This is a genomic window from Jeotgalicoccus coquinae (assembly GCF_014207425.1).
Lineage (GTDB): Bacteria > Bacillota > Bacilli > Staphylococcales > Salinicoccaceae > Jeotgalicoccus > Jeotgalicoccus coquinae.
Genome location: NZ_JACHFF010000001.1, coordinates 576715 through 634385, shown reverse-complemented (window position 1 = coordinate 634385; position 57671 = coordinate 576715). Strand labels below are relative to the sequence as shown.

Here is a 57671-nt window from a genome sequence, read left to right as displayed (position 1 = left end):
TTCCAGCTCAGTCGGATACTGAACTTTTTTATCTGCAGTCATTACACCGTGTGTACACTGCATCAGTGACAGCCTGATTAAATCTATTCTGATAAAAGCACGGCACAGTTCAACGACTGATAAGTGGTTGAATCCTTCTTCTTTAAATTGAGCAAGAATATCGTCCAGTTTCTTAGACTGGCCTTCAATCATTTCTGGAATGCGTGTCATTCGGTATGTAAAACTTTTATAGTCCGTTGCTTTTAATAATTCTTCTTTAGTTTCTTTATAGCTCTTCATGTAATCCCCTATTCTTTTCTTTATGTCATTAGTAATAGTTTAACATATGGGACTATATTTTTAGCCTATTCAGAGAGATTTTGTTACTGATATCTCAAGCGCGATACTCTGCGGTATCTGCTTTCGCTGTATAACAACTTGTCTTTCGTATAGAACTTATAATTCTTCATCAGATAAAGTATGAGCTTCGCCGCTTCTGATGAGTATTCCAGCAATGTAGTGTGATAATTAACTCCAAAAAATGTAAATTTTCTATCTCCATCAAATATATTGTTGAAAATCAGTTTTGTACGAAATTTATGGTATTGGCTCATAACTACGATAACTTGACCGTAATTAAGTCTTTTGAGGATCTGCTGTTTTTCCACAGCGTTATTGTAAGTGGTCGTCGAGAAGTATTCTGTGAGGATATGACGTTCGTCTATGTGATCATACTTGGAGTTTAATAAATCTGTAGTACCGCGGAGTTTATTGCGGTCATTGAATGATGTAATGAGTATATGTGCCTGATCATAATCGAATTTCTGATATAACTCTGCAACTGTTTTAAAACGGCGGTAATCACCATCGAGGTAAATAATGAGTGTCTTACCAACATAGCACATAAGCTCTCACCTCATTCATATTATTACCTGCAGTGTAACAGCATAATATTTAGCAGCAATGACTAAACAGTAAATTTAATGTAAAAACCGGGAGATAAGAATATCACCCGGTTTAAATATTATTCAGCTTCCTGAAGTTTAATAGTATCTTCATTATATATATTAAAGCTGACTACAATGTTATCCGCTTCTTCGATAGTATCAAGTGTCATTGGAGGATCGTCACTGTACTGAATCGTTTCAATGAATTCTTCCCCGTTAAAGTATGACACGTAGCTTGAGCGGTTGATTTCATACGTTTTAGATGGATTATAATCAATTGACTCTGAAGTCATCATTTCTTCATTCTCCACTGGTTCACCATTGTAGCCCATCCAGCTGCCGGTAGTTGCTGAACCAACATCTAACAGTCCGCCTTCATCTGAACTGCTGCTGCATGCTGATAAAAACATAACTCCCAATAACAAACTCATTAATGATAATGTTTTCTTCATTGCTGTTCCCCTTTTCTGTTTAGAGTAGTTAACAAGTAAATAATAACATAGTACAAGTGAACATTTACAATCTAACCAAAAAATTTATATAAGCCAAGTCTGTATCCCCAGACTTTTATAAATTCATTGAACCAGTACTTATGAGCATCTTCTCTTTCATGCCACTTTTCACCTTCCAGGTTTGTAGCTGGAATATAGTGAAATTGTTTAGAACCGTCATTCAGCCGGTCAAAAGCAATTTTGGATCTTTTAATATGATAATCGCTAGTCACAACTAATGCAGAATCAAAATCTTTGTTCTCCATTAGTTTAATTGTTTCTTCGGCATTAGAATACGTACTTGTAGACTTTTCTTCTACTGTAATATCTTCCTCATTAAAACCATAATGTGTCAGGATTGTAATCAGTTCCTGTGAATTATACCTTTCTTCAACTGGAGTAATGATTACATTGTCGGCATATCCTGTTTTATATAAATCAGCAGCTTGTTGTACACGTCCCTGATCTCCCCCACCGAGTATAATGATAGTTTCGCTCCTTTCAGGCTGGACGAAATCATCATGATTGAAACTCTCAATTAGAGCTAGTACTGCTATCAATACTAATCCCGCTATTAGTGGAATAATTATCTTTTTTGTCATTAGGGCCTCCACTTTGTATCTAGTCCTTATTAATTAATTTTATTCCATTCTTGTTCTCTTTATTGAAACTGAGTATTATTCCATTAGCTTCTTCTACACTGTTTAATTTAGTATCAGCTTCATGTAACTCTGTTGTTATAAAATCTTCCCCTTTATAATACGAGACATACGCATCATTATTCACTATATAATCTTGATTAGAATTATAAGGTATAAATTGTGATTTCATCATACTATTATCAGACTCAATTGTTCCATTGTAATCTATCCATTGATTTTCCACTGCATTTACTTTATTAAGTAGATTCTGACTATCATCTTTCTTATTTGTAACAGGATTACAAGAAGCCATTATAAGTAATACAGAGAGTATTATAATAAATTTAATTTTATCCAAGTTACTCCTCATTTCTGCAATAATATATAGTAACATCATATGTATGCTATTGCATTTACTAAGAACCTTATTATTCATGTTGCATTTTGAAAACCGTATATTTCACACTATTTTTAGTATAATTATAGTATGATAATTAAATAAATACCTAGGAGGAAAAATAATGTGGCATATTAAAAAATATGACCAGTTACAATTAACTGAGTTAGAACAAATTTTAAAACTAAGACAATCGATTTTTATTTTGGAACAGGAAAGCTTCTTTGAAGATATTGATGGAAACGATCAGGAAGCTATACATATATTCAATAAAGAAAACGGCAAAGTATGGGCTTATACAAGAATTCTTGAGTATGAAAATCACGTGATACTTGCAAGGGTCACTGTAGATAAAGACAAACGCGGAGATGGCAGTGGCAGAAAACTTTTAGAATATGCATTGAATTATCTAGAAGATGAATTCCCTACAAAGGATGTTCATATAGTAGCAATGAGCTACTTAAGAAATTTCTATCAATCTTTTGGATTCAAAACTATTTCAGAAGTCTATTACATGGATAATGATCCACATGAAGACATGATTTTAACAAGACTGTCAGATGAGGTGAAATAATTGGATGAAAAAATATTAGCTCAATTTTTTGATGATATCAAAATGGATAAAGAAAATGTATATTCATCAGAGATTGCTACAAATTTAATTAAAGTAGCAGAAGCTGAATTAAATCACCTAAAGATTCCATATTAACCTTCTAAGAAAAATCCTAATATATTAAACCTATTTCACAAGGATGAAAACCCTCTTCGTTATGTCAAAGGATTTTATTTGAATAATTCTCGCCTGGGTAATTTAATTTGTAAAGATAAGTTTTTAACACAGAGATTTTTAGAGAATGCTCAAATAAAAACACCTGTAGGAAAAATGTTCAACCCAGACGAATTGGAAAAAGCAAAATCTTTTATTAATCAAAGTCCCGAAAAATCATTTGTCTTAAAACCTGTAAGTATGAGTATGTCATTAGGTACTTTTTTAAATGTTGGAGCAAGTAATTTAGTAAACAGCTGGACAGAATCGTTCAAGGTTCAGAAAAAATATGATGTTAAAAACCCCAGAGTGCTTATTCAAGAGCAAATCAAGGGACTAGAACTGAGAATCATTGTATTAGAAGGAAGAATAGGTTCAGCCGTGTTCAGAGGCCCTGGTAATGTCATGGGAGATGGAAAACATTCTATTAAAGAACTAATTAATATTAAAAATGCTCAGAGAGAAAAGCATAACTACTTGAAAAGAAATCCACTCCTGATTAATGAGAATTTATTGCGAAACCTGGAATCTAAGAACCTCACAATTGACACGGTACTTCCGGAAGGAGAATATTGTGTACTGTATTCTCAGTCTAGTATAGCTACTGGACGTGAAGTATTTGAAGTTAGTAAGTATTTAGATCAGAACATATTTGATCAGGTACTTCAAGCAGTTACTGCAATACCTGGAGTTCATACGGCAGGGGTAGATATATTTGTAGATAATTTAAATGCTTCTGAAGGAACCATTATAGAAGTCAACCTGAATCCGGCATTACAATTACACTATTATCCAATGACTGGAGAAGCAACTAATCCACTTTCTGATATCTTCCAGTTCCATAATATTGATAGAGATGTACTTAATGATAAAATCGACTTCGATACATTAACAAAAAAAGAGTTTAATATGATAATGGAACGTTATAAATATTTGTATAATAAACAAAAAAAACTTTCTCATGGTTTCAGTTCATTCTTAAAACTGTAGATATATTTATACAATACAAAAAAGCAGACGTCTACGTCTGCTTTTTATATTCTTATCATTTAAAACTTGAATTCTTATACATCATTTCATAATATCCAGCCCGATATTTATTTAATGTATTCATCTGCTTCACCCTTAATCTCTCATCCCTGTTTAATGAAATACCTTTTTCTACTTTATACTTAATCAGTAGTCCCAGAATTATATCTCTATATGGTTTTTGTACTTCTCCCTTATACGGTAAATGATGCACCTGGTGGTTTGCATTGGTATTAACTTCGCTTACATACCCCACTTTAGAGGTGAAATCATTTGTAAGAATATCAACACCTGCAGTATACAAACCAGGGATTGCTGCTGTAGCTTTTAATGCTATATCTATCATTTCCTTACTTACAAGATGAGTGATATCCACACTTTCTGCACCAGCAGTAAGATTTCCGAGATCACTAAAGAATAATATCTCATCAAGATTAAGTACACTGTCTAGTGTATAACCCTGCGCTTCAAGTTTGTGATTAAGTCCAGAATTAAACTCATAAAGAAACTTCTTGAAGTATAAAGATTTCCTTCTTATTTCATTTTTATCCTCTATAAGAGTTCTGATTGTGGACTTTCCATCTCCAATTACATGACCTGGCACTCTTAAGAGTGCCGCAGAGAAAAATCCTTCTGTAATAGCGATTCTAACATCATAGCCATCTACGAAAGGCTGAATTGCACAGCACGGCTCTTTTACTCCTAATTCTTTTTGCTTCTCTATAGATCTGTCCCATGCTGCCGAGAAATTCTCAGGATGTATATCTAATTCTATACCTTTACCACCGGCAAGTGATAATGGTTTCAGCACAATAGGATTAATATTGTTATTCTTTATATACTCATAAGCTTCGTTCTTTTGATTTTCATAAAATAATTCTGAATTCAGTGTCGGGACATTTAAGCTATGTAATAATTTCTCTGTTTTAAATTTATCTCTGCAAATTATAAATGCAGTTTTTGAAGTACTTAAAGCTCTTAAGCCTTTGGCTTCACCTATTTTTTTATCTTTATAATAAAAAGAATGGGTTTTGTCGCTTCTCCCATAACCTAACCCTAATTCTTCTGCTCCGTACTTATAAAAATTAGTTACTTGATTATTTTTGTATGAATAACAATTTTCAGCAACTTTATTCATTTTATGGATATAATCTTGTTTATGTTTATTCAATGTTTTCAAACCACCTTATGTCAATTCAGCTTTCTAATTTATATTATATAGATATTTTAATAATAACAACAGACAATATTAATGTTACCTTAGAATCCCCCTAGAAAAAAATTAAACCGTTATTGAATTTTTAACCTGATAGTTCTGTAATTTATTATAATAATTTACAAGATGTCTTATGATATAATTATATATAAATATTTTGCTAAAAATTTTGGAGGTCATTATGCAGGGATTTATACATATTTTCAAACTGGATAAGAATTATACTTATGATGTTGATATTGAAGCTATTTTAAAGAGATATAAAGCACCATCACTTAATGTATTTGAAACTAAAAATGAAAATATTACGAGTGTTTACTTTACAAATGAGTATACTGAATATCCTTATGGTCAAACTGAAACAGGTATGTTTACTCCTGTAGGTATTTTCACTAGAGAGATTGAAGAAATTAAAAATTCTCTAATGAATTCTGAAGCTTCAGACAAATTAAACTATGTTCGTAATTTAGAAGGACAATTTGCAATTGGTTATTCAGATTATATTTCTAATCAAATCAATGTATTTACGCACGTTGCTAGGATTGAAACTGTTTATGCATTCACTTCAAATGATTCAATCATAATAGGTACTGATCCTCTAATAATCAGTCTAATAGCTACTAATGGAAATGTAGATTTTTCACTTCCTGCACTGCACTCATTTATCCTGAATGGATACTATGCTGATGATGGCACACCATTTAAAGATGTTTATGCATTACCAGGAAACAGTCATATCAAAGTAGATGAAAACGGATTAGAGATTAATGAAATTGACAATCTGTATTCTAACCTTTTAAATAAAGAGTACGGTAAATCTGACTACGATGACTTAACTGATTTATTTATAAATGCATTCAACACACAACCTAAAGATAAAGAATTTAGATTGGCATTAACAGGCGGTAAGGACAGCAGACTTATATTTGCTGCCATGAACAGCAACAACTTTGATTTATCAGTTTTTACTAATGGATTTGACGACAATCCAGACGTTGTTATTGCTAAAAGAATAGCGGATATGTATGAATTGGAACATAGATCGACAAGTCCTAAAATTTCAGAAGAGAATACTATATCAGTTAATATATACAGCAAAATAAAGAGAGTAATGCTTGCCACATCCGGTATGGTATATGGTTATGAAAATGTAGGTTCACTTGGTAAATTCACAGGCCATAAATCTTTTGATGGTATAGGCGCTGAATTAGTAAAAGGCGGCTTTGCTAACTTTATAAATGCTGACGAGAACTCCAATAAATTGAAACTGGTAAATACGTTCAATAGAAATCATCAACTTCTTAAAAACGGAAAAGATAATCCATTTGGAGATTTCCTTCTCGACTTTATCGATGATGAACAAGGTCTGCATAAACTCCAAATTTTATATTCTCTTAAATACAGAACAGGAAGGTTAACTTCAGCGGCAAAAAATGCAGCAAATTATTCCAGACAGAGTCATTCCCCTTTCCTGGATAACAAATTTTTAAGAGAAGCATTAAAAATTCAGTATGCAGATAATAAGAATGAAGAGATACATTATCAGATTATGAAAAGAATAGATAAACGTTTGATTGATATTCCATTTGCTAAAGATCGTTGGAGAGTCGAAAAAACTAAACCCATGACTGCCGGTGACTACGATAATTGGCTTAATCGTCAGCCATATTACCCTTCTACTGTTCTAGGGAATTATAACTGGAGAAGAGTACAAAATAATGACAAAGTCATAATCAAACAGTTTAAAGATATTTTATTATCAAATCCAAACCATATTATTTATCAAATAATCGATTATAAAGCAGTAAACAAAATGATTAACGGGACTATTAAAGCAAACCATATGAGATTTATATGGAGTCTTGCGTCAATTATAATCTTTGTAAACGAATTAACCGATGTATCGAATAGAACGTTTAATAAAGATATTAATGTTACATTACCTTCAACTAGTGTCAGTGATTATAAAAATAAGAAAAAAATTGTTGATTTGACTAACGATTTCTTACCTCTTAATAAATCCATAGATATATCTGATGACAATAATATTTCTATTAAAAATTTCGATAAACATAGAAAACTGTTATCATTTGAAGGAAAATATACAGAGGCTCCTAATCAAATAAATATACAAAATATTAGCAAACTTTCATTAAGAGTTCATCTAAATCATTCTCAGAACATTTCTAAGGTAATTGGTCAGATTCTATTTTATAAAGACAATAAACTTGAAAAGACAATTTATTTAGATGCTGAGAACACCAATGTAACTACTGAATTCTATCATACTAATGAGGATATTAATCAGTATGATTCATTCCGACTACTCTTGAATTTTAATAAGTTTGAAGAAACGGACACAGCAAAACTAAATTATGCATTTTATGAAATAACATATTAATACTAAAATGACTAATGCAAGTGAAAATTAATATAATTAAAACACCTGGGATTTCTTTAAGAGATCCCAGGTGTTTTAATTAAATAATCTATAAAGTGGTTAATTTCATTTTACCAAGCCATTTTTTATTAAAGCTTAAAACTATACTGTCAGCTTCAGAAACTTTTTCTATATAAAATGGTAATTCAGAAACTCTTCCTGTCACTCTAGTTGACTTTATAAAAATATCACCAGAATAATACGAAACAGATACGCTACCTGTGACTATATAATCGTTCAATGAGGTGTAGGGTAGTTTTTTTGTTCTAACCATATTGGTATTACTAATCTTTTCCCCTTTATTAGTAATCCATTCATTCCTGATTAAATTCTTCAAGCGCAGTATATCTAATTTTGAATTGATTTCATCAAAGTTAAAATTTCTCGCATCTCTAATGATTTCATATTCTTTTAAGATTATACTCACACTCCTAATCTCTTTTGCTTCTACTGTAAACAAATGCTTCAGATCTTTTTTAAACTCAGATACCAGTCTATTTCCATTAACCAAATCCAATTCCACTTGATAGTAATGAGTTGCTTTTCTATATTTTGAAACGTTAACATCAATAATAATTTCTTTCTCATCTTTACTTACATCTGGTTTTTTTATTTTAGGTAAGTTAAGAATTTCATTAATTTTTCTTTTTAAATATTCAGGGTAAAAGTAAATAACTGAGTTATGCCCTACATAGTTTTTCAAGTCTAATTCATAATATATCTTTTTACTGTCAAAATGTGCAAGCATTGGTTTCATGTGTTTTATATAATGGGAATCCCGCGTTCCGGCATGAAAATATAAATTAGATTCTGTACTATTGACTAGTATTTTTTCTCTGAATTTTTGGTCTAATAATTCTACATAAGAGTCATCATTTCTTCCAAATATCATATTAAATATTAATTCTCTTACTTTTGGTAATGAATTTAGGTAAGTACCAACATTCAGTTGATTTGCTGCAGATATAATATGACCAACACCTATATCTAGACCAACAATGAGTGATCCTGTACCACCTTTTGATGATCCTGTTGTTATTATGTTAGATTTTTTAATACTTAATTTCTCTGCATAATGGTTAACTAAATGAGTTGTATCTTTAAGATATGAATCTGTTCCCTCTGTTCCATAGTAATAAACTGGTGTATTATCCACATTATCCATAATAAAAAGCTTATTAATATTTACATCTTTTAATGTATTAATATAGTTATAAACAGGTGGCTTTTTTGCTACTTCACCTCCATGAAAACCAGAAAAAACAACTATTAAATAATCAGAATTTTCATTTGGCAAAAACAGATGCTTAATATTATGCTTCTCACCTTTAAATTCAGATTCATTATTTTTAATTATATTTAGCAGCTCTTGTTTATTCAAAATATCACTACCTCATTAAGACTTTAAACGATAAGTATTATTGATTCTTATAAATCTATACTTACTTCTTTACCATTAATACTATATGTCAATTTACTTAGTTTTAAATTAACGTAATCTACCTCAATATCATCTTTTACATTATGGATCACAGTAATATAAGTTAAGTTTTTCCCTTCCTGCTTAAATAAAATTCTCTCATTCTCCTGGTAATCTCCAAACTTTCTGGAAATATATCCATTCTCGATTTCACTTTTTATATTTGATCCTGCTCTGTTGTAGGTTTGAATATTATATAATTTATCATTTAACGTAATTTCATATTCAAGATCAGTTATTTTTTTTATTTCTGCATTTTCATTTATATTAAAATTTTGATAAGCTTCTTTACTGTCTCTTGAAACCACTCTGTCTAATATTATGCAGACATTTTCTTTTGTCAAAATATTATATCTTGTTAAAGTGGTACCTTTATAAAGCTTGTTAATTCCTGTTACCAACTTATAATTCGTCTTAGAAACCCGCTTAGTAATCTTCAAGTTAAACTGCTCTTGAAACGGATTAACAAGTTTGTAATCTTGTCCAGGAAGATTGATAACATTGTGCCCTTTTGGTGAAACTACATGCTGTCTCACAGGATCACTGATAACATAACTATACTTACCAGAATCTATTAGCAGTTCCTCTCCTTCTAGATAAAGATAAGTTGATAAATCATCATAATGTTTATGTGTTTTATTAAAATAACCAGATTTAAAAATCATCATTGAACTATTCTCAGGTTCTTCTTCATTGAGGTTATTGAATATTGTAATTCCTGCTTCAGAATCATGAAAATCACGAAAAATCTTTTTAATTCTAGAATCAGGAATATTTCCAGTATCACCAATCATTGGATATACATTATTAGGCTGGATTATATACCCTCTAAAATTATGAGCGAGCTTCAGTATTTCTATTTCCTGTTTCCCTAGTGGAATTCTGAGTTCTTTAAGTTTTTTCTCTATACTTCTATAAATCATCAGAATCATTCTATGGTACTCTGGAGAGTTTTCTAAGTGTACACCATTTCTTGAGAAATCTCTTTGAATGGCATAACGGATGCGATATAGAGCTTTCTCAATATATAATTTTTTCTTTTCTGGATCTGCTAAATGTGAAGCTGCATTTATTAATGCATTATCCATCATGAGTCCATGATTATTAAATTTGTAATTCCTCTCATTGGATAAATAAAAACAATGATCAATTACAAGCTTATCAAATACCTTTTGTGATAGCTTATGCTTTGCTGCATTTGATTGAAAAGCTATAATATTATTTATGCGACTGGAAACAGGGTGTTCTTTCCATGCATAGTTTTTACCTTTTTTATGATCAGTACTATTCCAATCTAATATTAAATCTTTTGCTTTCTTTTCTAATTTAAGATTGTTGTCAGCTTTAGATATTTTCAGTAAATCATTTAAAATACCTAAACTGTGTATATATGTTTGATATGTTGCTGCATTATTGCTGTGCTGGTAGTTCCAATTAATCCCTTTTGAAATATCTAGCGGAGTGAACCCCTTTCTCACTAACCATTCGTCATTTAAAAATAATTCTACTCTTTTTCGTTCATTACTATTTTTCATTACAAACTCCTTATAATTAAATACTTATTGCAGGTTTTGCAATAAAATTGTGTATTATTGTATAACACTGAAAAAGTAATCAACATTTAACTCTCCTGAAAAATCATTAGGAAATTTAACTGCTATTTTATACGTTTCTGCATTATCAGGTATCTTTGAGGATCCGTCTAAATTTTTAATATTTTTGTTGATAGTTCTATTAAACCACTTCGCTTCAATTTTCTTATTATTACTGTCAAAAAATATCAAACAGTATCTTAAAGGTAGTTGCCCTGAATAACTTAAATGCATATTGAAGGTGATTTCTTTACGTTCTTTTAAAAGTGTTTTCTCATTTCTTACTGCATTAGAGATATTACTATTAAAAATCGTTAAATATTTATTCTTATCATTTTCATGACTTGAATTACTTTTTACAGTAACTTTTTTCCCTGAACTTATAACTTCAAGACTTTTATTAGTTGAAAATATATCAAAAGTTAAATCAAATGTAACAGGTGTACTCTTTAACTCATTGACTATGGTTTCTGGAATTCTTATATTCAAATCTTTAGATTTGACAGTTTCTCCATTTAAATAATTAATGTAAGAATAAAGAGACAATAACGCCCACATAAACTTTAAGTGCTTACTTGTTAATTGACTCTCAAGCAGATTCTTAAGTTTAGAGAAATCAACGACTTCATAAATAGGATGTTTCGAATCTCTCAAAAGAATATTTTTAAACTCTTCTCTAATAATAGTATTATCCGGTAATGTTAGATTTCTCCAATTATAATTTGCAAGTTTAGTTGTGGGATACATTGGTGTTCTATTAAGCCATCCGGTATAATTTTCAGGTTTGACTGGCTTATTTTTTTCAAATCCCCATCTTGAACCAACTAACGGCATTAAAGATATTGGACCATTCAACTTGTTCATTAATGTATATTGTGCAAAACCATTATCCAGATATTGTTTCTGTATCTTCATAATCGACTTAGTAAATACATTATCATAGTATGGTGAATACATATCACTTGAATAAGATTTTGCTAATCTTGTCCCACTCGTCCATCTTCCATTTCTATAAAATAAGGCATGTTTATATTGTGCATCTTGAAAATCAGAAGTAACCAAGTTCTTAAGTGTTTGTTTATATGCCGTCGATTTACCTTCAACAAGTAAATCTTCTAATGGCATGAATCGTCTAAGCATCTCTTTATATGGATCAGCAGGAGATAAATTATTTAAATTACTGTATCCACCTTTCATTGTGAGAGCAGCAACACCAGTAACCCCTATATTTCCCTTATATTCCGGCTGATATTTAATATTTTCATAACCATAAACCTGGCCGGAAGTAGCTATCATTGCTTGTAACGCTTTCATCTCAAGGTTTACGTTCATACCTTTACTATCTAAAATTTTAGGTTCGTTAATTTTATGTGTTAAATTCAATTTTTGGGTAAGCTTCTCTGCAACTATGACATCTGGATTATCAGAAAAACCTCTAGTATTAGTTTTCACATCATATCCGGCTTCTAATAGGCCCAGTAGTGCTAATCTACTATCTTTCCCTCCAGTCACTCCTATATTAATACTGGAAGTTTTAGGGACAGCTTTAAAAGCATCAATATAGTTTTCTTTGATTGCATTATTAATTTCTTTATTGGGTTTAATTGTAAACATTTCTTCTATAGAATTATCTATATATTGAATACTTATACCATCCTTACTTACATCCATTACACTATTTGGCGGGACTAGCTCTACTCCTTTAAAAAGGGTTTTCTCATCTGCAAAATAACCATTCATTAAGAATGAAACACTGTTGGATATATCTATCTCTGGCTTTAAATTTTCATTAGATACTGCACTAACTATAAGTGGATCCGTTCCTACTATAATCTCATTTTCGGTCTCACGATAAAAAACATTATCAATTCTAAATATATGAGTGAAAAATTTCATGGTTTCATTTTTATAATCAGAGATTGCTAAAGCAAATGCACCTCTGAGATTACTCACATAATTTCTTAATTCTTCTTCATTAAGATTTGCTAGTTGCTCACATATTATCTTTGGACTGTCAACAAATTGTCCGATGTAAGAAATATGCTTAAAAGATATATAATCAGAATATTTTTTAGTCATTTCATTAGTATATATAATACTTCTCATTTGTTCAGTTTCTTTTATATTAAATGAGTGATTTGCTTCCTTTAATAGATCGATTGCTTTTAAAATACTATCAGAATTATGCATCTTTTTTTTCTTTTGAAATAAGTATAAAAAACCCTTCATCACATATGCCCTCCATAAGTCTATTAAATTATATTTTACCACAATTTTAGACCTGACATTATAATACATGTAACTATAAATTAGAATAGCAAATGATTATTAGAAATAAATTAAGGTTTAGTCCATTCGTATAATTTCATATGTTTATTACATGTTAAAAATCAAAAACTACCACCCTGCTATTTATCTGTCGTTTCAAAAATTTTCTTATCTTTTCTTTAGTCATAAAGTGTTCAAAATTAATGAGCAAAACGGGGGTGCAGATATTTTCTTAGACCATTAATTGTTAAATGTATCTAATATAACAGTGTAAATCTAATTGTTACTCTTATAGCTTCACTGTTTGAATCGTATTATTTTGACTACTATGCCACACAACTCAAGGTTTCGCGATGTTTTATAATACTCATTCCACCTAATGATAGTTTGATTCTTTCATGGTTATACCATACAAGATATTCATCTAATTGTTCGATAAAATTTTCAAGAGAGGCATCCAACCAGGATTCGCCATAAAAGAACTCGTTTTTTAACCGTCCAAAGAAGCCCTCACATGCAGTGTTATCGGGAGAACAGCCTTTTTTGGACATTGATCGTATTAAGTCATGACTATCCATTCGATCAATCCATCCATGCCAACGATAATGCGCACCCCGATCCGTATGAATGACTGGTCTCTCGCCCTCCTGTAACGTTTGCATCGCCTGATCCAGCATGGTATTAACTAACTCTGCATTAGGGGTGGTACTCATTGTCCAACTCACGATAGCACCATCAAAACAGTCAATCATTGGATATATACTTTACCGCTAGGTATACAAAAGTCCGTAATATCTGTAATCCATTTATTTTATATGCTTTAAGATTACGTTTTAAAACATTAGAAACATCAGGTGATATCTTCACCATACGAACTATATTTTCTCATTTTAATAGATTCCAAAACGAGATTTTTTTCTCTCATGATATGTCGCACTATTTTTTCCGACAGGATAATCCCTATATTTTTTAATGACGCATGTATTCGTCGGTAACCGTAACGACGCTTACCTGCTTTGAAAACATCAATAATTTGAACCCGCACATAGTTGTATTTATTCCGCAGAGCAAGTTGTTTCTTATGGTAACAATAACTACTTTTGGGAATGTCAATAGATGTTAATAATTGAGACAGTTTGTACTTTGGACGAAGGGCATCAATCAGGGTTGTTTTTTCTTGGTTAGTCAGCGCTTCCAGAAAGATGCTCTGGTCTTTTTTTATAATTTCTCCTGCTTTCTCTAGTATATCTTTTTGCATTTGAAGTTGAGATAGCTCATCCTGAAGTTGCTTGACTTGGTCTTTCAATTTATTAACGTCTGTATCACTAGGTTTCTTCATTTTATTGATAGACACACCTTTGCCAAGCAGCTGGTCTTTATACTGGTAATGAGACTCTCGGCTAACTCCCATATCATCCGCTATTTTCTGTGCAGATGTATTACGAGTGAGTAAAACACCAGCTTCTTTTTCTTTTGATGTTAAGTTTATCCCATTTCTTTTAAATTTACGAGACTGAGGTGCCATTTCCATTACCCAATTCGTTAAAAGCGCACGACTTGGATACCCCAGCATTCTAATTGTACGAGAATAACACTTACCATACTCTAAATAATGAGCCACTGCCGTCTGTTTCTGTTTTTCTGTGTATTTTGACCGACGAGTAATTTCCTTTTTAACGTCACCATGCCGTTTGTGTCCTTCTATCCAGTTTCTAAGTGCCAAACGTGAAGGGTACCCGAGTTCGTTTATTACAGCAGCGTATGATTCGTATTTAAAATAAAGATTTATAGCTTTTAATTTTTCCTTATATGCATACATCGACTTCCTCCTAACCAATTTAGTCTAAGATTTTGTCCGCATGCCCAACTGTTGTGTCTAGTTTAGCAGTTACAGCAGTCCTATGTTTTTTTAGTTGCCAAACACAACTAATATACATTAACTTGTTTTATTTACCTTTTATATATTATTATTAACTATAGAAAGGTTTTTTATATAAAGGAGCAGATAAGGTTAATGAGAATATATCCTAAAAAAATGGACATTTCATCTGAAACGAGACTTGTCATATATAATATGAATATGAAAAAATTTGACAAAATTGAAATAATACCCTCTAATAGTTTTTACGAAATTGAGGATGATTCTATCTTGAATAATTTGGCAGATTTCAAATATAAATTACAAATTAAAAACGATAATAAGTGGACTGATAAAACTAAATACATGAAGTTATATAATGATAAAATTTTAGATGAATTATTCAATGATATATCACATATATCATTAGAGGAATTTAAGAAAACACTAGAAATATACTGGGATAATTATTCCATTAACCATATACCAGAAATAAGAACAGCTTTCGCAAATAGTATGAGAAATATTTGGAACAATCCTGATACTTCTCATAATAATTTGAACCTTTTAATTGAAATAAGTAAAGATACGAATACTGAAATTCCATTGCTCTGGAAAAATATTTTATTTTATATTGAAGAGGTATTAAATTTAAACAAGGCACTAAAACATTTCGGTCTTTCCAATTTTTCATTTCAAGATATTAATAACGGCATCACTTTAAATGATATTCGTTTACATGAGTATATTAATTCACGTATTTTTAAGTTAGAACAGATAAACTTAGAATTTTCCACTCTTTTTATAGGATTATATTATAGCTACATTGGAAAACGTAATTTAGCGATTAAAGCATTTAATAAATCTCACGAGTTTGAAGAGAATTATATAAAATCTATGAAAATCGACATCGGATCCTACACTTATACTAGCATTGTTGATGGAATTAATTATACTCCTGAAATAGTATTCCATGATTCTCTCATAGAAAATAGAACAGGGATTACAATATTATTATCAATGGATGCACAATTTTTAAAATACTATAGTATACAATTATTTTATTCTATTATTGCTTTACGTAATTATCATTTTCATTTCCATATCGTAGATTACAATAATACGAGCAATGACGCCATTAAAGAGGCAAAGTCACTTTATGAAAATCTAATAGACTATATCAGACCAAAATCTCCAATTACTGTACCCACTTTTTCCTATGAGATTTATCCAGAATTTGTTAAAGATTCAAAAACCTATTATGCTTGTTCAAGATATGTTATCGCAAAAAATATTATGAATCAAAATGATAACGATATCTTTATTATGGATGCAGATTTTTTCATTAATGACGAGTTAGAAACATATCTATCAAAAATAACTGCACACGATTTATCCATTCCTTTTTCACCAGCTCTATTATCTTTGTTCCCTTGGAGAAGGATCATGGCAGGTTATGTTTTTTTAAAAAACAATTCTAAATCTCATGAATTTCTTAATTTAGTGAGGACTTATATTATAAATAACTTGGATAAAGAGAATTCTTGGACTTTAGACCAAAATGCACTTACTTATGCTTATGAAAAAATATATGATATATGTCCAGATATAAACATTGGTAATTCTAATAAATATGATATTCCAATGTCACAACCGCTATTAAGAAAATTAATTGAAAGGATTTAAATAGATAAATAAATTATTAAAAGATGCCTCATTACTTTATGTTATTGGTACTTATTTTCTTTTTAATTTTAATATGAATTATATGCAATATGAAAAAACTGTTCACTTTAGTTTAGCAGTCAAAGTGGTAATGACGAACGCGATTTACGTGGTATCGTAAATCGCGTTTATCATTACCACTTAAATCGGCGTATCGATACCATCGATTTTACGTAAGGATTCACCATTTAAGATGAGTTTATAGGATTTTGAACATGCACGATCTAAAATAGCGTCCGCAATCGCACCCTCACCTAATTTCTTGTGCCATTCTGCCGAAGACATCTGTGAACACAAAATTAAAGATTTCTCACGACTTCTTAACTCAAAGACTTCCATCAAATGCTTTTGTTCCTGTTCTTTAGTCGACGTTAAGAGGAAATCATCAATCACAAGCACATCTACTTTCATGAGTTTCTTCAACAATTTACCTAAATTGCCATGAAGTTCAGCCAGATCAATATCATTCAATAACTCAGTCATCCGATAATACCTCCCTGTAAATCCAGATTCAATCGCATGATTGACCAACGCATTGGCTAAATAACTTTTACCCGTGTCTGTGGCACCTTGAACGATGACATTGCGATGATGTTGAATATAATGGTTAGTTGAAAGTTGTTCAATGCTTTCTTTACGCAAGCCTCTGCTGGATTCATAGCGAACATCTGAAATCTTTGCTTCTTTATGTGACAGTGTCGCTTGTTTCCGATAACGTTCAATGCGGTTATCTTGTCTGATTTGATACTCTTCATTGACGATAACTTCTAAATAATCCAGTGGCGTCATCGCATGATTACGCTCCTACAAATACAGACTATGAAGCTGATCCGCCATTGTCGTCAGTCGCATCTCACGTAATTAACCGATAACCGTTTGTAAGCGTTGTTGATTATTGCTCATAATAATCAGCCCCTCTCAAAAAAGATTGTTCCGTACTTTCTGGGGTGCTAGACTTTAAGTGGGACGTGCCAGTGTTCAGTAATTGCGTGATTAAACGATAACCTGGATGAGATGTACGTTCTAATGCATGATGGCAGGCATCGTTCAGGGCGGAATCTGAATGGGTGTCTGCCAATTTTAATAATGCGTGAACCCGTTTGTAGTGTTTTTATTCCGGACCATCCGAAAACATATTTTCAACGACTAAATGGACGTTGGGACCAATATGCCGTGCCCACTTTAAATAGCGCTGACTATTCCACTCGCCGTGTGTTGTGCTATGTTCAGGTAAGTGATCGATAACTGTCGTGTAGCCGCCCGGCACTTTATTCAATGTCCCGTGCCCACACAACATGCAGTCTTGATGCCACACTTGGATTTTTTTCCCATAAATTTTAAGTTTTAGACTGTGCCCAATATATTGATACGGCACAGAATAATGATGTTTCTGATAACTGATATGGGCATTGTTATAAACCTTCACTGTTTTATATTCACAGTACTCAAACGGCACAGCCGGTAAAGATTGAAGGATCGTACGTTCCATATCGTTAAACATGGAGAACCGAGACCCTGGTTTCTTTTGAAACGGTCTTTGATTAAAACGATTCAGTTCTTTTCTTAAGCAATCATTGTAATCATCTTGGACCTATGTCAAGATTTCGGACACGGTAAATTAAGTACCTCTAAATTGGTACAATTTTGATCCCGACATATTTAAGTTTTGCTTTTAAATATGCCGGGAATTCCATGTTACGCGTACATTTTTTCGAATGCCATCGGTGATAAATAGTTCAAATAGCCATGAATTCTTTCATAATTATAAAAACTCACGATATACTCAAAAATGCTCATGGTCGCCTCAGACCGAGTCTTGTAACGCTCATGATGGATCAATTCTTTCTTGATAATACTGTGAAACGACTCGATACAAGCATTGTCATAACAGTTGCCTTTACGGCTCATACTGGTGATAATGCCTTCAGATTCCAATAATGCCTGATATTCTAATGCGGCATACTGACTGCCTCTGTCCGAATGATGGATCAGGCCAGCCGTCGGCGGCTGCGTCTGGAAAGCGCGCTTTAATGCTCTGATGACCAGCTGCTTCGTCATTCGTTTCGACATCGCCCAACCAATGATCCGTCTGGAGAACAAGTCCATCACAGTAGCCAGATAGAGCCAACCTTCATCCGTGTGAACGTAGGTAATATCAGAGACCCAGATGATGCCACGTGCGTTGACTTTAAAGTCCTGGTCGACGTGGTTTGGATAGATTGGCAGATTGTGCTTGGAATTTGTCGTCGCTTTGTATTTTTTGACGACTTTTGAACGGATGCCCATTTCCTTCATCAGCTGACTGACAGTCCGCTCAGACACAACGGTACCTTCTTTCCACAACATCCGTGTGATCTTTGGACTGCCATACCGTGCCTTGGATTGCTTGTGAACCTTTTTAATCTGACGCTTTAGCTGTGTTTTTTGTTCCTGCTGGGGTGTGGGTGCATGCTTCAGCCATTGATAGAATCCACTTTTGGAGACACCGAGGACTTCACACATCTTTGATACACGGAATGCGTGTCGGTGTGCCTGGATGAAACCAAAAATCACTTCTGGTCGTTGGCAAAGATGCGCATAGCCTTTTTTAGTATTCTGTTCTCCTCTTCTAAATCTCTGATTTGTTTCTGTAAATCTCTCTCTTCCTGCTTTTCTGAGCTCAGGTTACCGCTGCCCACAAATGCATCTGAACCTTCATTGCCATACATCGAAACCCACCGAGTCAATGTATGTGGTGGTATATCTAATTCTCTGGCCACGGCAGCGATAGATTTATTACTGGTATTAACTAAGCTTACTGCTTCCATTCTGAACGTTTGATCATACGTTCTTTTTCTACTCATTACGAACACCACACGTAAATTGATTAGTTCTATTATAATACTGTCTCACTCAATTCACTGTGTCCATTTTCTAGTCTACCTTCATTAACCTTCCTATCTCATTAATATTTTCACTTCACGGATTAAATAAACGATAATTTCACTCATTACCTCTACTCTTTAATTAACAACTATTAGAATCTATTACTTTATTTATATTTTCTAAATAAGAGTTAAATCGGGCTCTCATTGCCACCCTGTGAAAGAGTGTTTCTTTATAGTTTGGTATACCTTCAGTTTTAGCTTGTTGCCATAATTTTATTACTTCATCCTCAATAAAAACATCATTCCAAAGAGAAGAGTTATTCAATATTTCTTCAATCGAGTATTTATCCTTAGTTTGCCACAATCTAAGCTTTTTATAATCTTTTTCTTTACTCTGTTCAGGTGTAGCTTTAAAAAACTTAACATCAGACCACTCAGGAATCAAAGTGGATATAATTTTATTGTGCATATTTGTTTTAATGTTATCGCTTGGCTTGTTTGTTAAAGCAGATGAGATAAATATATTATTGATAAATGGAGAGTAACAATGTATTTGTCCACTTAATGGTGTCCATCTTCTAAAACGTTCAATAAAATGAAAATAATCTAATAGTTTCAATCCATCTATATTTAAATTCCTACCATTTTTCAAGATATTTTCAACCTTGTTCTTCATTATCGTGATAGAATCTTTAGAGACACATCCAATTTTCACAAAATGGTTAGTAAGTCTTTTGTATGCCGCATCTTCTCCCATGGCTTCTAGCTTTGCTATCCATCTTTCATTGGAATAATATGCACCCTTACCAACTTCTCCACCAAATCCATTTATTTTTATTTCTTTTAAAGAATCAAAGTCATTCGTTTCTATAATAGGTGAGCTAATCATCACAGTTGAAAAATCACCATCATATTCAAATAATAATCTGTCCACTCTCTCAATTAAGTCTGGCTGTTTCTTAATGTATAACTCGGGATCTAATATTCTTAAGTTGTTATTGTTGTTCACTTTTTCTAACAACAATTTTGAAGTATTTAATTCCTCATCAATATCATTAATTGTCCGAAAGCTATAGTTAACAGCATTAGATTTCAATATACTCGCTGCACTTACACGCGAATCTTTCCCTCCTGAAATATCTGCTTGAATATCTAATTTCCACAACTCTATATAATTATTAATATTCTCTAAAATACTCGTTACTAATTTATCAATACTATAATTTGTATTTTTACCAGTTTCGATTAGTTCTTTAATACCTTTTGTAGACTCCATGTAAACCAGATTATTTCTTGCAGTGCCTGCCTTAGCTGTGATTACTGTTGATGGGGGCACTCTATAAACATTTTCAAACGGACTATCTTCATCCATAAACCAGCCGGCAACCGCATAAGACTGCCAACTTTCAAAATCCATCTTAGCTCTATGTCCTGAAAATATGTGCAATGCTGAAGGACGATTGGACCAGAAGATGCCTTTATCATTTTCTAAAACATAAAGCCTGGTAACTCCGAGTATATCCGTGTATATATTTAATTCGTCATTTTTTTTATTTATTGAACTGAACAATAGTGGTGCTGTTAAATCATTTAAAACTTTTTTATCTTTAATTAATGCTTGGCTAATAGATAGAATAGATGTTTCTTTATTTGTACTGAAATCTTTATAGTTAAGTGGCGGAAAAAATGTTAAGACACTTATATTTTCTTCTTCCACACTAGTTGGAAATTCAAGTTTTGAAGATTTATCATCCAGTATAAATACGCCTATATTTTTGTGAAATTGATAATCAACGGAGAGTGTATAGTTAAGATAAGTTTCTTCATAATAATTCTTTAAATTACTGATATTATTTAACTGCTGTCTTTCTTGTATATTATCATTTAATTTAAAAGCCAAAAAAGTTCTCATATTTTCCCCCCTTGTTTAATATAAAACTAATTACTCAGTTCTTAAACAGATGTTGTAATAGATTCTCTGAATCAATTATATTATTATCATCATAATTTTTCATTTTTTATTAACAAAGTCTCTACAGACTGTGCTACAGTAACTGCTTTTAAAAACTCATATCTTAAAATATCTCTTTAATTACAAACGCGATTTACGTTGTATCGTAAATCGCGTTTGTATAGAATTCAACAAAGTCGTATATTAGATAAATATATGAGCTGAATGATACTGACATTCAATCTAATTTTAAACAGAGTTATATTGAAATTCTTACATATAATGAATTTCAATTTTATCATTAATCTATTCAAAGATCTTTAAATATTAATATATCCTTGGATATCTACCCATTTCCCATCTTCTTTTCCCTGATATTTATACTTTAAATCTGATTCTAGTATATTTCCTTCTAAAACATAATCTTCTCCTGGAGTAATTACAGCATCTATCATCATTCTCTTGTCACTATTATCGTATATAATTAGCCTAATTTCACTTTTAACATTAAGTTCTGATGAAGGATTAAAAGTCCTTTTTCTTTCTTCAGTCGCTCCTTCTTCCGACAGATGACCATTTAATCTGTCCAAGTGATTATCAAAGCAAGCTCTCATTATTAATCTATCAAAAATACCTTCAATATTAGGATGGAAATCACCTTCAATAGCTTTATTCCACATTTCAAGTATTTTTTGTTCATCGAACATGTCATTCCATCTTTTAGGATTATTTAAAATTAGTTCTATATCTTCTTTATCTGAAGTTTGCCAAATTCTTAATCCTTTTTCTGTACGTTCGTCCCTATCACTTAGCTTCTTCTTATAGAACGGAACATCTTCCCATTCCGGTAGTAACTCTCTTATTACTGATTTAATTACATCTAAATTGAGTTTCTCTTCATATGACATGTTAAATGATTGTTCGAGAAATTCAGCTGAATAAAAAGCAGAGTATCTGTTAAAGTCTAAGCTCTGAGGTAGCCATCTACGTGCACGCTCTACTAAATAAAAATAATCTAGCAAATAAAGACTGGACAAACCTTTTGTCTTACCTTTATAAATCACATTGAAAATAAATTTATCTCTTGTATGTGTAATTTCAGGTTTGATACCATCTAATACCGAAAAAGCTCGAGTAAGTCGATCATATGCAGCACCTTCACCTTGTTTCAAGAGTCTCTTATACAAATTTTCTGTACCATAAAAGGTAGCTTTGCCTATCTCACCCATAGCCCCTTGTACCCATATTCTATTGATATCACTAAAAAAAGTTTCCGGATTCAAATTCCCACGAATAGTAATGGGAGATAAATCACCATCTGTGTTATGAAAAATAGTTTTGGCTCTATCAATAATTGGTGCTCTCTTCTTAGCACTACTTTTTTTGGATTGACCTGGGTTTATAATGTTATGTTTATGTGATAAATTCACTTTTTCTAATAGTAATGATGCTGTTTCTACTTCTTTTTCAAGAGTACCAATTGTATTAAATTGAATATTTTCAGCACCAGATGCGATTACTGCTGCTGCACATACCCTAGAATCTTTTCCTCCAGATAAATCTACAACTAAAGGAAGTGACCATAACTCAGAAAACGATGCAAAGTTTTCTAACATATCATTAGCAATTTTTTTTGCATCAAATCTTCTATAAGGTCGTGGGGCAACCATTTTATCAAAAGATCCGTTATTTATTAATTTTCTTGGTGAGTCAGAATCATTAAATACATTTACTCGTATTCCTGGTTCTATACGTACAACATTTTCAATAGGACTAGTAGTATCAATAAACCAACCAGCATTACAAAAGAATTCCCAAGCATTTCTATCTAACTTGGCTTCTTCTCCCGATAAGATTGGTAATGCACCAGGTCTATTAGACCAGAACCACCCATTCTCACCTCTATATTCATAGAGTCTTGCAAAGCCAAATGGATCAGACATTATATCTAAAGTTTCCTTGTATGTATCTATTAGACAGACACTAGTTGGTGTACTAAACTCACTGCTTAACTCTTTATTATCTGACAATTTTTTCAGAAGTTCTTTTGGTGCATTATTGACGTCTCCAGATTCACTAAACTTTTTCCAATTAGGAGGTGGATAATAGGTAATTAATGCCTTACCTTCTTCACTAACAACGGAATTCCAACGTAAAGGACTGGTTTTCGAGTCAAATATAACTGCCCCTAAATTTTTATATCTAAATTCGTGGACTTCCACCTCAAAGTTAATTTTAACTGTTTCATAGTAATGTTTTTTTACCCTATCAATACTTTCCGTAATTTCTTCTGAACTTATATCTGCATCAAATTTAAAAGCTAAAAACGTTCTCAAAATTCCTCACACCATTCTCTATTATAATTTTATTTAACAAGTCGCTTAACTTCATTATTCAAGAAAATTGGATAAAACTCTGCTAATTCTTCATGAGTAGTATAATCTTCACCTGCAATTTCTACGTTTTGAATGTTAAGATTTTTTACCCAGTCTTCAAAAAATGCAACGTGTTCTTTATAATGAGGTTCTTTTAACCCTATATGTATTTTCGTATTAGGGTAAGGTTCAGTTGAATTCTTTAAAACGTCATATAATTGATCATTTGCCCATTCTTTATTTTCTTCAGTAAAATCTCCTACAATTGATTGGAAAATTTCAAATCGAATAGATGCTGGATTAGTTTGATACAGATAATCACCTAACATTATTTGTGGTCCGCCTGGAATGATATTACCTGCGCCAAAAGTATAGCCATGATACAACGCAGCGTAGCCACCTTTACTTGAGCCAGCAAAAATCAAATTCTCTTTTTTTATATTTAAATGGGACACTACATCACTTATTAGCTTTTGAGTATACTTCGCAATACTTAAGTCTTTTTTCACACCTAAATAATATGAACTTTTTGTTAGTTCATCTAAACCATAATCATCTTTAATAAATAATTTGTTAACATTAAACTCCTTTAGTGTTTTTATATAATTATATGATTGCTTAGTATTAATCGCTTGAAAGATCACAACTAGTTTTTCACTTTCTTGGTTAGGATATAATAAGTATTTTATTCCATCTTCTGAAATTTGCTCAGGTAAAATTCTTGTATATCTACCATGATCTACCCATTTATCTTCACGTAATATTTGAAATTTATACTTATAATCCCAGTTGCCATGAAATAATTTTTCATCTAACTCAAGAGCTTCACCGCTCTTAATAATTTCTTTGACTATGAAGCTACTAGTGTCATTGTCATATACTATCAGTCTTACGTCTTCGTTTATGTTTTGTTCAGATGGATTAATTAAACGGTAATTTTTAGGTGTTAGCATAATAAATTCTCCTTTTATTTAAGAAACTTGTAAGATTTAAAAAGTTTTCAGAAAGCCAACAAGGCCTTGTCGACAACATTTATTATTTCAATAATTCAGGTAAAACATTTGTTATAAATTTTTTTGTATCCTGATAACCAAGATTCTTTTCTTCTTCATACTTAAACTCAATATTATTATTCTCTAACCATTCAATTATAGGTAACGTATGTTTTTTCTTATGGTAATCCTTCTCACCAATACCAATATATATATTACTTTGGTACGGGTAATTTCTTAAACTGACATTAAATAAATAATTGTTGAGATATATTAGATTTCCAGGGTTATTATTATCAGCTAAGTGAATTAATAAATCTTTATACTGCTCATGACGATTATAATAATCACCAATTTTTGATAATGGTGTAAATGAGATTATATTCCTAAATCCATTTTTCAAACCATAGTATAATGCTGCAAAGCCTGCCTTAGATCTACCAAATAATAAAACATCATCTAAAGAATATCTGTCTCTATTAATTATAGAGAATATTAGACTTTCTATGTCTGCTTCAATCGTACTAGTGCTCTTACCTTTAATGAATGATGAGCCTATTTTAAATTGGTTATCATTTATATACAGTACGTTATAATTCTTTTCATCAAAAAAATCGTCGTATGATTCCAAAGGATATTTATAAGGAGCATGTACTGCATTAAATACCACAGCTAATTTATCATGCCCATAGTTTTCATATACATATGAAATATCACCTTGTACGACAACTTTTTCTTTTCTTTCAAAAGAACTGCTACCTGTAATCTTAAAGTCCTTCAACCTTATAATCGTTTCTATCTCAACATCTTTCATTGTTGATTTATTAAAACCCTCTATCATAACAGTATTTAATGGTTCAACAGTTTCAGTTTTAGGGAACTGATAGCCCATCAATTGTGGCCATTTTTTTTCTCTTATCACTTCTACACTTACGTTATCCATATTCTCTATTTTCTTAATTTCCATTTCAGCAATTTTAGAATTATTTTTGAAAATGGATAGGATACTACCGTTTTGGATAACTTTCAAATTACCATTAACCTGGAACAATAGTTGATATTGATTATGTTCGTTTGATTTAATGATATCTTTAATAGCGAAAATTTCCTCTTCAAGGTTCCCATCAACTTTACGAGTGTGAATTACATTTTCATATCTTTGATTTTTCGCTTGAATAACAAATTCATTATCCTTATCATTAATAGAATGATTCTCGACGTATACGTCATCGAACTTATAGTCCGTTCTCGGTAATGATTTATCGTTTACAATCAAAGTCGAGTGCCCGTATTGGGAATATGCATATTGAGTCATCGGATCTTTGTAATTATAACTGTGTGGACCTGCGTCTACAAATATTGGTCCATTCTTAGATAATATGAAACTTAAATCATCTGTATGTTTATGATAATGCATATGATAGCTTGCTAAAAATAAAAAGTATATTGCATCTTTTTCCCATTTATTTCTCGCAATTAAATATCCTGTTTCAGGATATGCTTTTATTAAAGGACTCGGTGCCTTTCCTTCTTTACCCGCTGAAGTGATGAACTTGTATTCTTCACTATCAAACAATTCTCTATATCTTCCAATTGTAGACATATTAATTACAGTACTGTCAGAAATATTCGGAAGTTTAAAGTCCGGCATGATTATATTTATTGTATAATCTTCACCTTTTCTAAATATATCTTGTAAATATTCTAATCTATCGTCAGAGTAATCTATCTTTTCTAATGCCTGAAGGATTTGCTTTAAGCTATAAATTAATAAAACATGATAAGAAGGCGCATGTTCTTTATGAATACCTTCTGATGTAAATACTTCTTTAAAGTATGTCACTAATCTATCCATTGCTTTATTGAAAATAATATTGCCTGCAAAATTTTCAAATTTAAATAATGTATAAGCGATTAACCCCATATCCTGGAACATTCCATGGTTATTTAAGCCAGCATAAAAGTCATCTTGATATAACAGATTACCCAGTTCATCTATTTTTTCTTCAAATAGATTTGTTTGCTCTTCACTCATAAGGTTTTGGAATTCATTGTAATACTTGAACCAGAATAACAATCTGATTGCGGTACCTTCATCATGGTACGCAAGTGGATCGATACTATCAATCTTTTCAATAGGGAATGTTTTAAACCAGTCAGTTAACAATTTAAAGCTCTCAGTAAAATATTTTTCGTCTTTTGTTTCCGCATATGCTCTTGTAAAATCACTTAGAAATATATGTGTGTGAAGCCATCTTCTTAAACTTCTTGAATCACTTTCTGTAGACCATCCATTTTCAACATCCACATGTATGTCGCGAAAATTTGACAGGTTAAATATTCTATTATTTAAAATGTTATCTGCTGCTTCGACTTTATTTTTAGAAGTGCTATTCCCAGTCATAGGCATAATATATTTTAATCTAGCTTTTTTATCCATAATAATCATCCTATACAATTACGTTATATTTTTGTTCATTAGAAATATCAATGCCATCTTTGATATAGTTCATTTTATCGTTGGAATAAATCTTTATACCAAGGTAATTAACATCAGATATCTCTTTTTCATTTTTTAGATACTTAAAACTTTCCAGAAGACTAAAATTAGAAAAAATTTCTGAGTGGATAATCGATGCATTGATGTTTAATGATTCAACAAATTCATGTTCTGATCTCTCATTGACTTCTGCCAATTTATCATTTTCATTAGTTAAATAACTTTTCTTACCAATAATTTCAGCATCTGTATACTTCGTAGCAATGATTAAATCCTTAAGATAGTTTTCTGCATAGAAATCATTAATACAAATTGGTGCTAAAAGGTCTGTTGAAACTAGTTTACTTAACGTTTCAAAGAAATCACCAGCTCTTTTTTCATTGATAATTGTAATGTTGTTATTCAATAAACATACATCATTAGTATTATATTTAACTATGACAAAAAGTTCTTTGTTAGAATAAGATATTTCATCAAATATAGTAATGGCTTTATTTACATCACTATCATTTTCAATAAAAGCTATAACCGTAACTTTCTTATTCGCATACGTAAAATCATAACCAAGATTTGTTGCAACTTGTAACAATCGCTGTTCATAGGTATGTTCTGAAAGTACACGTCTTATTCCCAGCTGTTTCACTTTATTATACTCACTCGAATCAGTATTAAGTTTTGATAAATATTCTTCTAACTCGTCAACATTCTCCGAATAACCGATTATATCACCAAATTGTTTCTCCATTCCTAAACTATAGTTGCTAATAATAGGAGTACCCGATGCTAAACCCTCATATACACGGCGGGCATACATTGTAGGAGAAGTCTTCACAGTATTTATATTAATCATATACTTATAGCCTTTATAGGCTTTTTCAATTTCATAAAATGGTAATGTACCCAGAATATACTTTCTGAATTCTTCCGGGAAAAGGAAGTTTAAACGCTCACCTTTTTTAGTATATTCATAATTGCGATCATAGATATACAGATTATGAGGAATTGATGCTCTGAATAATCTGTTCATATCCCTTGATCGTTCTTCTCTCAATCCGTAATAAGAACCAGCAAATGAAATTCCATCGACTCTTTCTTTTTGAATCTTCAATGGATTATGGTTTACCGGTTGTGCTGCAAATTGAAGAACATCAACATTCTCATGATTACATGCAGCTTTATAGTCATCGACTCTATCTTGGTCTGTGGTAAATATATAATCACATAATTTAGCAGTATGAATGAAATGATCATAATGTACAGGATCTTCTTTATTCCAAAATACTACTGGGATATTTAATGATTGTGCAAAAGCAATCAATTCTTTAATATAGCTGTGCTTCTCATCGGTAACATAAGCTATTTTCTTCGACCAGTCTCCATTATTTCCGTGCCAGCTTGACTCTATAAATATAAAATGTGGCATAAACGAATTTATTTCGTTTTTCCAGTTATCAAATGTCAATCTGAGTAAGTCTGCTTCATATTTATAAGAATGATATGTAAACTCATCCATTATAACTGCCATTCTCAAATCTTTTATGCTTTTAATTGTTTTCATATGAGTATCAATTTCATAACGGCTATTCCACTCAACAATTTCATATTCTGTTTCTGTTTCATATTCAATAATATTAATTGGCTGTATTTCGACCTTACCTGTACCGGTAAATCTATAACTTAAGCGAATTGCGCTTGTATCCTTTTGAAATCTGATAAACTCGCTTTCATTTGTCAGTTTAATTAAATTTGTTTTCCCAGTATTATTGTATTCAATTACAGTCGGTGTGAAATCAATTTCATCATGTAATTTAAATCGCGTTATTAATTTATAAAGGTTTTTCGTATTAATATTAATTAATGACTGCTCGGGTAATTTATTGAAACTGTTGTTCTGAATTCCATAAGAAAAGTAAATGAAATTTTTATTTAATTCAGGAACTGAAATTAATAAATTATCATTATCTTTTTTCATTGTTACCCGAGTGTCCGGATTATACATTACATCTGTATTTAATTCTAAAAACGTATTGCTTAAAACTGTCATGTTTTCTTTTACTACATTCATTTCTAAATTATAAAAAAATCCTTTATTTTCGGGGACAATAAAAGCTCTCAGGTAGTTAGTTTCTTTATTTGGTAAAATACGTACACCATTCAAATTCGAATATTTCCTCGCTAAAATACCTTTTTCTGTAGAAAATTCGATAACTATAAAATGACAGTTAATATCATCATGATTGTCATAGTTAAATTCAAATTTTAAAATCTCATTCTCCCTGAGACTATAGTTCTCTACTTCTATATCATTACCAAGACGATAATATTTTTTATATTCCGAATCGACATAGTAAATACCATCTTTACTATTTGTAAATGCATCAAACACAGTTTTATTACCTGTTGAATTTTCTAATATATGTTCAGGTATACTTATAGCAGTCCGACCGATTATAATATTGTTCTTATTAATTCCTTTTATTTCACTAAGCGGCAGATTATATGATAAATCTTCAATATGCTTCACTCTATTTTCACTTATAAAGTATTCATTAAACTCCTCAACAACTGATTGCTTATCCAAAAATTCACCCTCTTATTACAGAATTTCTTTTAACTTTTTAATATTTTGCTTAGTTTTCTTTTCCTGTTCATGTAATTCTTTAATGTTACTTTTAAGTTTGATAATTTGATTACTATAGAATTCATTCTGTGTCTTAACTTTCTCCTGCAGCTGATAAAATAAAGCATCGATAATCACTTCGTCCAATGTTTCAATGACTGATTTCTCTACAATTATGTTTGTGCTGTTAATATCAGTCCAATATCTTTTTCCATTAATAATTACTCTCACACCATTAAACTTTTCAAATCCGCCTAAAGAACTATATAGTTTGCTGTCATGTTCAAAGTTTTCAATAATTTTTTTCTCAAGCTTACTATCTTTGTATAAGTTCACTTCATCTGCTATAAATTCGAATTCTTTTTTATAGTTTATAAAAAATGAAATATCCTTCAAATTGATAAATCCCAGTAATTCATCTTTCAATATGATTGAACAATAAATTTCATTATTATGAATAGCGTAGAAATCACTGATAAAGATTTTAAACCAGTTATCTTTTAATTTCTGTGTATCTATTTCGAGTATTTCATTAAGCTCATTGTCTATATTTTCTGCAGTAACAATCTTAATTTCCTGTTTTCGATTATTTATATATGCTATTGTACTCTCTTTTGGACTACACCATCCGATTAGATTATCTTTATACTTAAATTTAAAATAATACTTCTCATTTATTTTAGCAGTAGAAATGACATCCACTACTGTGTTGTTAAATGTTAATAAGTCTTCAGTAATTTCTTTTAAATCAATCTGACTATATATATGACTTCCTTCTGTTTCTTTGATATGTAATTGAAAATTTAAATTGTACTTCTCTATCCAGTCCATATAAGATAATGACATAAACATACTCCTTACGATATTTATTAAAAAAGTGAAGAATCTAATTCTTCACTTTTTAATTAATCTATTTCTTTAACAGTAATCTTCCCGGCTTTTTGCCATGATGCCGCATCATAATTTCTTTCATAGTACATCTTTATATTTATCTCTGAACCTGATTGTATAAACTTTCCTTCCAGAAATTCATCGATATTAAATAACTCATTATTTAGTTCCACTTTTATTCTGTGAGCATTTTTAGGGTTATTAAAGTAACTTTCAACAAGAATCATGCCCGGACCGTTTTTCACATATGTCATTTCATAAATATCATCTTTACTAATCAGTTGGGATGCCGGATGAACAGTAATCCCTTTATCCAGAATTTTACCGTCCAGATTCTCAGATACACTAATCCCCTGTGTTTCAGCTTCCCGCAGGAATTCCTGATTCACTACTACTTTCTTCAGCTCTTCTGACATCTTTTGATTCTGTTTCTTCATTTTTGTATATTTCTGCAGCAATGTCATGCCCTCGGAGAAGTCATAAAAATCAATTGCCGGATGCATTATTTTATTAATTCTTGTCAGCGGATCAAATGCTGCGGCATCTTTAAAGCTGTATATGATTTCCTGTATTGCCAGAACATTGAACGGATCATAAATCAACATCGGTTTCTGCTCATTTCTGTAATTCAGTTTATGCAGCAGATTATATTCTATACTAGAGCGTGCTTCTAAATTTTCATCGTTCAAATTGTATAAACTATTAAAATTATCCAATTCTTCATCTGCCAATTCTATATCTTTCTTCATATAAGAGCTGTAATTCATCAGATGAGTATTGGCAAGATAAGTTGATGAAGGTTCTGCATCTTCTTCCAGGATATTCATTTTATACTCGCGTGCCATCCAGTTCCCTATTTTAACAGTCAGTTCATCATTCTCTCTGAGATTCAGTGTCTGATCCATAAGGGCCGGGCCCAGTATAGAAATGATTGCTTTATTCATTTTATTTCTTCTGAAGTTCAAAGTTAAATCTTTACCGAGAAAATATTTATACTGGTTGCTTACGAGATCCAGGACAGTTCTCTCAATACGTTCATCCGTCAGTCTGCTGTCTGTTATACTGATTCTCGATAATGTAAAGTCCTCCAAATCCAGAATAGATAAACCGTTTAATGTCGGCAGTGTATCTGTATTGTGCACTGTCACAATTTTTTCAGCTGCATCAAAATAGACCGGTGTCATTCCTGCAGCATCTGTAATCAGTTTCCAGCTGTTGTCTGTTTTAAACATCAATACGAAATGCCCATTTAAATATTTAATGTCCTCCAGAATCTCAGAGGGATTATTTAAAAGATTACTTAATGTTTCTTTCATGTTTTGATTTGGATTTCTGACATCGAAACAGTAACCGTAGCTTATGATTGTACTGTTATTTTTTATAACCCTGTTAAAAATATCTTCATGGTCATAGCTTATAACCAAGTCATCCTTTAATTTATAGTTACAACTGTATTGATTATTCACTTCATGTGATATTTGAAAACTGTTTAACATGATTAACCTCCGATTTTATACATTACTTATTTGAATACGTCCTGCCTGCTGCCATGATTCTTTATCGAATACATTACTATAATCTATTCTAATCATAAACTCCTGGAAAGGTTCAAGTGTGACATCATAGCCTTCAAATAAATCGACGATATCAATACTCTTATATGTTTTATTATCAAGCTTCATTATTTTAACATTAATATACTTTCTGCCGCTTTCTTTATTAAAAAGACTCTTTAGATGCAAATTTTTTGATTCATGCGTATTGTTTTTCGCTTTAAACACATAATGATTCTGCGGTCCTACAAATTCAGATTCAGGCTTAATTATAAAACTGCTATCTTCATTTTTTGTTAAAGTAAGGTTGTTTAATTCATATATCTTCAGACCATTAATATACTCATTATTTAATCCGAGTTTTTGATAATCTACATTAATTGTTTTCTCATTTACACCTATGAACAAAAGTGCCGGCCAATATTTATTTATCAAAGTTTTATACAGCACTTTATCCTTACGTTCCTGAATCGAGGGCGACTGCAGGAGATCGATAATTCTGCGTGTATTTACAAATATAAAGTCGAGCAATTCAGAATCTGTCTCCTGCGTGACATTACTGTGCCAATTCCCCATACGACTCTCCAGATGGAAAATTTCAAAATAATGCCTGCCTTTTCCTACACCTTCACTATGAAAATTACGTTTATAGTATTCTTTAACGATATCATTATAATTCGGAAGTTTAACCGCTTCTTTTGAAACACCGTGTATGAAATCGTTCATCTCTTCATAAGTAGCGGGATTATGATTTTTCTTTAAAGGAAAGTCCGATTTCCCCATCCCATATACTGTGGACTTAATATGAAGAGCTTTATTAAATTTTCTTTCATTGCGGAAATAGTCTATTAAAGAGAATGAATGTGCAGTCTGCAAAGTCTGCAGGGCATTTTTCCTTTCATTCCCCTGTAAATTATAATCCGCCAGGTCCACCATCGTATGATTCACATTTAAGTTTGTCCCGATAGCTTTAGTTATAAACATATCAATATCGTATATTTCCTGCGCACGTTCACTTAAACGTGCAAGATTAGGGTGCAGATATGTAATATACTCCACCTTTTCACTGAAAGAATTCGTCAACGCCATCGATACACGGGAATCATAGCCCCCTGTTAAAGTGAGTATAATTTCTTTCTGCGAATGCTTTAGCCATTTAATCATTTCATTAAAATATACTTCCAGTTCTTTAACAACAAAGTCGATGCTTTTATGAACAATGTCTTTATCCGGATAGTATCTTTTAAATTCCCATGTGCTTAAATCAAGTTTTAAGCTGGGATTGAACTTAAAAATACTTTCATATCTTGTAAAATCAAATGAACCTTTCAGTTCCTCTCTCAACGGTTTAACTTCGATATTATTTTGTTTCAGCACTTCTTCAATCAGAATATCATGTGACGAGATTACTTTCTGATTCTCTGCATAGTTAATCGGCAGCAATGCGCTCGCATCTGTATAGACTTCCGCCTCAGCTTCCTTATTAACGATAAGCACATACCGTCCATTAATATAATCCAGTTCCCTGTCAATATCATTTGATACTGACAGGTTTCGAAGGATTTCTATATCTGTTAAGTCACCATCGCGAATATCAAGCATATAACCCAGTGCAATCAGCTGGCTGTTATTCTCTTCATATACTGTAACGTCCATATCATTACTGTAATGTAAATTATATTCCCCAATACTTACTTTAGAACTCTGTGTGATATTGTCAGACTGCAAGGATTGATGCAGCAATACGTATGAATACGATATTTCGATATTATTTACTAACACGCTGTTCCCCCCACAAAACGATGTTTCTCCTAGAAGTGATTATCTGAGCAACATTATTTTTGATATTCTAAAATTTTCTCTTCCACAAGTGCATATTCATCGCCGATATAATCTTTGTAAAGACTAAATATTTCATGCAGCTTTTTTGCGGCTTCAGGCTGATTTGCTTCTTCTACTCTTTCCAGTCTCGGCAGATACCAGTTCATGAGATAATACTCAAAACGATCTTCTAAATACTCGTTAATTAAGTCATTTTCAGTCAGGAAGTTAATACGGTATTTTTCTAATTTCAAGTACTTCTCAAAGAATGACAATCCTACTGTATTCGTTACAGAATCAGCAACCGCACCATAATACATGTGAATGACTTCATCAATTGCCTTTACCTTATTTGAATGAAGCAGCAGTTCCTGATAGTAAATCGTATCCTGTCCAATTGCGCCTTCGACCATTTTAATATTATTGTCATCAATAATACTCTTACGCACAATCATAGCCTGGATACTCTGAGCTTTTAAGAACGAACGTTTAAGGAAACCTTTCGTATCATCAATCAGATTGTTCTTATAGTTATAATGCTGAACAGTCTTATAATAATTAAAAATACTCTTTTCATTCTGGTCTTCTTTAACCATATTACCGACAACCATATCAAGAGTATCATCCGCTTCAATCTCTTCTAAAAGCCTGCTAAAGCCGTCTCCTGTCGCTTCGTTGTCCGGATCAAGGAATGTAACCAGCTCTGTTGAAGCAAGCTCTACACCTTTATTACGCGGTGTTGAAGCGCTGCCTGATGCTTTTTCGAACTCGTAGTAGAGGATATCCGGATTACGTCTGATCAAACGGTTCACTATATTGATCGTTTCTTCATCTGTTGAACCGTCATTCACAAAGATAATTTCCATGTCATCATATACAGACTGGCGTTTTAAACTGCGCAGGCATTTGTTTTCAAGATATCTTCCATTATTGTGAATCGGTACAACAACACTCAGCTTATGCTTTCTGCTGCTCATCACCGGCAGTTCTGTGTGAAGAACAACTTCAGTATCATCGATATTCAATCCTGATAAAACTTTATTTTTAACGGTTTCAATATTTGCATCCGGTAAAATGCTCAGGTCAAACATTGTTAATGCTATATCTGAAAAATTATTTGTAAAGTTGTATTTCTCTTTCGAGTTATCTTTTGTAACAAAATCTACGTCAGCATATTTAAATCCACTGACCAGTTCTTCTATATAATTTTCTTCATAGTAATACTTTTCATTGTCGAAATATGTCACGAAACGATACGGTGATAATCCAATATCGTTTAATTCATCTTTATTAATGAAGTCAATATCTTTATATGACTGTGCTTTAACCATCTGATCCGCATCGTTATCTTCTGATTTTAAGACTACAAGCACTTTTGCATTATCAACATCAAGCTCGTGTCCCAGTATGTCATACATATATTTAATTCTATGGTACGTCGTTTCATAATTCATTGTCTGACGTATACCCGCAGATGAAATTTCTCTTATTGCTCTGTCTGATGTATGTGTCAGGAATTGAGGAACATCAGTTTTGTAATTATAAATAAATACGTGGGGGAATTTACTATTCACTCCAACTGAGAAGTTAGATAACAATATGTTTCCAAATGCCTGCAGTTCATACACTCTGTTTGCAAACATCGTGTTTGAGTACTTAACTGAGTTGACGTTAATCGCGTTTCTGTATATTTTATGAGTCTTCATAAGTAAGTCATGCGGCAATGGGTATGATAAGTATTCCATATATTTCGGCGGGAAATGATATCTTTTATTTTCGAGTTTTAAGTTACGGTCTATAATCGTTAAATTTTTACCAGCTTTAACTGCGCCATCAAATGCCATTGCTGATTCCTGGTTTCTGATTGGATATTTTACCATCCAGCTGCCCGCAAAAATAACGTCATCTTTGTACTCTTTAAATTCAGGTGCATTAATCCCAATTGGATTATGTTTATGAGGATTGATTCCGAATTCCAATTTATACACTCTGTCGTGGCCGACTGCTTCAATGTAACGTGGAATTATTTCTTCTGCTGAGGTAAAGACATAATCACACTTCTTGGCAATTTCAACAAACTGGTCATAGTTAACAGGGTCTTCTTTTGAGTAGAACAATGTCGGTATATTTCTATCCTGCAGTTCTTTAATCAGTTCATACAGGTGATGACGTTCTTCCGACTTGTCTTTAGAGACATTCTGCCAGCTGCCGTCAATACCTTTCCAAGTGGTTGCTATAATAACAAAGTCAAATTCAATTTCTATATTGTCTTTGTCGTAGTTAATGTAATGCAGATTCACTACATCATTATATGCTTCATATAAAAATTCATCACAAATAATCCCTACATTTAAATCTATTTTTTTAAACACACGGGAACCATTTGATTCTGTTACATACTCAGACAATTCCTCAACTTGATTGATGAGTCCTGGTTTGCCCTGTTCATTGAATAACTTATAGTATTCTTCCAATGACAAATCATGATACTGAGTTGATGTAGAAACGTCCTTATTAAAAAGATCCCCGTATGTATCAACATCATGGAATTTTGCCAGCTGGTAAAGACCCAGCAGATAATTATCAGAAATACTTACATGAGGTAATACTGATTCGTTATTATTTGCCGTCAATACAATACACCTACTTTCTCATTTTCCAGTATTTAGTTTGCAGTTTGCCGAAGAATGACTGTTTAAGATTCTTATATCTTTTCTCAACATTCATACGTTTTTCTTTTTCAGCTGCCAATTCTTCCTGCAGCAGTTCGATATCCTTATCGACAATTAAGTCATTTACTTCTTCAGTGTTAGAAGGCTCGATTTCAATATCTGTATCTCTGAACTGGCTTTTCAGACGTTCAACCAGCGCTTTAGTCATTTGACGTTCTTCTGAGACATTCTGAATTAAATCATAAACGACTGTTTCATCAAAAGTATAAGCAGGTTCGTAGTCAGGAAGGTTTTCTTTGTCATATTCCAGCTGACTCATATCCGTCCAGTAATTACCCATTCCTGTTTTAACTTTTGCAAGATTAATATCTCTGAACATATGTACGATAGTAATTGGGTAAATCTTCTTCTCATCAACACGTACTTCACTTGTTAAATTATTAAATTCATATAACTTAAAGTCATCTGTATAGCCTGTTACGTTAATTTTAGCTCTTTCTGAACGCACTAAAGTATCAGAAGAGAACCATCCCTGGAGTCGGTGTTTTTTGAACAGTGCTTCATATTCAATTCCGTCTTTGATCATAATAAATCTGGAATCGAGCATCTGATCTTTAAGCAGGCTTAAATTGTTTTTAGCTACAACGAAAATCTGTTTGCTCTGCTCTTCCATAAATTTTTCCAGATTCAGTCTTACATGCTCGCGCGGCTTCGAATAAACTATTATAGATGTTTTTAACTCAGCCCAGCCGAGTTCGTGACCTTCGTATTCAAGATAATAGTAGTCTTTCTTGTCTACTTTTCTGTGTGCAAGAACACGCATAATCTGTTTCTGATAATCTTTCAGATCTCCGAGCTTTTTCATAGACTGCACTGACTGCAATAAAGGTTTGTTTCCTTTTTCATAAATCCATACGTAATGACTGATATCAAATTCTTTAATATGCCTTAAATATTTATCCAACTTATGTTCCATATTTCCAACCCCGTCTTATGTATTTTAAAATTATAAAAAAGAAACTGCAGACATGTCAGCTATTAACTTTGTCTACAGTTTTTATATTTATATTTAATCTAGAATTTCTGAATATTACCGTAGTTGAAGTATTTAACTTCTTCAAAATTGTTCGGAACAACATTCTTCGTATCAAAAATCACTTTGTCTTTCATCGTATCAAAATCATTGTCCGTTAAAATCTTGAACTCACTGTGATCGCTTAATACTAATACTAATGAAGAATCTTTAACCGCTGTTTTCATATCTTTTTCTACGAAATCCATCTTAACGTGAGGGTCGTAAGTATTCACTTCAAGGCCTTCTTCTTTACGAAGTAATTCATAAATATCAAAAGCCGGTGATTCACGGATATCATCTACGTCACCTTTATAAGTTAAACCGAAAACAGTTACTTTGTTGCCGTTTAGTTTAGCAATCATATCTTTAGTAATACCAACCACATACTCAGGCATAGATACGTTGATTGATCTCGATAACTGAATTAACGGAGATTCTTCCGGCGCTTCAGCAATAATGAAGTACGGGTCTACTGCCAGACAGTGACCGCCAACACCTGGTCCTGGTGTGTGAAGGTTAACACGCGGATGCTTGTTAGCCATTTCAATCACTTCATGTACATTAATATCAAGACGGTTGCAAATCATTGCAAGTTCGTTAGCTAAAGCAATGTTAACATCGCGATACGTGTTTTCCATCAATTTAGACATTTCTGCTGTTTTAGCATTGGTCTCAATCATTTCACCTTGTACAAAAGTACCGTATACTTTCTTACCCGCTTCAACACATGCAGGCGTCATCCCGCCGACAATACGGTTGTTATAAACAAGTTCGTGCATAATCTGACCCGGCAGTACACGCTCAGGACAATGTACTAAGTAAATGTCTTCTCCAATTTTAAACCCTTGCTCTTCAAGGTAAGGTGCCACATGGTCATCCATAGTACGGGGTGCAATTGTTGATTCAACGATTACCGTATCACCTTTTTTAAGTAGTGGAACGATTGACTCAACACCGCTCATTACGATAGAGATGTCTGCTGACTTGTACTCATCGTTTTTGTTTGGTGTAGGTACAGCAATAATGTATGCATCTGCTTCTTCAGCAGTCGTTGATGCTCTGAATTTACCAGTTTCAAGCACTTCTTCCAGTGCATCCTGTAAACCAGGCTCTTCGATGTGGATTTGTCCTCCATTAAGCATATCTACTGCTTCCTGTTTAATATCGACACCAACTACATCTACGCCATGTTTTGCGAACATGATTGAAGTTGGCAGCCCGATATATCCTAATCCGATTGTTGTTAGTTTCACTCTGAAACACCCTACCTTTTCTTAAATAAATTTAATCTGCTTTTCTTAGTATACCAAAACTTTTTACATTAAAAAGGTTAATTTTTTGTAAATAGTGATTTAATTCATGTCTGTCATTCTTTTTCGAACTTATTACAGTGACCGCACTGTCGGCAAGCTCTAAAATCGCTCCATAATTTTCCATACTTTGAAATTCCGGACCGATAAGAAAAATGTGATGATAATAACTTTTCAGCGGGCTCAGTTTTGACAATACATTGTACTGACTGAACTTCTCCATCAGGTCGTTTTCTGTCATATCCTCAACGTGTATAATATCAAGTTTCTCGTATTTTGATTGATTAATTGCTTCACTTAGAAACATGGATGTACTTAAAGTTGTGAACAAATTCGGTTTTGCTTTTGAATGAATGTAACTTTCAATATTTTCGGTACTGCTGCTGTCGAGATTGACGACCAGCACTTTGTCTTTAAGTTCCGTCAGTATATATGCGATATGCATTGCCGCTTCTACTGTTGCCATCCCCTGATCCACTGAAGAGAACAGCGTTTTGTTATTCGGATTATCGTGGTTTTCATTTCTGATGGCAATTGCTGTATCATACAATTTATTTATAACGTCTTCGTTAAAGTCCATTAATCTTTTTTCATTTTCGTTCATCATATCACTCCTAGAAAGTACCCAGTGTTCTTTCTCCAAGATAGTGCTGAATATCTTCTTCAGTACTTATATTTCTGTTATTCAGCGCAATAATTATACCAGCTGCAGCACCGATTAATAATGATATTAAAATTATAATCAGTTTAAGTGCAGTGTTGGGCGTTTCAAACGTATTCAGCCCTGCACTGTCAGCAGTCACTATACCTTCACCGGCAATAATGTCCATTGCCTGAGCATGAATTGAGTTGTAATTTATACCGCTCTCGGTGCCGATAACAAGTTTCAGCATATCAGAGCCAGACTGTCCTTCAACACTTGCTACTCTAATATTATCTGATGCATTATTGACCGTTTCATTTAACTGAATATTTAAATTTGCAATTGAATTTGGTTCCAGACCGCTTTCTAATGTATAATATTCTTCGTACGTTGTACTGGACGGTGGTATGAAGAAATTCACAGCGGTACCAATCACGCCAAATGCTAACACACAGATGATAATATTAATTAAGTTTTTCTTTATAAAATACATCACGCCGACTCCTTATAATTGATTCACTCTGTATTATACTATTAAGACAAAGAAATAGAAAACATTCTAAGAAAAATCTTGAGGTGCAAATTAATGAAAATCGATATTATAGGCAGTACTTTTTCCAGCCGCTTAACGGAATTCAGAAATTTTCCGTATGACGTGAATATTTTTGTTTCAGGACAGAGTTTCCTTTCTCTTCTTTCTAAATCCTATCCCGTTTCTATGAAGGATATAAATACATCTGATATCGTTGAAATTTCTACAGCTCACAGAGATTTAAATAAAGCGAATCTGGCCAAGCTCCAGGAATCCCGTTCAGAAGTATTAATGATAGACCTTTTAAGCGAACTGAATCCGCTTGTAAAATATAACGGTTCATACTTTAACAGAGAATCATTTGAACTTATCGATGAGAAAATAGAATATGAAGACCTGCGTAAAATAGATCAGTTCAAAGCATTGAAAAAACATCTGGACAAAATTATTGAACTGACAAGCTTTTACGAGCAGATCATTCTTCTTAATGTAACACCCGGCAATGAACATGATGATTTTATAAAAGGCATGTATGAATTGCTCTATAACAGTATCGGCAATAAACTGGTCATCAGTGCTGATAATACAAATATAAAAGATATCTTTAATGCTCCTATAGAAGCATACGACAGTATCGTCCAGCAGCTGAGAAAGTTTAATTCCGACAACTATGAAAACCAGCTGCTCTTTGATGAGAAGCTGGAAGATGATATTCTATCTGTTTACATGAACTATATTGAACCGAGACATTACGTCTACGAACTGTATAAAGATGGTCATCCTTATAAAAAGTCTCACAAGACGGACTCCAGATACTGTCAGTTTAAACTCGATGAAGGCGGCAAGTACCGAATCAGAGTCACACCTGACACGGAAAGTGTTAAACCGAGATTTTCACAGACATATGAATATCAGCCTGGAAATATATCAAAAAATGGACATATTGCAGAATATGCAGAAATGCCTGGTAAAACAGGTGAATGGATGCTGCTGTTAATTTTAGCTCATATGAATATTAAGGGCATTGTCGGCAATCCTTACAAATATCCAGAAGGGTTTAAAGATTTGAATGTTTATCAGGAAGAGGAAATGACAGCACCCTATATTAAACGTGAAGAATTAATAGAACTATCGCTGTCATTATTGGAAGATATGCCGAAAAAAGAATTAACCGATTTTGTAAATCAAAACCAGCAGGTTATCACTCAGGCATCTTCAGGCATTCAAAATTATATAAATTTCCTGCAGCAATAAAAAAAGAGCGCACTTTTGTGCAGCTCTTTTTTTTAATTTGCTTTAATATCCAGTTTTTCATAGACTTTCACAAGTTTTTTAAGCAATACTGACCAGTCACGGTTATCCACAACCCACTCGCGTGCGGATTCACCGATTGAATCGTTGTTAAGCACACTGATTACTGTTTTTTCAAATGCTTCCTGATTATCGGCTTCGAAGTACACACCGTTCACCTGATCGATAACCATTTCTTTCAGTGCATTAACATCGCTGACAATAACGCGTTTGCCCATTGCCATTGCTTCATACGTTTTAATCGGTGTTACAAGCTGGCAAACCAGCTTATCCTGACGCGGAAATGGCGCAATATCAATTACAGAGTAATAATCTTTAACCGTCTCAAACGGCACTTTCCCTGTAAAAATAATATCATCGCTTAAGTTCTGATCGAGAACTTTACGCTGCAGCGTGGCACGGTGCTGCCCATCGCCAACTACGAGCAGTTTAAAACGCTGCTTGTATTCACCGGTACTGTTCAGCGCTTCTACAGTATCAATAATCAGTTCAATGCCTTCATAGTTAGTAATCGATCCGATAAAACCTAACACAATACTGTCTTCAAGCTGATAGCGTTCAAGAATATCATTAGATTTCTCAAGAGGTGACAGGACTTCACTGTCTACCCCATTAGGCAGCACTGTAATTTTCTCTGCTTTAATACCTTTTAATATTAAATATTCTCTTAAGCTCTCACTGATTACGATTACTTCATCCGCATACTCACAGCACAATATTTCATATTGTTCCTGCATATTAAAACGGTCCGAATTAAAGAACTCAGGTACTTTTGAAGTCTGCGTATGATGCCACAGACCGCGGACTTCATAAATCGTTTTAATATTCATCTGATTGCCGAGACGAATTGCAGGCAGTGCATTTTGGAAATTTGACGCAGCGTGTATTACCCCCGGTTTTTCTTTCAGCACGATTTTTAATAATTCCTCTTTATAAACATTGAAGTACTTTCTCATCGGTGTACGGTTTGTTAAATACTTATCCGACTTATCTATATAGTAAGTTCGGTAGTCCCCTTCATCCAGCCCCGGTTTAGTGTAATTCTCATGTTCCGGTGACCAGCCGAGTCTGGATGTTGCGACAGGACGGTAGCCGTAATCCCGCACTCTTGAAACGATTTCATTCGTACGGATGGTATAGCCGTTAATAGCAGGCATTGCCTTATTCAGTACGAACAGCACTGTTTTACCGTCATCTTTATAGATAATATCATCAGTCAGCGGTTTAGGCTGCCATTCACTGTGGAAAAGCTCATGCTCTTGTTCCGCCATTAAAAATTCTCCGGGATAGACTCTGGACGGAAACTGCTTTCTCATTTCCTGCAGCATTTTATATCTTTCATCTATGTTCCCCATGACATGATGTGAACGGATTAATGAACGAAGCACATCTGCATTGTTCGGTTTTATATTATATGCTTCCCGTGCATGCTGCAGTGAGGAGGCATACATTTTTAAATTGAACAGATACATTGATAAGTTAATATGTATTTTTAACTGCTTATCCAATGTGTTTGATAATATCAGACTGTTCAGCTTTTCTTTTTGATCTTCAGTTGCATAAAATCTTGCCAATATATAAGTATGATTTTGTTTCCTGGCTGCTGTTTTTTCAAGATAGGAAAATATATAAAACGGCAGCTCATAACGCTTATTCACGCGCTGCAGCTGATTAATTACAGTATTATAAATTCTGGTGCGTTCTCTTGTACTGAAATTGTGATGTACAAACTTATCAGTCATTGAACGGGTCTCTTCATCTATAAAGAGTGTCGCACTGTGAAAGACATTTTCCAGACGCTTATCGGAATTAAACATCTTTTTAATCACTGAATCATTGAAATTTAAATGCCCGTCCAGCACCAGTCTTCTGATACTCATTATATGCTGAGCGTTGAGTGTAACTTCCGGGAGCAGCTTCATGATTTTATTCATGAGCATTTTAGTCCCTTTGCCGAAATGATAATAATTCAGCAGGTTTTGCAGCCGGTCGGATTTCTTGTCATTGGCGCTTAAATTAAAGTCCAGAGTATCCACTGCTATCGGATCTATGTATTTAAAAAGTTTTTCATTGTTATTAATATAATCTACAAATAATTGATTTAAATCATCGAGATTCTGCTCTTTGACAAAGTAATTATTTATAACCAGCACATATCCCAAATCGCGCATATTATCGTCAGTTGCATCTATGGCAGCTTTAATTTCTGAAAATGGTGCATTCGGGTCGATGTCTTCCAGTATCATCGTCCGGTATTGAGACCATGAATACTGATAATATAAATCATCTTTTTCCTGATGATACAGCTCTTCAAGCTGCATTTTATTCTTACTGGTCCGCTCAATCATTTTTTCAATTGATTCATATTGATTGTCTTTCATTAAGTTACGTACTAAGATCAGCTGCTGTTCTTCTGTCAGTTCAGCGAGTACATCATACCCTGAGTCCGCAATGTGTACTACATCATCATAACGCTTCAAATTATAATATAACTTCGTCTTAAAAGGCACGAGAGCCTTATTACGGTCATTCGCTACCATTTCAAGAGAACCCTTGTAATTCTTTTCGTGACGTAAAATAAGCGCCTTTAAATACGCCTCGTAATCATTTTGGAGACGCATGTTGTCTATCAAATCCATCAGTGTTAAATGCTCGGACTTACGCAGAAAGAAACTTAAGCCCGGTTCCTGACCTCCGATTTTCTTCGACAGACTTAATTTCAGAATGTGTCTTGAGACAACCGGCATATTATATTTTAAAGTCACGTATGAAATGATTCCCTGAAGGTATCTCATGAAAATTCTCCTAATGTCTAATCTTAAATGTATGAACCCCAATATTACATATATTCATACTAATTTACCATACCTTTACAAACTAAATATCTGAAACACAATTCCGAACATCATAAACAAAAACAGCAATGTGCCGATTGCGACACTGTTCATATTTATCTTTTCTTTTGGCAGATCCAGATGCTGACTTTCTTCCATCTGAATTCCTACCATTTTATCTTTATACTCAATCTGCTCGTCTTTTGTAAGATTCTTATACTGATTTACAAATTCTGCGTATTTTTTCACAACATCTTTCATTTCACCGAACTGTTTCATTTCGCCGTATTGCACCCAGACTGCCTTATTGCAGAACTGTCTGATCTGTCCCGTTGCATGGGAGACAAAGAAAATCGTCTTGCCTTGCTCCTGGAAGTCGCGCATGCGGTCGATACATTTATTGGCGAAAGTTTCATCTCCGACCGATAATGCTTCATCGACAATTAAAATATCGGGATCAGTATGAATCGCAATGGCAAAACCCAATCTCGACTTCATACCGCTCGAATAGTTTTTAATCGGCTGCTTAATAAATTCACCGAGTTCGCTGAATTTCAAAATATCATCGTAGCGGTCTGCAATCTGCTTTTCACTTAAGCCGTGCATGAGACACTTGATACGGATATTTTCTTCGCCGGTCAGTTCCTGGTTTAGTCCCGCACTGATTGCAATTAAGGAAGTACGTCCATTAATATGAATTTTACCTTTGGACGGGACTGTCGCTTCAGCGATTAAATCTGACAGCGTGGTTTTACCGGAACCGTTTAATCCCAATATACCCACAGAATCCCCTGCATTAACTTCAAAATCGATATCTCTTAAGGCATAAAATGGTTTTGCCTTATAAAGTTTACCGAAAGTCAGCAATGATAATACTTTTGCTATGCGATTTCTATTAATATCATATATTTTAGAGACGTTCTCTACTTTAACTTTATACATAATTATCCACCTTTATAGGTAATCCACCAGTCTGTCTTTATAGCGGTAATGCACCTGTACTCCTATAAAGAACAGGAAGAGCGTAATCGACCAGAAGAAGATATGGTCGGAAACATCACCGTAAAAAGCCGGACCGTCAAATATCAGAGCATATCTGAAGGTCATTAAGAGATAAGCCAGCGGGTTAAACGCCATAATCGTTTCCATTAACGGCGGACGTCCTGCCGGTTCCCAGAAAATCGGTGTAATGAAGAAAAACATTCTCATGACGTTAGCCTGAATATTTTTAAAGTCTCTGATGAGTATATTAACTGACGACATGATTAAACCGATGCTGTATGTAAAAATAATGGTCGCAAACATAAAGTAAAACCAGACCAGGTAATGCAGCGGTTCCGAGTAGCCGTTAACAAGACTGATGACGAGAACAATAACAGACATAATCATAAAAGTAATCACATTATTCGCCATCGACATCGATAACAGCACACTCGACGGGAATTTCATTTTAGTTACAAGTCCTATCTGACTGCTGATAGCGTTGGATGCCGCGTTAATACAGCCGGAAATAAATCCGAATGCAAATATACCCGTAATCAGGTACACAAGGAACGGTACATTCTGAACGTCCCCCCGGTCTCCCCTTAAACCTAAACCGAAGATCACATAGAATACCCCGACCTGTGCTGCCGGCATCAGTATCGCCCACAGTATTCCCAGATAGTGGTTTGCGTACTGCGCTTTTATATTATAGAGACTTAACTTCCATATTAAATGGAGGTTCTCAAAGTTTTCTTTTAGTAATGCAAAGACATTTTTCATTATGTAAGCTCCAATTTGTAAATTCGAAGTTAATTATACGCTTAATTTAAATAAGTGTCACTATCCAATAGCGACACTTATAAATCACATTTCATTATAGTTCTATCATATTCTTCTCAGCGAGTTCCGTCAAAGACATTTCCAATGCATATTTCACATGTTCAATATGCAGTCCGCCCTGAGCGTATACTGTATACGGTGCTCTGATCGGCCCGTCTGCTGATAATTCCAGCGATGCGCCCTGTACAAATGTTCCTGCAGCCATAATTACAGGATTCTGGTATCCCGGAATTAAATCCGGTATCGGCATAAATCTCGCATTCACCGGACTCGCTTTCTGGATCATCTGAGTAAATGTTATCATTTCTTCTTCATTATTAAACGACACGCTCTGAATTAAGTCTGTACGCAGTTCATTATATTTCGGTGACGGTTCCATATTGAGCTGTTCAAAAACATAGCTCATCATTAAAGCTCCGTTAATCGATTCCATCACTGTATGCGGCGCCGTAAAGAAGCCCTGGTACATATCTGTCAGCGCGTTCAGGCTCGCTCCCATCTCTTTGCCCACACCCGGCACTGTTAAGCGGTAGCTGACACGTTCGATCAGTTTTTCATTACCTGCAACGTAGCCGCCCATTTTCGCAATTCCGCCGCCCGGATTTTTAATTAACGATCCCGCCATAATATCCGCACCCGCTTCAAGCGGTTCTCTCTCCTCGGCAAATTCACCGTAGCAGTTATCCACGAATACAATAATATTTGGATGTTTCTCTTTAATTGTTGTAATAATCGCTTCTATTTCACTAATATTCATCGATTTACGCGATGAGTATCCCCGTGAACGCTGAATACCAATAATTTTTGTTTTTTCGTTGATACTGTTTAAAATTCCTTCTGTATCAAACTGATTATCTTTCAAGTCAACCGTATTAAACGTGACACCCATTTCCATCAGGCTGCCCACATCGTCTTTACTGCTGCCGATTACTTTTTCAAGTGTATCGTACGGCTGTCCTGTAATATACAACAGCTCATCACCGTGTTTAAGCAGTGCCAAAAGCGCCAGGCTGATCGCGTGTGTTCCTGAGATAATCTGCGTGCGTACAAGCGCGTCTTCGGCTCTGAACACATCTCTGTATATCTCTTCAAGTTTATCCCGGCCCACATCGTCATAACCGTATCCTGTCGTGCCGCTGAAGTCACTCTCGGTTACCGAGTGTTCCGTAAACGCAGCCATTACTTTTTTGAAGTTTTTATATGCAATATCTTTATTCTTTTTAAAATACGGCTGCAGTACTTCCTCAGCCTCATTCATGATGTTTAAAATCTTCTCTTCATTATTCACGTTCGTCATCCTTATCTACTATGCGTTCTGCAAAATTGCCTGCGGGTTCAAACCCGCTGATTTCAACTGATTCCTCGCCCAGCTCAACTTCTTTAACGATTGTCTGTCTTTTTAATCTGTAAAGCTTATCCTGACGTGCCAGCGGTATCGACGTATTATACGCGTCGAATGTTTTCGCCATAAAATTCTCAATATCCATTAATATATCCTGTGCAGGCATATTCATATTTACAAACTTATGCGGCTTCATCGGCAGCAGGCGTTTCTTGTCGTTTAGATCCGTTTTATTAAACAGAATCAGCTGTGGTATTTCTTTCATATTTAATGAACCGATTAAATCCAGCACCGTATCGTACTGACTGACAATGTCAGGTGCATTATTATCGATTACATGAATGATAAAATCACTGTCCGCTGCCTCTTCCAGTGTCGATTTAAAACTTTCTATTAACGTTGTCGGCAGTTTTTGAATAAACCCCACCGTATCCGATATTATACACTGAAATCCTGACGGCAGGACCATTTCTCTTGTCAGCGGGTCCAATGTTGCAAACAGCTTATCTTCCTGCAGCGTTGCTGCATTCGTCAGCTTGTTGAACAATGTCGACTTCCCTGCGTTCGTATAACCGATCAGTGACACTTTCGTCACCTGGTTCGAACGGCGCTTATCACGATATCTTAAACGGTGTTCTTCCACGACTGCCAGCTGTCTTTTAATATCACTGATGCGTGAATTAATGTGACGGCGGTCCGTTTCAAGTTTCGTCTCACCCGGCCCTCTCGTCCCGATTCCCGCACCCAGTCTCGATAAGTTAATTCCCTGTCCTTTCAGACGCGGCACTAAATATTCAAGCTGTGCCAGCTCCACCTGCAGCTTACCTGCTTTCGACTGTGCACGCAGGCTGAATATATCGAGAATAACCTGGGTACGGTCAATGACACTCGTATCCATTATACTTTCGATTTTACGGTTCTGACTCGCCAGTATTTCATCGTTCACAATACAGTAATCAATATCTTCATACTGCATTCTGACTTCTTCCAAAAATCCGCTTCCCACATAGCTCTTTCTGTCTATCGATGTGCGGTTTTGAATATGCGTGCCGATAATCTCTATTCCTATCGACTCACTGAGCTCTTTCAGCTCTCTGACTTCCGACTCCACATTTTTATTTTGAACAGTGTTCGTCGCAAGAATTATTCCGGTATGTGTCATTTCCATGGCAAACACCTCCATATTCTTTGTTTAATATTACAATATCATGTTTCAACAATATTAATAAGGCTATATTATAATAACGAAATTTATTCCAAGTGACCAGGAAAGGAGGATCATATATGAAAACCACATTTTATGATCTCTCTGCACAGGATGCAGACGGCGACCATATTCAGATGAAGGACCTGGAAGGAAAAGTAATACTTATTGTTAACACAGCCAGTGAGTGCGGCTTTAACAGCCAGCTCCATGAGCTTGAACAACTATACAGAAAGTATCATGATATCGGCCTTGAAATTCTGGCCTTCCCGTCAAATAACTTTATGAACCAGGAACCATGTTCTGCTGCTGAAGCCCGTGAACTATACAGCGATCAGCACGGCGTATCATATACAGTGATGGAAAAAATAGATGTTAAAGGTGAGAACATTCATCCTTTATTTAAATATTTAACAGAAGGCAAATCAGGTTTAATTACCAACTCAATTAAATGGAATTTCACTAAATTTCTCGTTACCCGTGAAGGGAAAGTCGCTAAACGCTACTCTCCCCAAAAATCGCCGCTCGACATTGAGGAAGACGTTAAAAAATATTTAGCAGGTTAAAAAAGAGCCGGACACGATGTCCGGCTCTTTTTTTACGCACGAATAAAAGTACTGATAGCGTGCTTATATATAATTTGAACTTTACCCTCTGAATCAAGCTCAACGACATATTTGTCATAGTCGCTGATTTTCCCCTGCAACTGGAAACCGTTCATTAAAAATACTGTGATTTCCTGTCCTGATTCTTTGTACTCCCCTAAAAACGAATCTTGCAAATTCATTTAATTCTCCCCTTTTGTTTGTAAGAATTGATATATATCTTCAAAGATTATATCTGTGTTTGAATGTGCGATATCATACCAATGTACATCGAGCTGATTGCGAAAAAATGTCAGCTGCCGTTTCGCATACTGACGCGAGTGAGCCTGAATTCGCTCCATCACATCAGATAATGATGCTTCCCCTTTGAAATACGGCAGGAATTCTTTGTAACCGATTGCCTGTCCGGCTGTTTTTGACAGCCCGGCATTCTGCAGTCCGGTTACCTCTTCCACAAGCCCTGTATTAAACATTTCAGCCACCCGTTTGTTAATCCGGTCGTACATCACACTTCTGTCTGCTGTGAGACCTATTAAGAATGTATCATATTCCGGCTTTTGTGTAAACGCTTTCTTTTCTGTTATATCAAGGTTTTCCTTCACAAGCTGACGGATGATTCTCTTCCGGTTATTCGGATGAATTCCGCTGTCCGGCATAATTTTATCGAGTTCAGCAAACAGTGCTTCACCTGACAGCGTTTCATATTCTTTCGTCAGACGTTCGATATCTTCCTGATTTTCATCGTTAAATTCATAACCTTCAATCAGTGCTTTAATATAATGTCCGGTTCCTCCTGCGATTATCGGCAGCTTTCCTCTCGATTCAATGTCTTTAACGAGATGTTCCACCTGTTGCTGGAAGTCCGATACAGAAAAAGTCTCATCCGGATTTAAAATATCGATCATATGATGCGGAATATTATCCATTTCCTCACGACTTATTTTACCTGTGCCGATATCCATTCCTCTGTAAACCTGCATCGAATCCCCGCTGATGATTTCAGCGTTAAATTTTTTTGCTATATCGATCGATAATGCTGTTTTACCGATTGCTGTCGGTCCGACCAATATAAGCAATTTACTTTTCAACATATTGTTCCACCCATTTTACGATATTAGAGTACACGGCACCTCTGTTTTCTTCAAACAGTACTTCATGACGCGCGTTCGGTACGAGTTCCAGCCTGACGTTATCGAACTGACGCTGGAGCCGCCAGTTTAATATTTCACAGTCCCTGCCGAAATGAGAAAACGGATCGTCCATTCCGCCGATTAATAAATAAGGGATATTTCTGTATTTTTTAATGGTTTTTACTGAATCAACCGCACGGATGTTTTTCAGTATTTCAGCTAATGCCCTGACACTCATTTTCTGGCCGGCATGCGGATCTGTGTTGTATTGCAGCACATGATGCTCGTCTGCAGAAAGCCAGCGGTTTTTAACTGAGCCTCTGAAGTTCCCGTCATAACCGAGAAACGTTAACTTGTTAATGAGAACGGATTTTGTACCGGGAATCAGTTTTGACAGCGGTTGAATAAATGCGTTCGCCACTGCATCTGAAAACCTTACTTTGCTCCCAGTACCGACGATAATGCCTGCGTCATATATACTCTCTTCGAGCAGTCTCCGTAAGAGAATCGAGCCCATAGAGTGTCCGAGGCCGATATGCGGTATACCCTGCGGCATGGAAGTGCTGACAATCTTCGCATCCAAGAGCAGCTCGTCAAAAGAGCTGAAATGACCAAGATTGCTTTTTTTCTCATCAGAACCGTGGCCTCTGTGATTATGAATCACACAATGTATATCATTTAAAGCAAGGTACATTAAAAACTCTTTGTATCTGTCCTTATGATCCGCCATGCCGTGGAGCACCTGTATGCTCGCTTTCGGATTTTTTGGAACATAGTGCGTAACTGAAATACTCCTGTCTTTATTTCTCATCGTGCGGTTAAAAATCTTCAATTCAAGCCCCCCTACTTCATAATACGGTTGAACATTTTTTCAATTTCGTACGTTGTCATATGAATAATTACCGGACGGCCGTGCGGACACGTGTACGGTGAAGCACATTTTCCAAGTTCTTCGAGCAGTGCCGCCATCTGGTTTTTATCGAGATAATGATTCGCTTTAATAGACTGTTTGCAGCTCATCATAATCGACATTTCTTCGCGGTACTTATTCACGTCAAAGTAATCCGTCTGAGAGATAAACTCAATTAAATCGTTAATGTCCTCTTCCGGGTTGTTTGCTTTAATCCACGATGGATAACGCGAAACGGTATACTGCTTCATGCCGCTTTTTTCGATATCGAAACCGAGCGACTGCAGTTCAGTGAGTTTTTCATCGATTGTAATGACATCGTCGAAACTGAACTCGAACGTATATGGAATTAACAGCGGAATGCCGTCATCTTCTTTAATGATATTGGCATAAATATATTCGTACTTAATACGCTCCTGTGCTGCATGCTGGTCCATTAAATACATACCGGTTTCGTTCTGCATAATAATATACGTGCCGTGCAGCTGGCCGATAATTTCTAAATACGGCAGCTTCTCTTTTTCAGGCAGCGGTTCATGCCGGACGAACGATGGTGTATCTTTTGGTTTGGCCGGCTGCTCGGCAGGAGTCTGTTTGAATGGATTGGTGTATGTTTGTTTTTGCTGCTGATATTGCTGCGTGTTCTCAGACTGTTGAACCTGCGGTGATTCTTTAAATGTTTCAAGCTGTGTTTGCCTTGCGGGCGGTTCATACGTGTCGATATGTTCTCTGATTTGTTCGTGGCGTTCAGTAAAATCGATTGCTGACTGTTCAGGCTTTTCACTTTTAGGTTTTTTATGTGCCACTTCCGGAATCAGTTCTGTTTCCATCAGCGCTTCTTTAACCGCTGTTTCCATCAGTCTCAGTAATTCCGTTTCTTTCGACAGTTTTACTTCCACTTTTGACGGATGCACGTTTACATCAATCAGTTTCGGGTCCATCTTAATATTTAAAAATGCGAGCGGGTACTTATCTTTCGGCTGCAGCGTATGATAAGCGTTAATAATACTCTCCGATAATTTAAAATGACGGACATGTCTGTTATTGATGCTTAAATTAATATAGTTGCGATTGCTCCGTGTGACTTCCGGTCTCACGATATAGCCGTCGATTGTGTAGTCCGGGCTTGCTGCATTCACTGCGAGCGTATTGGCCGATACCTGAATGCCGTAAAGAATGTTAATCACTTCTTTTAAGTTGCCGTTGCCTGTCGTTTTAAAGCGGTCTTTGCCGTCAAAGACAAGGCGGAAGCTGACTTCCGGATAATTCAATGCCATCCGCTGCATAATATCGATAATCTTACCCGCTTCAGTGCGCAGATTTTTTATATATTTTAAGCGTGCCGGTGTATTAAAGAACAAGTCTTCAATTTCAATAATTGTCCCGCGGCGTTCATGCCAGACCGTATCCTCATCGTATTTCCCGCCGCTGTACACAATTTTGAACGGTGTTGAATTATCCCGCATACTTTCAAGCGTCACTTTCGATACTGCCCCGATACTGGCCAGCGCTTCGCCGCGGAAACCGAGTGAACGTATTTCAAACAGTTCGTATGCTGTATCTATTTTACTCGTCGCATGTCTTTCAAATAACAGCGTGCGGTCCTCATAATCGATGCCATGGCCGTTATCGACTACTTTAATCGACTCCATGCCGCTGTTTTTGATAAATACTTCAATAACAGTAGATCCGGCGTCGAGCGAGTTTTCTACAATCTCCTTGACGATTGAACTCGGACGCTCGACCACTTCGCCTGCTGCGATTTTATTTTGTATATGGGCGGGCATTACGTGAATCTGTCCCATTTTTATCCCTCCCCGCGTGCTTTGTTCACTAAACCGTGCAATGTATTCATCGCCTCCATCGGCGTCATATTATTTAAATCAAGCGATGTTAATTCGGTTAATAGTTTTTTATCGTTTTTAGATACCGTTTCACTGTCATCAAGCGGAAGTTCCAGCTGGAAGATATCATCCTGATGCCCTGGTTCCGGCTTATGTTTCCGGTTTTCGAATGAGCTTAAATACTCTCCCGCGAGTTCTGTTACACGGTCCGGCAGTTCCGCCAGTTTCGCCACATGAATGCCGTAACTCTTTTCTACTGCACCCGGTTTTACTTTGTGCAGGAAGACGAGTTTGCCGTCGTATTCTGTCGCTTTAACGTGAACGTTCTGCAGTCCTGACAGCGTATCTTCGAGATTCGTCAGTTCATGATAGTGCGTTGAAAACAGCGTCTTCGCACCGATTTCTTCATGGATGTACACAAGCATGGCCTGTGCAAGCGCCATGCCGTCGTATGTGCTCGTCCCGCGGCCAATCTCATCAAATATTAACAGCGAGTCTTTTGTAGCGTGCTGCAGTGCGTTATTTGCTTCCATCATTTCAATCATGAATGTCGATTTACCGCTGGATAAGTCATCGCTCGCACCGATACGTGTATAAATCGCGTCGAATACCGGCAGTGTGGCACTTGCCGCAGGAACTCTCATACCCATCTGAGCCATGATGATAATTAATGCCACCTGACGCATGTACGTTGATTTACCGGACATGTTGGGTCCTGTAATCAGATAAATAAAATTATCTTCAGTCATTGTTAAGTCGTTCGGTACATACGTGTTTTCATTCAGCATGCGTTCAACAATCGGATGACGCGCATCGATAAGCTCGATTGACTTATCGTTTGAAAACTCAGGTGTCGTCAGATGATAGTCGTTTGACACAAGCGCAAATGAAATCAGCGTATCAAGTGTTGAAATCTGTTCCGCCGTACGCTGCAGACGCGTAATATAATCCATCATGTCCGTACGGAGTTCCGTAAACATATTGAACTCGAGCTTAATGCTGTCGTCTTCTGCTGTCAGTATCCGGCTTTCCATTTCTTTTAATTCCGGCGTGATAAAACGCTCAGCGTTTGTGAGTGTCTGTTTACGGTTGTACTCAAACTTTTCCGCATCGAAGTTCATCGCCTGAACTTTGGAAATTTCGAGGTAATAGCCGAACACTTTATTGAAGCCGATCTTCAGGTTTTTAATGCCTGTACGTTCTTTCTCAGTTTCGAGATAGTTATTAAGCCATGTACGTGCATTCGTACTGATGTCTCTTAAATTATCGAGTTCATCGTTGACGCCGTCTTTGAAAATCTTTCCTTCGCGGATTGTTTTCGGCGGTGTATCTGTTAACACGACGAGCCGGTCGTAAGCATCTTCCAGACTGTCGAAGTTTTGGAATGTTTTGTTGTCCGTCAGTTTTAGTGAGTCAAGGACTGATTTTAATTCCGGCAGTCCGCGCAGCGAGTCGCGCAGCTGACCCAGGTCTTTAACATCCACGTTGTTGAAAGCAAGACGGCCGACTAAACGTTCGATATCGTATACATCATTTAATATGTCTGACAGCTGCTGACGCTCGGTAAAGTTATCGATTAAAGTCGTGACTATGTTTTGACGGTTTTCAATTTCCTTCTTTGATACGAGCGGACGCTCGATCAGTTTTCTGAGCTGGCGTTTACCCATCGGTGTTTCCGTACGGTTTAAATACCAGAACAGTGAACCTTTAACTTTTTTCGTCTGAATATTTTCTAAGAGCTCAAGGTTCGAAATGGCCGCATAGTTTAATTTCATAAATGTATTGATACGGTGTTTTTCAACCGTTTTTAAATGTTTCAGTTCCTGCATGTTCTGCTTCCGGATATAATTTAACAGCAGGTTGATTGCGTGATGCTCATCGACATCATCTTCATAGTCGTAATCTGCCGGATCTGCCGCTTCAAATACTGTATACAGCGGCGGATCATTATAAATACGGTGAATAATATGCTCGCTCTCTGCATTCGTTACGAGTTCGCGGGCACCGAGTGTTTCGATTTCACTTTTCAGTTCCGTTTCGTCACCCGTTGAAAATGCAAAAATTTCACCGGTTGAAATATCCGCGTAGCTGACTTCTGTTCTCCCGTCAGTTTCATGGACTGCGAGAATAAAGTTGCTCGCCCCGTCATCCATACCGAAATCATCGATTAATGTCCCCGGCGTTATGACACGGACCACTTCTCTTCTGACCATGCCTTTTGTCTGTGTGGGATCTTCCATCTGCTCACAGATTGCCACTTTAAATCCATTATCGATCAGTTTTGCTATATAATTGCGCGCAGAATGATATGGCACGCCGCACATCGGTATCGGATCTTTGCTTTTATCGCGTGAAGTTAATGTAATTTCGAGCACTTTTGCAGCTGTGACTGCATCGTCGTAAAACAGCTCGTAAAAATCTCCCAGTCTGAATAAAAGTAAGCTGTCCGGATGATTATCTTTAATTGAAAAATACTGCTTCATCATCGGTGTTGGTTCCCGCATTTTAACACTTCCTAAATTAATCTTGTCGTATTATTATAACACGCGTGCACGCTTATATCCGCAGTAAGACCCCGTGTTTTTCCAATTGTTTCAGGATGATGAAAGACAGCAGCGCGCCGATAAAACTCGACACGAGAAACGCTGCAGCGACGATGGTGAATATATTTTGATCGAGTTCCAGTACGATGATGAGCGGGTACAGGCTGAGCGCACCGATAACACCGGTGCCGAGCACCTCACCCGCTGCTGCGAGCGAAAGTTTTTTAGTGTATTTGTAAAGAAGCCATGCCGCGAGCGCGCCGATCATGCTGCCGGGATAAGCGAACACAGTCCCCGTGCCGAATAACACTCTGATTGTAGACGAGATAAACGCCTGGACAATGACCCAGGGGCCGGTTAATACGGCACCAAGTACATTGATGAGATGCTGCATCGGCGCAGCGCGGATAATACCGATCGGGATTGTAACGACAGTGCTCAGAATAACGTTTAAAGCGACGAAAGCTGCAGTGAGGGTCATGTTTTTAGTGAGTTTGTTGATGGTGGTTCCTCCTTAAATTTGGGTTGGGTTTTTGGCACTGGCCGCTCATTGGGACAAATAGCGATTATCGTCTCAATGTGAGCCGTACAATGGGACGAACGATGTTTATCAATCCAATGTGGGAGTTTCGTTAGGACAATTAGATTTATTTGTCTCAATGTGGAGACTACAATGAGATGGAGAACTTTTATCGTCTCAATGAGCGATGTCCAACTAAATATGAATATAAAAAAGGTGCTGAAATACTCTGATAACAAGAGATTTCAACACCATTTAATATGTAGCTGTGCTTATTTGAACTGATCCGGATCGCGGTTCGGTTTGTTGCGGATTGCAGCACCTGTTTCGCCCTGCATAAGGTCTCCGCCTGTAGATTCGATAATTTCACTTGTTACAGTCGAACTGATTGCATGTGAAACCATCTGTAGAAGTTCGTTAACGCCTGCCTGTGATTCTTTGAACTGGTCAACAAGCGGCATTTCGTCCAATTCCTGTTCGATTTTAGCAAGTTTTTCTTCCGTCATTTTGTAAGCACGTTCCTTACCGTAGTTCTGGAAGTTTACTGCCTGCTGCTGAAGACTTTTCAGACTTGCCATTTTTTCACGGATTTCCTGATTCTCATGAATCTTAGCTTCCGCTTTTTTAAAGAATTCGACCTGGTCTGTTTCAGACATCATTTTGCCGAGCTTTTTAGCTTCTTCTATTATTTCGTCCTTTGTATACATTCGAAGTTCCACCTTTTAGTTGATATATATCATTCATTATATATGAAAGCTCTCATTTATTAAATGTAAATCTCCTGATTCGTTTGTCAAAGTACAAAAATGCACACTCTTACCCCTGGAGTGTGCATAACGAATCTATGCCACTTCCCTACGCTGGCATAATCCAGATCAGGTATTAAGAGTATTTCTCAGCCCCTTAAGGGCACCTCCAGTGGTGTGCTTTATTTAATTGATTCTATCTTAACGCAGTCGTGTACAGATGTAAA

Annotated in this window: 43 protein-coding genes, 2 pseudogenes and 1 riboswitch (1 of these 46 running past the window's edge); of the genes and pseudogenes, 7 read left to right on the top strand and 38 right to left on the bottom strand. The window is 34.9% G+C overall.

Annotation, left to right across the window (positions count from 1 at the left end; genetic code table 11):
- From HNR41_RS03075 to HNR41_RS03055, 5 genes are all read right to left on the bottom strand, one after another.
- Positions 1-279, bottom strand: the 5' end (the start) of a protein-coding gene (locus HNR41_RS03075) for a hypothetical protein (RefSeq protein ID WP_184281634.1). Its footprint begins 390 nt before the window's first position; the window shows 279 of its 669 coding nt (coding positions 1-279); it begins with the start codon at positions 277-279; the stop codon falls past the left edge of the window.
- Positions 280-362: 83 nt separating this feature from the next.
- Positions 363-884, bottom strand: coding sequence for a YdcF family protein (locus tag HNR41_RS03070; RefSeq protein ID WP_184281632.1), 522 nt, complete (start codon positions 882-884; stop codon positions 363-365).
- A 119-nt stretch (positions 885-1003) separates the two neighbouring features.
- On the bottom strand, positions 1004-1378 hold the full coding sequence (locus tag HNR41_RS03065; protein WP_184281630.1) for a hypothetical protein: 375 nt from the start codon (positions 1376-1378) through the stop codon (positions 1004-1006).
- Between the two features lie 71 nt (positions 1379-1449).
- On the bottom strand, positions 1450-2019 hold the full coding sequence (locus HNR41_RS03060; RefSeq protein WP_184281628.1) for a YdcF family protein: 570 nt from the start codon (positions 2017-2019) through the stop codon (positions 1450-1452).
- 19 nt (positions 2020-2038) lie between these two features.
- Positions 2039-2416: a hypothetical protein gene (locus HNR41_RS03055; protein WP_184281626.1), complete on the bottom strand. Its 378-nt coding sequence runs from the start codon at positions 2414-2416 to the stop codon at positions 2039-2041.
- Between the two features lie 163 nt (positions 2417-2579).
- Between HNR41_RS03055 and HNR41_RS03050 the strand changes: the two genes are divergently transcribed.
- From HNR41_RS03050 to HNR41_RS03045, 3 genes are all read left to right on the top strand, one after another.
- Positions 2580-3029, top strand: a complete 450-nt coding sequence (locus HNR41_RS03050; protein ID WP_184281624.1) for a GNAT family N-acetyltransferase — start codon at positions 2580-2582, stop codon at positions 3027-3029.
- Positions 3030-3164 (top strand): hypothetical protein, encoded by a 135-nt coding sequence (locus HNR41_RS11355; protein WP_260399569.1) that lies wholly within the window; start codon positions 3030-3032, stop codon positions 3162-3164.
- 78 nt (positions 3165-3242) lie between these two features.
- Entirely contained in the window at positions 3243-4211 is a 969-nt protein-coding gene (locus HNR41_RS03045; protein WP_184281622.1) for an ATP-grasp domain-containing protein, read from the top strand.
- 55 nt (positions 4212-4266) lie between these two features.
- Here HNR41_RS03045 and HNR41_RS03040 read toward each other — a convergent pair whose 3' ends face one another.
- Entirely contained in the window at positions 4267-5421 is a 1155-nt protein-coding gene (locus tag HNR41_RS03040; RefSeq protein ID WP_184281620.1) for a hypothetical protein, read from the bottom strand.
- 226 nt (positions 5422-5647) lie between these two features.
- Between HNR41_RS03040 and HNR41_RS03035 the strand changes: the two genes are divergently transcribed.
- A complete protein-coding gene (locus HNR41_RS03035; RefSeq protein WP_184281617.1) occupies positions 5648-7867 on the top strand; it encodes an asparagine synthase-related protein in 2220 nt (739 codons plus the stop codon).
- Positions 7868-7955: 88 nt separating this feature from the next.
- On the opposite strand, the gene HNR41_RS03030 is transcribed toward HNR41_RS03035, so the two are convergent.
- From HNR41_RS03030 to HNR41_RS03015, 4 genes and pseudogenes are all read right to left on the bottom strand, one after another.
- On the bottom strand, positions 7956-9287 hold the full coding sequence (locus HNR41_RS03030) for a hypothetical protein (protein ID WP_184281615.1): 1332 nt from the start codon (positions 9285-9287) through the stop codon (positions 7956-7958).
- Positions 9288-9334: 47 nt separating this feature from the next.
- Entirely contained in the window at positions 9335-10921 is a 1587-nt protein-coding gene (locus tag HNR41_RS03025; RefSeq protein ID WP_184281613.1) for a heparinase II/III domain-containing protein, read from the bottom strand.
- A 54-nt stretch (positions 10922-10975) separates the two neighbouring features.
- Entirely contained in the window at positions 10976-13207 is a 2232-nt protein-coding gene (locus HNR41_RS03020) for a class II glutamine amidotransferase domain-containing protein (RefSeq protein WP_184281611.1), read from the bottom strand.
- Positions 13208-13572: 365 nt separating this feature from the next.
- Positions 13573-15065: pseudogene (locus HNR41_RS03015) on the bottom strand (IS3 family transposase).
- A 261-nt stretch (positions 15066-15326) separates the two neighbouring features.
- Here HNR41_RS03015 and HNR41_RS03010 point away from each other — a divergent pair.
- On the top strand, positions 15327-16790 hold the full coding sequence (locus tag HNR41_RS03010; RefSeq protein ID WP_186100389.1) for a hypothetical protein: 1464 nt from the start codon (positions 15327-15329) through the stop codon (positions 16788-16790).
- Positions 16791-16970: 180 nt separating this feature from the next.
- On the opposite strand, the gene HNR41_RS03005 is transcribed toward HNR41_RS03010, so the two are convergent.
- The 16 genes and pseudogenes from HNR41_RS03005 to HNR41_RS02930 form a co-directional block, all read right to left on the bottom strand.
- On the bottom strand, positions 16971-17618 hold the full coding sequence (locus tag HNR41_RS03005) for an ATP-binding protein (RefSeq protein WP_184281607.1): 648 nt from the start codon (positions 17616-17618) through the stop codon (positions 16971-16973).
- 322 nt (positions 17619-17940) lie between these two features.
- Positions 17941-18318 (bottom strand): Mu transposase domain-containing protein, encoded by a 378-nt coding sequence (locus tag HNR41_RS03000; RefSeq protein ID WP_184281605.1) that lies wholly within the window; start codon positions 18316-18318, stop codon positions 17941-17943.
- Between the two features lie 206 nt (positions 18319-18524).
- A pseudogene (locus tag HNR41_RS02995) lies at positions 18525-19672 on the bottom strand (IS3 family transposase).
- Positions 19673-19835: 163 nt separating this feature from the next.
- Positions 19836-21608 (bottom strand): hypothetical protein, encoded by a 1773-nt coding sequence (locus HNR41_RS02990; protein WP_184281603.1) that lies wholly within the window; start codon positions 21606-21608, stop codon positions 19836-19838.
- A 359-nt stretch (positions 21609-21967) separates the two neighbouring features.
- A complete protein-coding gene (locus HNR41_RS02985) occupies positions 21968-23983 on the bottom strand; it encodes a hypothetical protein (protein WP_184281601.1) in 2016 nt (671 codons plus the stop codon).
- A gap of 29 nt (positions 23984-24012) precedes the next feature.
- On the bottom strand, positions 24013-24975 hold the full coding sequence (locus tag HNR41_RS02980) for a hypothetical protein (protein WP_184281599.1): 963 nt from the start codon (positions 24973-24975) through the stop codon (positions 24013-24015).
- An 82-nt stretch (positions 24976-25057) separates the two neighbouring features.
- Complete coding sequence (locus HNR41_RS02975; RefSeq protein ID WP_184281597.1) at positions 25058-27454, bottom strand: heparinase II/III domain-containing protein; 2397 nt, start codon at positions 27452-27454, stop codon at positions 25058-25060.
- 10 nt (positions 27455-27464) lie between these two features.
- Positions 27465-30095, bottom strand: a complete 2631-nt coding sequence (locus tag HNR41_RS02970) for a CgeB family protein (protein WP_184281595.1) — start codon at positions 30093-30095, stop codon at positions 27465-27467.
- Between the two features lie 15 nt (positions 30096-30110).
- The gene (locus HNR41_RS02965) at positions 30111-30980 is read right to left on the bottom strand and encodes a GW dipeptide domain-containing protein (protein WP_184281593.1); all 870 of its coding nucleotides are present in this window, start codon (positions 30978-30980) and stop codon (positions 30111-30113) included.
- 59 nt (positions 30981-31039) lie between these two features.
- Positions 31040-32521 carry a hypothetical protein gene (locus HNR41_RS02960; protein ID WP_184281591.1) on the bottom strand — a complete coding sequence of 494 codons (1482 nt, stop codon included), beginning with the start codon at positions 32519-32521 and terminating at the stop codon, positions 31040-31042.
- 15 nt (positions 32522-32536) lie between these two features.
- A complete protein-coding gene (locus HNR41_RS02955; protein WP_184281589.1) occupies positions 32537-34360 on the bottom strand; it encodes a hypothetical protein in 1824 nt (607 codons plus the stop codon).
- A gap of 53 nt (positions 34361-34413) precedes the next feature.
- Complete coding sequence (locus HNR41_RS02950) at positions 34414-37032, bottom strand: glycosyltransferase (protein WP_184281587.1); 2619 nt, start codon at positions 37030-37032, stop codon at positions 34414-34416.
- Positions 37033-37042: 10 nt separating this feature from the next.
- Positions 37043-38047: an SH3-like domain-containing protein gene (locus tag HNR41_RS02945; protein WP_184281585.1), complete on the bottom strand. Its 1005-nt coding sequence runs from the start codon at positions 38045-38047 to the stop codon at positions 37043-37045.
- A gap of 98 nt (positions 38048-38145) precedes the next feature.
- Positions 38146-39399 carry a nucleotide sugar dehydrogenase gene (locus tag HNR41_RS02940; RefSeq protein WP_184281583.1) on the bottom strand — a complete coding sequence of 418 codons (1254 nt, stop codon included), beginning with the start codon at positions 39397-39399 and terminating at the stop codon, positions 38146-38148.
- Between the two features lie 31 nt (positions 39400-39430).
- Entirely contained in the window at positions 39431-40060 is a 630-nt protein-coding gene (locus tag HNR41_RS02935) for a ParA family protein (RefSeq protein WP_186100385.1), read from the bottom strand.
- A gap of 10 nt (positions 40061-40070) precedes the next feature.
- The gene (locus HNR41_RS02930) at positions 40071-40592 is read right to left on the bottom strand and encodes a hypothetical protein (RefSeq protein WP_184281579.1); all 522 of its coding nucleotides are present in this window, start codon (positions 40590-40592) and stop codon (positions 40071-40073) included.
- Between the two features lie 225 nt (positions 40593-40817).
- On the opposite strand from HNR41_RS02930, the gene HNR41_RS02925 reads away from it, so the two are divergent.
- Positions 40818-41885 carry a hypothetical protein gene (locus tag HNR41_RS02925; RefSeq protein ID WP_221432838.1) on the top strand — a complete coding sequence of 356 codons (1068 nt, stop codon included), beginning with the start codon at positions 40818-40820 and terminating at the stop codon, positions 41883-41885.
- 32 nt (positions 41886-41917) lie between these two features.
- On the opposite strand, the gene HNR41_RS02920 is transcribed toward HNR41_RS02925, so the two are convergent.
- From HNR41_RS02920 to hflX, 5 genes are all read right to left on the bottom strand, one after another.
- Positions 41918-44737 carry a glycosyltransferase family 4 protein gene (locus tag HNR41_RS02920; RefSeq protein WP_184281575.1) on the bottom strand — a complete coding sequence of 940 codons (2820 nt, stop codon included), beginning with the start codon at positions 44735-44737 and terminating at the stop codon, positions 41918-41920.
- A 75-nt stretch (positions 44738-44812) separates the two neighbouring features.
- On the bottom strand, positions 44813-45721 hold the full coding sequence (locus HNR41_RS02915) for an ABC transporter ATP-binding protein (protein ID WP_184282845.1): 909 nt from the start codon (positions 45719-45721) through the stop codon (positions 44813-44815).
- Positions 45722-45730: 9 nt separating this feature from the next.
- The gene (locus HNR41_RS02910) at positions 45731-46540 is read right to left on the bottom strand and encodes an ABC transporter permease (RefSeq protein WP_184281573.1); all 810 of its coding nucleotides are present in this window, start codon (positions 46538-46540) and stop codon (positions 45731-45733) included.
- 94 nt (positions 46541-46634) lie between these two features.
- Positions 46635-47897: a methionine gamma-lyase family protein gene (locus tag HNR41_RS02905; RefSeq protein WP_184281572.1), complete on the bottom strand. Its 1263-nt coding sequence runs from the start codon at positions 47895-47897 to the stop codon at positions 46635-46637.
- Entirely contained in the window at positions 47881-49110 is a 1230-nt protein-coding gene (gene hflX / locus HNR41_RS02900) for a GTPase HflX (protein ID WP_184281569.1), read from the bottom strand. Before hflX ends, HNR41_RS02905 begins: the two co-directional genes overlap by 17 nt.
- Before the next feature lie 116 nt (positions 49111-49226).
- Between hflX and HNR41_RS02895 the strand changes: the two genes are divergently transcribed.
- On the top strand, positions 49227-49712 hold the full coding sequence (locus HNR41_RS02895) for a glutathione peroxidase (RefSeq protein WP_184281567.1): 486 nt from the start codon (positions 49227-49229) through the stop codon (positions 49710-49712).
- A gap of 32 nt (positions 49713-49744) precedes the next feature.
- Here HNR41_RS02895 and hfq read toward each other — a convergent pair whose 3' ends face one another.
- The 7 genes from hfq to HNR41_RS02860 form a co-directional block, all read right to left on the bottom strand.
- The gene (gene hfq, locus HNR41_RS02890) at positions 49745-49933 is read right to left on the bottom strand and encodes an RNA chaperone Hfq (RefSeq protein WP_184281564.1); all 189 of its coding nucleotides are present in this window, start codon (positions 49931-49933) and stop codon (positions 49745-49747) included.
- A complete protein-coding gene (gene miaA / locus HNR41_RS02885; RefSeq protein ID WP_184281562.1) occupies positions 49934-50842 on the bottom strand; it encodes a tRNA (adenosine(37)-N6)-dimethylallyltransferase MiaA in 909 nt (302 codons plus the stop codon).
- Positions 50829-51713, bottom strand: coding sequence for an alpha/beta fold hydrolase (locus tag HNR41_RS02880; protein WP_184281543.1), 885 nt, complete (start codon positions 51711-51713; stop codon positions 50829-50831). The genes miaA and HNR41_RS02880 overlap by 14 nt, the downstream gene beginning before the upstream one ends.
- Positions 51714-51724: 11 nt before the next feature.
- A complete protein-coding gene (gene mutL, locus HNR41_RS02875) occupies positions 51725-53596 on the bottom strand; it encodes a DNA mismatch repair endonuclease MutL (RefSeq protein WP_184281541.1) in 1872 nt (623 codons plus the stop codon).
- A gap of 2 nt (positions 53597-53598) precedes the next feature.
- Complete coding sequence (gene mutS, locus HNR41_RS02870; protein WP_184281539.1) at positions 53599-56139, bottom strand: DNA mismatch repair protein MutS; 2541 nt, start codon at positions 56137-56139, stop codon at positions 53599-53601.
- 52 nt (positions 56140-56191) lie between these two features.
- A complete protein-coding gene (gene thiW / locus HNR41_RS02865; RefSeq protein WP_184281537.1) occupies positions 56192-56659 on the bottom strand; it encodes an energy coupling factor transporter S component ThiW in 468 nt (155 codons plus the stop codon).
- 311 nt (positions 56660-56970) lie between these two features.
- Positions 56971-57405: a YlbF/YmcA family competence regulator gene (locus HNR41_RS02860; RefSeq protein ID WP_184281535.1), complete on the bottom strand. Its 435-nt coding sequence runs from the start codon at positions 57403-57405 to the stop codon at positions 56971-56973.
- A 128-nt stretch (positions 57406-57533) separates the two neighbouring features.
- Positions 57534-57625: riboswitch (TPP riboswitch) on the bottom strand.
- Between the last annotated feature and the right edge of the window lie 46 nt (positions 57626-57671).

Excerpts from the sequence above, each read along its gene's own strand:
- HNR41_RS03000 (WP_184281605.1), bottom strand. The coding sequence starts at position 18,318 with ATGGAACGTACGATCCTTCAATCTTTACCGGCTGTGCCGTTTGAGTAC.
- HNR41_RS02925 (WP_221432838.1), top strand. The coding sequence starts at position 40,818 with ATGAAGGATATAAATACATCTGATATCGTTGAAATTTCTACAGCTCAC.
- HNR41_RS03065 (WP_184281630.1), bottom strand. The coding sequence starts at position 1,378 with ATGAAGAAAACATTATCATTAATGAGTTTGTTATTGGGAGTTATGTTT.
- mutL (WP_184281541.1), bottom strand. The coding sequence starts at position 53,596 with ATGGGACAGATTCACGTAATGCCCGCCCATATACAAAATAAAATCGCA.
- HNR41_RS02980 (WP_184281599.1), bottom strand. The coding sequence starts at position 24,975 with ATGCTAACACCTAAAAATTACCGTTTAATTAATCCATCTGAACAAAAC.
- miaA (WP_184281562.1), bottom strand. The coding sequence starts at position 50,842 with ATGTTGAAAAGTAAATTGCTTATATTGGTCGGACCGACAGCAATCGGT.
- thiW (WP_184281537.1), bottom strand. The coding sequence starts at position 56,659 with ATGACCCTCACTGCAGCTTTCGTCGCTTTAAACGTTATTCTGAGCACT.
- HNR41_RS02895 (WP_184281567.1), top strand. The coding sequence starts at position 49,227 with ATGAAAACCACATTTTATGATCTCTCTGCACAGGATGCAGACGGCGAC.
- hfq (WP_184281564.1), bottom strand. The coding sequence starts at position 49,933 with ATGAATTTGCAAGATTCGTTTTTAGGGGAGTACAAAGAATCAGGACAG.
- HNR41_RS03020 (WP_184281611.1), bottom strand. The coding sequence starts at position 13,207 with ATGAAGGGTTTTTTATACTTATTTCAAAAGAAAAAAAAGATGCATAAT.
- HNR41_RS02905 (WP_184281572.1), bottom strand. The coding sequence starts at position 47,897 with ATGACGAACGTGAATAATGAAGAGAAGATTTTAAACATCATGAATGAG.
- HNR41_RS03035 (WP_184281617.1), top strand. The coding sequence starts at position 5,648 with ATGCAGGGATTTATACATATTTTCAAACTGGATAAGAATTATACTTAT.
- HNR41_RS03060 (WP_184281628.1), bottom strand. The coding sequence starts at position 2,019 with ATGACAAAAAAGATAATTATTCCACTAATAGCGGGATTAGTATTGATA.
- HNR41_RS02930 (WP_184281579.1), bottom strand. The coding sequence starts at position 40,592 with ATGTATTTTATAAAGAAAAACTTAATTAATATTATCATCTGTGTGTTA.
- mutS (WP_184281539.1), bottom strand. The coding sequence starts at position 56,139 with ATGCGGGAACCAACACCGATGATGAAGCAGTATTTTTCAATTAAAGAT.
- HNR41_RS02910 (WP_184281573.1), bottom strand. The coding sequence starts at position 46,540 with ATGAAAAATGTCTTTGCATTACTAAAAGAAAACTTTGAGAACCTCCAT.
- HNR41_RS02860 (WP_184281535.1), bottom strand. The coding sequence starts at position 57,405 with ATGTATACAAAGGACGAAATAATAGAAGAAGCTAAAAAGCTCGGCAAA.
- HNR41_RS03010 (WP_186100389.1), top strand. The coding sequence starts at position 15,327 with ATGAAAAAATTTGACAAAATTGAAATAATACCCTCTAATAGTTTTTAC.
- HNR41_RS03005 (WP_184281607.1), bottom strand. The coding sequence starts at position 17,618 with ATGACGCCACTGGATTATTTAGAAGTTATCGTCAATGAAGAGTATCAA.
- HNR41_RS02945 (WP_184281585.1), bottom strand. The coding sequence starts at position 38,047 with ATGGAACATAAGTTGGATAAATATTTAAGGCATATTAAAGAATTTGAT.
- HNR41_RS02975 (WP_184281597.1), bottom strand. The coding sequence starts at position 27,454 with ATGGATAAAAAAGCTAGATTAAAATATATTATGCCTATGACTGGGAAT.
- HNR41_RS03070 (WP_184281632.1), bottom strand. The coding sequence starts at position 884 with ATGTGCTATGTTGGTAAGACACTCATTATTTACCTCGATGGTGATTAC.
- HNR41_RS02935 (WP_186100385.1), bottom strand. The coding sequence starts at position 40,060 with ATGAACGAAAATGAAAAAAGATTAATGGACTTTAACGAAGACGTTATA.
- HNR41_RS02965 (WP_184281593.1), bottom strand. The coding sequence starts at position 30,980 with ATGTCATTATCTTATATGGACTGGATAGAGAAGTACAATTTAAATTTT.
- HNR41_RS02990 (WP_184281603.1), bottom strand. The coding sequence starts at position 21,608 with ATGAGAACTTTTTTGGCTTTTAAATTAAATGATAATATACAAGAAAGA.
- HNR41_RS02960 (WP_184281591.1), bottom strand. The coding sequence starts at position 32,521 with ATGTTAAACAGTTTTCAAATATCACATGAAGTGAATAATCAATACAGT.
- hflX (WP_184281569.1), bottom strand. The coding sequence starts at position 49,110 with ATGGAAATGACACATACCGGAATAATTCTTGCGACGAACACTGTTCAA.
- HNR41_RS03025 (WP_184281613.1), bottom strand. The coding sequence starts at position 10,921 with ATGAAAAATAGTAATGAACGAAAAAGAGTAGAATTATTTTTAAATGAC.
- HNR41_RS03050 (WP_184281624.1), top strand. The coding sequence starts at position 2,580 with ATGTGGCATATTAAAAAATATGACCAGTTACAATTAACTGAGTTAGAA.
- HNR41_RS02920 (WP_184281575.1), bottom strand. The coding sequence starts at position 44,737 with ATGAGATACCTTCAGGGAATCATTTCATACGTGACTTTAAAATATAAT.